The sequence below is a fragment of the Streptomyces sp. NRRL S-31 genome, assembly GCF_000718775.1.
In the GTDB taxonomy this organism is placed as follows: Bacteria; Actinomycetota; Actinomycetes; order Streptomycetales; family Streptomycetaceae; genus Streptomyces.
The window spans coordinates 1-57,671 of sequence record NZ_JOCB01000010.1 but is presented as its reverse complement, the minus strand read 5'-3'; the positions used below and the strand labels follow the sequence as shown (position 1 = coordinate 57,671).

Genomic DNA, 57,671 nt, shown 5'->3' with positions numbered 1-57,671 from the left:
GTACGGCGGGTCCGACGCCTCGTCGTTCCGCCCGCCGGAAGTCCCCGAGGACGTGCACGCGTTCTGGCGGGAGTTCTTCACCCGCAGCGCCTACCCGTGGGAATCGGACGGCTGGCCCTACAACTCCCCCACCCACCACCTGCGTTCGTGGTGGGAACACCGGTCGGAGCCCAACGTCCATCTGCTCCACTACCAGGACATGCTGGACGACCTGGAGGGTCGGATGCGCCGGCTGGCCGACTTCCTCGGCATCTCTGTCGACGCCCGCCTCTGGCCGGACCTGGTCAGGGCCTGCACCTTCGCCGAGATGAAGGCGAAGGGGCACGAGATCTGGGACTCGGGCCCGACCGGCTCCGCACTCGGGACGTGGGACTTCTTCCACCGGGGCACGAGCGGGCAGTGGCGCACCCGGTGTTCCGCGGACGACCTCGCACTGCACGAGCAGGCGCTGCGACGGCTCCCCACGGACCTCCGCTCCTGGCTGGTCCGCGACGCGCCGCCGGTCTGACCAGGGCGGATCAGTCGCGCGGGGTCGCCGGCGTCGCCGGGCCGGTGTCCCCACCCTCCGTCGGCTTGGCGTCGCGGCGGTGACCGAGCGCCCGCCGCGGTGTCAGCCCGGCGGGCGCTTGGGCACCACCAGCTCGCGGCGCAGCGTCATCACCAACGTACGGTCCTGGTTGCGGCCTCGTGTCTCCACGCCCACTTGGCCGCGTCCCGCGCGTTCCGGGATGTCACGCTTGGCGTACACCTCGCTCTCCGCGTAGAGGGTGTCACCGTGGAGGACCGGCGCGTGGTGCTCGATCCGCTCAAAGCCGCGGTGGGTGATGGCGCGTCCCGCCACCTCTGCCTCGGACAGGCCCAGCAGCAGCGAGAAGACGTAGCTGCCGACCACCAGCGGCTGCTCGTACCGGGTGGCCGTCCTGGCGTAGTGGGCGTCGAGGTGCAGGGGGTGCCGGACCATGGTCAGCAGGGAGAACAGGTGGTGGTCGTACTCCGTGACCGTCTTGCCGGGCCAGTGGTGGAAGACCTGGCCGACCTCGAACTCCTCGAAATACCTGCCGAAGCTCACTGAGCACCTCTTCCGGGGAGGGAACGGCGGTGGGCCGCCGGGGCGCGGGTGCGGCGGCCGAGCACCGCCTCGGGAAAGCCGCATGCGGGGGACCATGCTGGGGCACCCCGCCCCGGAAGGACGTCTCCCCCGTCCGCTCCCGTTCCGGTGTTCACCCGCAGGGGCGATCGGTTCCGGCGCCGGGTGCCGTGGCTGCGGCGTGAGACGCGCTCGGCCGGGCCCTGCACGGGCTAGAAGTGCTCGACCTTGCGGCCGTCCGGGACCTGGTAGCAGCCGGAGATGACATCCACGCTCAGCATCGGGGGATTGTCCTTGGCCATCTGGACGATGTGGACACTTGCCTTCTTCGCGGCGTTGTCGGCCGTGAGCCTGAGGTTCTCGTTCCTGCTGGTGTCCGGCCCGTATTCGACGATCTTCCAGCCGTGTTCCGGCAGCGCCTTCCTGAGCCGTCGCATGGCTGCCTCCAGGTCACCGGAGGATGCCGGGGTGAAGCTCCACGGGTGGAGGATGCGGAAGTACGTGTCCGGGTCTTTGCCGGAACACTCCGTCACTGTCGCGCGGCTGTCGGATGTCTTCGCCGGTCCAGCGCCGCCGTCGGATCCTTCGTACTCGACCCGACTGCCACGGTGCCGCCTTCGGGTACCTTGCCGTCGACCTCCTTGCCGCCCGCCGGGTAGGTGACCGAACCGTCCGCGCCCACCGTGCACCCGGCCGCCTCGGCGTCAGCCGTTGCCGCCTCCAACTTCCGCTTCGCCGCGCCCATGTCGAAGACGAAGGCGTTCAGCGCGGTGCTGGCCAGCGCGCATTCGGTCTGCACGTAGTGGAGATTCCGGCCCGGCCTTTTCAGCTCGCGCACGGCGGCGGACGCCGTCTTGCCCGCTTTCCGAGCGCCTCGCCGAGGTCGTCCCGCAAGTCCTTGGTGTCCTCGCCGGCTCTCACCCAGACCTTCTTGTCCGACTTGAGACCACCGGTCTCGCCGCCTTTGCCTCCGGCCGGCGACACCTTGTTCCATCGCGTCTCGGTGGTGCCGCGTGCCGCGGCATCCGCCTTCAACTGCTCCCACTCGTCCCAGGACACGCGTTCGCCCCCTCTCACTTCCCCGCCATGTCAGTCGGCCTGCCGGAACACCCCCGTGCACGCACGGGCGTCACCAGCGGATGACGACCTTCTTGGCCCAGAACAGCCCCCCGCTGCCGAAGCCGTCGAGTGTGAAGTAGTACGTCCCTGCGGAGACACGCCCGAAGGAATACGTGCCGCACTTCTTACTGATCGACTTGATCTTCGTGTCGGGGCCAAGGGCGTACCGGTACAGCGTCAGCCTTGCCCATTCGAAGCGCGACCCGTCCGTCGAGCAACCGCTGAGCGTGACGGAGGTTTTCACGGAGTCGAGATTGTGGTCGCTCCACCTGCTGGATTCCCTCAAGGGCGCCCAGTGCTTGATGTACGAGGTCTTCTTCCCCTCGGCGTGGGCCGCGGGAGTGCCGATGACCCCGATCAGCAGTGCCCCGGTCATTACCGCGGCGGCCTTGCCCGTGCGTCGCTGCATGTTTCCCCCCATATGTCGCAGGTCTGCTCTCCGACGTGACCTGAACATGATTCGCGCACCCGGGCGATCGCGACGACCAACCCTCACCGGTGCGCTTTTCACGGTAGGGGGCGGCGGCATGGATGTCGTTGGCGATGAGTACACACCCACTTGGCAACGCGTCTACTCGGCGATGTGCCGGGCTCGGTGGCGGTACGCCTTGGGCGGTTCGGCCCGGTCTGCGGTCACCGGGACGGCGTGCGGCCGGACGGGGGCGTGCCGTCGGACCGCCCGGGGAACAGATGTCCGCGGGCGTTCGGCCTCCGTACCGTTCCCTACGGCCTACCGGGGTGACGGTCGGTCTCGCCGACGGCTCGGCCGGGTGTCTCGACGAACCGCTCGATCAGACGGAGATAGTCCTCGGCCATGACGTGCATCTGGTCGTGGTCGAAGTACCGCGCGTCGAAGGCGAGGCGTCCCTCGATCCGTCCGGACCGGTGCCGCAGCAGCAGGGCCACGTCATACGCGTCCTGGCCGCCGGACGTCTCGACGACGGCGCGCACCGCGCCGTCCGCGCACCCGGGCACGTCCGGTCGGGGCCGGTCAGCCTCGCCGGCGTGGCCATCGAAGCCGCCGTGGTCGAAGCCGCCGTGGTCGAAGCCGTCGTGGTCGTCACAGTCGAAGAGCACCTCGGTCGGCGGGGCCGTCCGGTCGGTCCTCGACGGGTCCACGAGCCGCATCAGCTCCTCGGCCGGTATCCCGGAGTGGGCGGTGGCCTTGGCCACCTCGGCGGCCGTGCGGGTGGCGAGCGTGGCGAGGTCCTCGCCCGCCTCGGGCCGCAGCCGCACGGGCAGCACGGTGGCGAGCGGCCCCACGACGTGCCGGTCCGACGGCAGCCGTGCGTGGTGTGCGACGCCGACGAGCAGGTCCTGCCGGCCGGTGTACCGGCCGAGCAGGGCGGCGAAAGCCGCGAGCAGCAGGTCCCGGTGCCCGACACCGAGGCGTTCGGCCGCCTCGCGCACCGCCCGCTCCCGCGGAACGGCGAACGTCACGACCCCCTCCTCGTACTCCTGCTCGGGGGTGTCCGTCTGCCGGGGGCGGCGCCCGGGCAGTCCAAGGGCTTCGGCGGCGGGACTCAGCTCCGCCGCCCGTGCCGCGAGTTCCTCCGCCGTGGTCACGGGTGCGGTGTCGTCCAGCCAGTCGGGGAAGCTGCTCGGCTCGGCCGGCGCGGCGTCGTCGAGGGCCGCGAGGAGTTGCCGGGCGACCAGCCGCAGCGACCACTCGTCCAGCACGGCCCGGTGCCCGGCCAGGCTGAGCCAGCCGCCGCCGGACCGCTCGGGCAGCACCGCGATCCTGAACAGGGGGCCGCGGGCGAGGTCGAAGGGCTCGGCCGCCCAGTCCCGCAGCGGGTCCGGCACCTCGGCGCTCCCGCTGGAGGGCCGCACGGGCAACCGGACGGGGGTCACCGCCGTCCCGGTCCGTACGTGCTGCACGACCTGGTTCCCGGCCAGTCCGAGGTGCGTGCGCAGCGCGTCGTGCGCCAGCGTGACCCGGTGGACCGCCTCCTGGAGTGCCTCGTCATCCGGCAGACGGGACAGGCGCAGGGACACCGAGAGTCCGTGCCGGCCGTCCGGTGCGGCGGACCACAGCCGTTCCTGCACCAGGGCGGCCCTGCGCACCGCGGTGGACCCGGCGGGGGCCCGCGCCGGGTCGTGGAGGGGGTGGTCGGCGGCGGATGACTCCCCCAGCCGGGGGCGGGCGACGAGGCCGGCCGGCAGCGGGTCGCCGGGCGTGGTGTACGCCGGCTCGTCCACGCTCCGTGGCGGCAGCGGCACCGGCGCGTCCTGTCCGAGGGGCCGGCGCCGGTAGGTGCGGTGTGCTTCGCCCGCCGGAGTGTCGGCCGCCTCGCGGGAGCGGTCGGCGAAGGCCCGTGGCGCCGGTACGGGGTCACCGGCGGGCAGCGGCTCGCCCGCGTGGGCGCGCCGCAGCGCGTCGGCCAGGATCAGGACGGACGCCTCGTCGGACACCAGATGGTGGACGGCGAGGACGAGAACCGTGTAGTCGGGCCCGTGCAGCAGCTCCACCCGGGCCAGTGGTCCGTGGTCCAGGTCGAAGGGGACTTGCCGGACGTGGCGTACGGCCTCGTCGCGGGCCAGGGGCGTGGTCGACTCCCGGACCGGGATGCGGGGGGCGTCGGACCAGTCGAGCACCGGCCCCCGCGCGCCCGCGGCCACTCGGCCGCGGAGCCGGGGGAAGGAGCGACCGAGGGCGTCGACGGCCCGGCCGAGACACGCGGGATCGATCGTGCCGCGCACCGGGAAGGGGCTCGGGATGATGTGGATCCCCTGACCGGGATCGCGCTGCCAGGCGATCCACATCGCTTCCTGATCCACGGAGAGCGGCATCTGTTCGACGGGGTCTTTCACGACTGCGTTCCTTCCGGGCTGCCGTTCCTGGCCGCGGCGAGCGGCGCGTCCGGTGGGGGATGTGCCGGAGCCGGGCCGGCCGGCCCGGTGTCAGGCCGCCGCTGTGTCACGTGAAACCTTGGCGAACCTGCCCCGCCCCGCGTCCCTCGCCGCCCCTTCCGGCACGGGTACTTCACAGGATGCCGATCCTGATGGCGTGGGCGACGGCGTGCGTGCGGTTGCGCAGCCCGAACCGCTTGACCACGCTGTGGATGACGCTCTTGATCAGGCGTTCGGAGTAGGTGAGTTCGGCGGCTATCTGCATCACGTCCATCCCCTCGGCGAGCATTCTGAGCACGTCGATCTCGCGTGCCGCCAGACCGGCCGGGAGCTGCTCGCCCGGCACGGCGCCGTTCCGGCTGCTGCGCAGTTGGTCGCGCAGGACGTTCAGCCTCCTCGTCGACGGGACCGGCTCGCCGCGGTGGCTCTCCAGCACGGCCGCCAGGAGCCGGCTGCCGCTCGTGCGGGACCGCATCAGGAAGGCCACCACGCCGTGTCCGGCCGCGAAGCGGAGCTGCGGTTCGGAGACGCGGTCGGCGACCAGCACGACCCGCGCGCGGCCGGCGGTGGTCTCCGTGATCCGGCTCATCGCCTGGAGCGTGCCCGTGGTGACCTCGGCGGTGATCACCACCACCACGTCCGCCTCCGCCATCCGTTCCGCGGGCAGCACCTCCACACGTCCCGTGGCCGCCAAGGAAGCGGTGGTTCCGTGCAGGATGAGCGCGTCGTCGGCCTGTACGACGACCGCCGTCGTCGACTCGGCTCCGCTGTGCCGACCGTTCGCCTGATCGATCATGACGGGAACTCCCCTCTGCGTGGTGAGGTGTGCTCCGGAGACGGGACGGGTGCCCGGCCCGGACGGGCCGGCGGCCCACGCCGGGCGGAGGGGGTACGGCGGGTCGTACGGACGCCGTGACCCCGGTGGGATGCGGGCGGCCCGGCCGCGCCCGCACCGCGCGTGCCCGTTACCCGCCGTGGACGGTGCGGGCCAGGGTGCCGGGCGTCAGCTCCAGGACGTGCCGCTCGGGCAGCGCCTCCCACTCCGGTTCCGGCTGCTCCCACCCGGTGGACGCCACGACCACCCTGCCGTCCTCGGTCGTCCGGTAGTGGAGTCCGAAGTAGCCCGCGCCACGGCGGCCGATGACCTCGGAGTGCGGGTCGTGCTCCGTGTACGCGTACAGCCCGTCGGCGGTGAGCAGCAGGCAGTTGAGGCTCACGAACCGGTCGGCGAGGACCCGGATGTCCTGCGCCGCCTGCATGATGGCCTTGACGGGGCCCACACCGTCGTCCACGCGGCGGCGTACGGCCAGGTAGAACCGCTCGCTGTCGGTCTCGCCGCCCGCGCTCGCCAGCAGGTCGGGGCCGATCACCTCGTCGAGGGAGCCGGCGGGTGAGAAGTCGCCGTTGTGGGCGAACGCCATGTCACTGTCGCCGAACGGGTGGGTGTTGGGCCCGCTGACCGCGAAGCTGGGACTGGCCATGCGCAGGTGCAGCAGTACGGCGTCGGTGGTCGACGTGTCGAGCAGCGGGTTCAGCCGTGGGCCGGCGAACGCGGGTTCGGGTTCCTTCACCGAGTCGACGGTGCCGTTCGGGGTGCGGACGGCCAGCCCCCAGCCGTCATCGTGCTCACAGGCCAGCCTGAGGAACGGTTCGAGGTCGTCGGCGAACAGGTCGCGGACGGTGTCGGGATGCCGCGAGACGGCACCGATGAGTCGACACATGCGGATATCTCCTTCTCTTGGACGGGAGGTCGCGGGTCCGGGCGGCGGGGACCGGCCGGCCGCGGGGCGCGGTCGTCTTCGTGGGAGCGGGCCGCGCCGGTCATAGGTGGACTGATGCGGATAAAAGGGGTGCCTGTGGGCGCACCGGTCCCGGGGCCCGGTGCGACCGTCCGGTCCGCCGGGCCGGGCGGCCCCGGCGGGAACCGCGCGGTGCCCCGGTCCGGGGCACCGCGCGGCCGGCCCGCCGAGTGCCGTGCCGGCCTACGGGGCGCGGGTGCCGCCCCTCAGACCGTGGTCGCCGTCCCGGGGGACGGGACCGGACCGGCGGGGCCGCCTCGTCCGCCGAGACGCCGTTCGAGCCGGGCCGCCGCCTGGGCCAGCACCAGGTTGACCACCACGTACACCAGCGCCACCACCAGATAGCTCTGGATGATCGTGTGGTTGAACTCGCCCAGCACCTTCGCGGCGTTGAGCAGTTCCAGGAAGCTGACCACGTAGCCGAGGGTGCTGTCCTTCAGCAGCCGCACGAGCTGGCTGACCAGGGCGGGCGCCGTCTGCCGTACGGCCTGCGGCAGGAGGACCAGGCGCATGGTCTGCCAGCCGCCGAGCCCCAGCGCGTGCGCCGCCTCGGTCTGCCCGGCCGGCAGGGCCAGGACGCCCGACCGGAAGATCTCCGCGAAGACCGCGGCGTTCGTGAGCACGATCGGCCACACGAGCTGCCAGAACAGCGGCAGGCGCAGGCCCGCGGCGGGCAGACCGAGCAGGAAGGCGTAGATCAGGAGCAGCAGCGGGACGGCCCGCATCACCTCGACGTACAGGCCGGCCGGCCGGCTGAGCCAGGCCGTGCCGGACAGCCGGGCCAGCGCCAGCAGGGCGCCCAGCGGCAGCGCGATGGCGCCGCTGACCAGGGTGACGCGCACGGTCGCCCAGAGGCTGACGAGCAGGTACCGGATCACCGGCCACTCGACGAAGAGCCGCCACTTGGCGGGATCGAGCTGGCCGTGGGCCGCGAACCGCTGCGTCGCGACGGCGACGAGGGCGGCGAACAGCGCCAGTGACACGGCGGTGGCGATCGCGATGCGGCGCCGCCCGCGTGGGCCCGGCTCGTCGAACAGCGGGACGTCGTCGCCGTCCAGCCGGTCCAGCGCGCCGGAGAGCCGGGCGCGCAGCCCGCGCGGGGCGTCCCGGCCGGGCCGCTTCGGCGGAAACCCGGCGTACCGCACCGGCCGGTCGTCGGCCGCGGCGGACCGCACGTCCGGTTCCTCCCGCAGGGACGAGGTCATCGCAGCACCGCCAGTCGTCGTTCGAGCACGGCGGCGGCCCGGCCGACCGCCAGGGTGAGCAGGACGTAGCACACGGCGGCGGCACCGAAGGTGAACACGGGCTGCGCGTACTGCTGGTCGAGCAGCACGGTCTGGCCCGTCAGCTCCTGGGTCACCCCGACGGCCGCGGCCAGTGACGAGTTGAGCACCACGGCGATCAGCAGCGACGCGAGGGGCTGGACGGCGCAGCGCAGCGCCTGCGGGACGACGACGTGGCGCAGCACCTGCCAGAACGTCAGGCCCAGGGCGCGGGCCGCCTCGGTCTGGCCGACCGGGACGGACCGGACACCCGCGCGCACCGTTTCGCAGAAGAACGCCGCCCAGTACAGGGCCATCGCCGTCACCACGGTCCACAGCAGCGAGTAGACGAGTCCGATCTCCGGCAGGCCGAACACGAACAGGGCCAGCAGGACCAGCAGCGGAACGCTGCGCACCGTCGACACGTAGAGCGCGGCGAACAGGCGCAGTGGCCGCACCGGGCTGATCCGGCACACCGCGAGGAGCACTCCGCCGACCGCGGCGAGCAGGAACGTGCAGCCGCTGATCTGGAGCGAGACCAGCAGGCCCCGGCCGAAGACGTCCGCGTGGGAGGTGATGACGTCCATGGGCTCAGCCGATCGTGGGCGGAGCGGGGACCGGTCCCGGCACCTGGGTGCCGACGGTGTTCTTCCACACCGTGGCCCAGGTGCCGTCCCGCTCGATCTTCCGCAGCCAGTCGTTGACGAACTTCTTGAAGTCGGGGTCGTCCAGCGGCAGCCCGATGCCGTACGGCTGCTCGTCGAACTTGCCCGGCAGCACCTTCACGTCGGGGTGGGTGCTGGCGTTGCCGGCCAGCACGCCCTGGTCGAGGACGTACGCGTCGGCCCGGCCCTGCCGCAGTGCCTGGAGGCACTCGGTGTTGGTGTCGAAGAGCTGGATCTTCGCCGAGGGCACCTGCTTCTTGACGGCCTGGGCCGCGGTCGAGCCCGACTGGGTCACGACGGTGGCGCCCTTCAGGTCGCCGAGCGACTTGATGTCCTTCTCGTCGTCGCGGACCTGGATGCCCAGGCCGTCGACGTAGTAGGGGCCGGCGAAGGCGACGACCTTCGACCGCTCGGGAGTGATGGTGTAGGTGGCGAGGACGGCGTCGACGGAGTGGTTGCGCAGCAGCGCCTCGCGGGTGGCGGCGGTGACGTTCACCAGCTCGGTCTTCGGCTCACCGATGATGTACTTGGCGAGCAGCCGCGACATCGCCGCGTCGAATCCCTCGACCTTGCCGGTGGTGGGGTCGAGCTGGGAGAAGAGCGCCGCGGTCTGCGTGCCCCCGACCTTCAGGGTGCCGGCTTTTCTGATCCGGGCGGCCGTGGAGCCGGACGGCATCAGGGACGCGTCCGCGGGTTTCTCCCGCTCGATCGCCCGGTCGACCGTGCCCGTGCTCGCGGCCTTGCCCGCGACGGCCGGCGCCCCCGGTACGGTCGAGGCGGAGGAGCCGGAGCAGGCGCTGGTGAGGGCCAGGGCGGCGACGACCGCCGCGGCGGCCAGGGGGACGGAGCGGCGCCGTGTCCGCGCGGTGCTGTGCACGATGAACTCTCCGGGGAGGGAAGGGATACGGGATAACGGGGGCGCGTGGGTGGGGGTGTCCGCGCGCGGGAGCGGGGGTGCGGCGCCGGGTGAGCCGGGCGGGCCGGGCGGCGGGGAGGGGTCCGCCCGGCCCGCCCGGAGCTGGGGAGTGCCGGGGCCGGTGTTCCGGGGGCGTCGGGAGGACCGCCGCCCCGCGGGTCAGTGTCCGGGCAGGGACGCCAGGAAACACTCGGCGCGCGGGTGTCCGGGGGAGGCGAAGAACTCCGCGGGCGGCGCGATCCGCAGGATCCTGCCGCCGTCCATGAACACCACCCGGTCGGCGACCTGGCGCGCGAACCCCATCTCGTGCGTGACGACGATCATCGTCATGCCGTCCTGTGCCAGCTCGGTCATGACCCCCAGCACCTCCTGGACCATCTCCGGGTCCAGAGCCGAGGTGGGTTCGTCGAACAGCAGCACCTTCGGTTCCATCGCCAGGGCGCGGGCGATGGCCACCCGCTGCTGCTGGCCGCCGGACAGCTGCCGGGGGTAGGCGTACGCCTTGTCCGCCAGCCCGACCCGCTCCAGCAGCCGGTACGCCCGTTCCCTGGCTTCCTCCAGGGAGATGCCGCGGACCTTGACCGGGGCGAGCATGAGGTTCTGCACCACCGTCAGGTGGGCGAAGAGGTTGAAGGACTGGAAGACCATGCCGACCTCCGCCCGGAGCCGGGTGAGTTCCCTGCCCTCGGTGGGCAGGGGCACTCCGTCGAGGGCGATGGTGCCCGCCGTCGCGGACTCCAGCCGGTTGACGCAGCGGCACAGCGTCGACTTGCCGGATCCGGACGGGCCGATGATCGCCACCACTTCACCGGCGGCGACGTCCAGGTCGACGCCGTGCAGCACTTGGGTGGTGCCGTAGTACTTGTCGAGGCCCCTGATCCGCACGAGCGGTGGGGGCGCCTCGGCCGAGCCGGCTTCACGGTCCGTGCCGATCCGCACCGTACTGGTACTGGTACTGGTCACGAAGACTCCTGCGGGAGGGCGGGGAGTGGAGGACGAACGGCTCGCTCGATACGTCTATTTGATCGAATCCCCGACCGCTCTGTCCAACGAGGATATTTTCGCGTACGCATCAAATTCCCTTATCGTTTCGTCATGCTGGATGTTCATCAACTGAAGGTCCTGACCGAGGTCGCGCGGACCGGCTCGTACACCGCGGCCGCCACCTCCCTCGGCTACACCCAGCCCGCGGTCAGCTACCAGATGCGCCGGCTCCAGCAGGCGGTGGGCACGCCCGTGGTGACGCGGATCGGCCGGGGCCTGCGCCTCACCGAGACGGGCAGGGCCCTCGTCCAGCACGCGGACGCGATCTTCTCCATGCTGCGCGCCGCGGACCAGGAGGTCTCCTCCCTGGTGGCGCGCGGTGGCGGCCTGGTGCGGATGGTGGCGTTCCAGAGCAGTTGCGTCACCCTCGTGCCGGAGCTGATCGCCCGGCTGCGCGTGAGTCATCCGGGTGTCCGGGTGACGGTGGTGCAGGCCGAACCGGTCGAGGCACGGCACCTGATCCGGACGGGCGAGGCCGACCTGGGCCTGCTGTGCAACTGGGAGAACGAGGACCTGCCCGACGGCGAGGGCACCATGCTGCGGGTGGAGTTGATGACGGACCGCCGCTGCGTGCTGATGCCCGAGGACGACCCGCTGGCCGGCGAGACCGACATCGACCTCGCCGAACTCGCCTCCCGTGACTGGGTGATGGAGAGCTTCCGGGACCGTTTCCTGGCCGCGTGCACCAACCTGGGCTTCGAGCCCCGGATCGCGGCGACCGTGGACGACGTGAGCGCCATCCAGGCGCTGGTGGCGGCCGGCCTGGGCATCAGCCTGGTCAGCGAGATGGCGCTGTCCCTCTACGTCGTCCCCGGTCTGGTGCACCGTCCGCTGCGGCACTGGCCCCGGCGCCGCACCTACGCCCTGCTGTGGCCGGACATGGCGGCGGTCCCCGCGGTGGTGACGGTCCTGAACGAGGTCCGGGCCATCGCGGCCGACCTGCTGCCCACCGTCGGCGGGCCGCCGGCCTGACCGTTCCGCCCGCCGTCCGGCCGCCGCCGCCGTTCGCGGACCGGGTGGGTCAACGGGCCCGTGCCCTCGGCCGCCGGCCGTCCTCGTCGGCCGTCGTGCCCCGCCCGGCACCGGCCGACCCGCCCGCGGCACTTCCCGGGTGCTCCGCGGCGGGCCCGAAGGCACTTCTCCCTCCGCCGATGAGCCGGCGGACATCCGGCATGCCGGACGGATCGACCCCCTTCGGCACCGGGGGCAGCAGCAGCACCCAGCGGCCGCGCCGACGGGTCTCCTCGTGGGCGGCCATCAGCAGCACGGTGCCCCTCTCGGAGGGGTACATCCCGACCGCCGTGGTCGGCGCGTACACCGGCCGGCCGGTCATCTCGGCGATCGTCCTGGCGACGGTCGTGGAGTAGTCGCGGCCGGTGCGGCAGGACATGAGCACGATGGGCCCGTAGCCGTCGGGGTCCACCCGGTTCAGCAGGTGGCCCACCGTCTCGTGGGGCACCAGGGCCGCCTCGTCCGTGCCGCTGACGAGACCGATGCCCCCCTCGTTGCCGTGGGCGTCGAAGAAGGTCAGCGGCGCGCGGCTCTGCTCCGGGACTCCCTGCCAGGGCGGGGCCTCGTCCGTACCTGGCGGAGCCACCTCCGCGTCGGCCAGTTCGCTCGGCGTTGCCGGTACGTGGCGCACCGGACTGCTGTAGGGCCGGTAGCCCGCGTAGTGCCGCTTGCGCCACTCGTAGTGCGGGTCGATGTGCGATGCGTAGCCGATCAGGCGGCCGTCGGCGTCGTACAGCGGACGGAGCCGGACGGCGGGGCCGTCGTCGGGGTCCCTTCGGTCGCGCAGGTCCGGCACCGCCCTCCGGGCGGTGCTCGACAGCCTGGCGGGATCCTCCGGCCGCGCGCCGGACGTCCGCCGTACCGGGGACGGGGCGTGGGTGTGGTTCCGGCTGCGCGTACCGGTCGCCGGGACGGCGGAGTGCCGCGGCCAGAGCCGGGGCAGTCGGGTCCGGACCGCCCCCGCTTCCGCGCCGGACTGCCCCGCCGGGGTCTCGCCGGGGTTCTCCCGGTCGCTCCGTGCGGCGGCGGACAGCGCCTGCGGCGCGGGCCCGGACGGCCCGAGTCCGGGCCCTGACGGCTCGCCCGGGCTCCCGGCGGTGCGGGGCGACGGCGCCGCGCCGCCCGCGCCGGGGGCGGGCCCGGCCACGCCGGTCTCCGGGCCGGTACCGGGTGCGGGCGGCGCCTCCGTGGTGCGCAGCACGACGGTGCCCACCACCCACCGCGTGCCCCCGGGGCCGGTGACCCGGAATACGCCGACCGCCCGCACCCGGTGACCCCGCGCGCCTCGCGCGGCACCCGCGATCGGCGTGCCGAAGCGGAGCATCTCCCGGCGGGGCACGGACTGGGTGTGGGTCAGCCCCGCGGTGGTACGCAGGCCCGTCACCGGGATCGTGGGGCCGAGACGGTCGGTGGCGGCGCCGTTCAGCGGGGCACTGAGCCCGAAGCCGAGGGCCGGGGTCGTCGTCAGGTCACCCTGGGAGAGGGCGCCGTCGGTGGCGATCTCCACCCGGTCGATGGCGGTGTCCAGGCTGTCCCCCTCACTGCGGGGCACGTACAGCGAGAGCTGGACAGAGGTGGCGCCCCGGCCCGGCTGTCCGAGGAACGGCGCCGTCGCGGCCGGAGGCAGCAGCGTCAGACGGCCGGTACCGGCCAGCCGGGTGAGACGGACCAGCATGCCCTCCGCCGAGCCGGACGTCGGCAGGCCGGCCGGCCCGCCCAGGGACGGGTCGACGGCACGCAGCGCCTCGGCGAGTTGCGGCAGCGCGTCCATGTCGTACACCGCGAAGGGCCGCCGGGGGACCCAGGCCGGGGCGGCGAGCAGCTCGCGCAGCGCGGCCGGAACCTCCATGTCGATGACGGTCCCCTCCGGCGGGGCCGCCAGGGGCCGGGCCGGGTCTGCGGTGAGGACGGCCGGTTCGACCAGGGGGCGCGGCGCCGCGGACTCGGCGGGCGTCTCCGACCCGTTGAAGCGCAGCACCACCCGTACGCCGACTCCGTCGGAGACCTGCCGCACCGGCAGCGGGAGGCGGCCCGCCAGGTGTCCGAGGGCGGTGCGGGTGTCCTCGGGGAGCCGCCGGGCCACCGCGTCGGCCAGGCCGGTCAGTCCGCCGCGCAGCATCCGCAGCGACGCGCCGGGGAGCAGCTCGTCCATCGGACGGGCGGAGACCGTCGCCTCGTACCGGTAGCGGAGCTCGAACTCGGAGACGTCCATCATGCTGCGCTGCCAGGCACGCCGATCGCGGGTCGAGGTGGCCGCGTCGGCCACGCCGGCCTGCCAGGAGGCCGAGAGCGTGGGCCGGAAGCGGTAGCCGCCGTGCTGGATCACCGGCGAGAAGTCGGCCGTGGCGGAGGTCGTGGTGGAACGGGTCTGCCGGGTGCTGCCGGGCTCCGGCAGGGAGCTGCCGTCACCGCTGGTGTGGCCGAGGACGTTGTCCAGACCGGGGTTGCCCGCGGCGCGCCGCCCGCGCACGGTGTCCAGCGGGACGGCGGGCCGGGCCCGCAGCACGACCTCCACCCGCATCGGCCCCAGCCATGAGGGGTGGACGAAGGAGAACCCGATGTGCCCGTCCGGGCCGGCGTTGACCAGGGTCCGCAGGCCCAGCGAGGAGGCGTGCTCGTTGATCCGGGAGCGGACGCCGGGCCGGTAGGCGGCGGTGCCCGGGACGGTCGCTCCGGGCGCGACCTGCTCGACCAGCCGCAGGACGGTGTCCTCGAACGCCGACCTGCCGCCGTCGGGGCCGTCGGCATGGGCCTCCACCACGGCGCCGAAGCCGATCCGTCCGCCGCTGCCGACGAACCAGGAAGGCAGCGCGCGGTCCGCCGGTGCCGCCTCGGGCGGCTCGGGCACCCCGTCCAGCCGGAACTCGGGGTGATTGACGAGGTCGTGGTCGGAGAGCAGGAACTCGACGCTCTCCGGGGGCAGTTCGACGATCCGGGTGTCCTCGTACCGCGGTCCCGCGGCCACCGTCCCGGCCACCGCGTTGCGCAGCCCGGCGCGCACCGTGACCTTGTACCGGGCGGTGGCCGCGAAGCGGTGCGCGGGGACATCGTTCTCGCTGGTGACCCGGAAGACCGCGGAGGTGTCGTTGACCGTGGTGGCCTCGGTGACCGTACGGCGGTGCGCGTAGTGGCCGGACGGGGCGACGACCCTGCCGGAGGCGCCGTAGTCGGCGGCGACCGTGACACCGAGCGCGTGGGAACGGCTGGTGCCGCGGGTCTCCGCGGAGGCGTCCACGGACTGGATCCACCGCTCGTAGTCCATCACCCCGGGGCGGGGCATGGCCCGTACGTCCGTGAGGCGGCCCTCCACCTCGATGGTGATGTCGGTGCCGGTCAGCACACCGGAGGTGGAGGCCCCCTCGATCACATATCTGTCGTTGAACAGCCGGTAGGCGTTGGCGACGAGGTGGTGCGGGGACAGCCCTGCCTCCACGACCTCCTGGACCACGCTCCCGGGCGCGTCGGGACGCTGTCCGGTCGCCAGCTCGTCCACCCGGCGCACCGCCGCGGCGGCCTGGCCGACCGTCTGCCGCACGGCCCGGGCCGCGCCGTCCAGGGCGTTCGCCGCCCAGCGCCGGTACGCCGCGGCGGCCCATGCCGTTGCCGTGTCCGATGCCGGGGAGGGAGCTTGCGCCGGTTCGGCTTGCGCAGAGTCGGCTTGCGCAGGGTCGGCTTGCACGGAGTCGGCTTGTGCGGGGTGGTCGCGCTCCGCGGGCTCCGCCGCCGCGTCCCCGGCCCGTCCGGGTGCCTCGGCGGCCGTGTCGCGGGACGCTTCCGCAGCGGTGTCCGGGGCGGCGGCCGTGTCGCGGGACTCCCCCGCCGCGGACTCCGGGACGGCTGTCGCGTCCGCCGGACGGTCGTCCGCGGCCCGGCCGTCCTCCACCGGCTCGGGCCAGGCTCCCGGCATGGACCGCAGTTCCACGTCGTCGGTGCGCGATGACCGATCGGCGGCGGTGTCCTCGGCGAGCGCGCCCCGCAGGGCGGCGAGCATCTCGTTCACCGCCTGCCGCAGCTCCCGGCTGCCGCCGGCGCGGTCCACCCAGGCCGTCTCGGGCAGCCGTACCGCGTTCGCCGGCACGGCGGCGTCGTCCGGGCCGAGCGGGCGGGGCCGCACCTCGGCGGGCGGTTCCGACCCGGCGGGCCGCTCCAGCGTCCGGTAGGTGGGTACGGCGAGGCTGACCTCGCCCTCCGCCTCGCGCGGCTCCATGGCCGGGCCGTGGCTGTACGACACCGACGTGCGGTAGGTGACGGGCAGGGTGTGCACCTGGACGCCGTCGGCGGTGGGGCTGAGGGCGTAGAACTCGTGGCCGGTGCCCGAGCTGGAGCCGGTGACCCGGGAGGACTGGCGGCTGTGCGCGTACTCCGGGGTCAGGCCCGGCATCCACAGGCTGCCGTGGCCGTCGAAGGGGTTGGTCAGCGAGGCCTGCACGGTGCCGCTGAGCGCCAGCGGCACCCGGGTCGCCTGCTCGTCGCCGACCACGGTGGAACCGGTGTAGTTCAGCGTCTGCACTCCGGTCAGGTGCAGGTCGTGGGTGACGCCGCCGTCCTCCCGTCCGGTGAGGTAGCGGCGCTCGGCGGCGATCCGGAACGACACCCGGTGGGTGCCGGTGGCGGTCGGCAGCTCGAACCGGACGGGATGGCCGCCGGCCGTCATCTCGTCGAACGCGGCGCGCAGGCCCATGTCGGAGCGGAGCTGGTCCAGCTTGCGCTGGTTGTTCAGCCGTTGCAGGTGCGCGGCACCGCTCACCGGCCCGTGGTACCAGGCGCCGGCCCGGCCCCGGCGCGGCGGCAGGAAGCCGTGGTCGCCGAGCCAGGTCTCCAGTTCGTCGAAGAGCGGGCCGGTCCCCCTCACCGCGACCGGAGTGGTGGAGACGCCCAGGTCCCGCAGGTGCAGGAGCTCCGGCGGTAGGTGGCGCGGCGTGGCCGGGGCGCCGGTGACGGTGGCGGCGGACGGCACCCGCAGGATGAGGGGGTAGCGGGCTCCCCGGGCCAGCGGGCTGCCCTCGGCCGGTTGCTGCTCGGGCCGGTCGGGACGGACCAGGGTGGCCCGCCAGACGACGTCGGCGTGTACCCGCAGCAGCGGCTTCGCGGTGCGCAGCGAACGGGACGTACGGGCGCTGCCACCGGCCGTCACGGAGTCGGTGACCTGCTGCTGGACGGCGGCCTGCGCGGTCAGCGTGAGGCCGGCCGGCGCGGTCCCGGCGGCCGGGTCGGGGCTGCCGAGCGCGAGGCCGCCGCTGACGGCGAGGCCCACGCCGGCCGCGTTGGTGACCGCGGTGGTGCCGGACAGCCGCACCGAGCGCAGGACGTGCGACTCCAGCACCCCGTTGCGGGTGGCCGGTCCGGCGAGCGCTTGCTCGCCGGTGCGCTGGGAGACCTCGGCGTGCAGCCGCAGCATGCCGATCACCGAGCCGTTCTCGGCGTACAGGGTCGGCGAGCTGTGGTGGCCGCCGTACATCAGGGGCAGGTTGCCGCGTACGGCGCCCTCGTCCAGGAAGCGGCGGAGCTGGTCGAGGGACGCCTCGGAGAGGCCGTCCAGTTCCGGGCCGAAGGAGCGCAGTACGTCGGCCAGGAGCCGGTCGGCGTGCGGCACGGTCTCCGTCGCGAACAGCGGGACCCGTCCGAGGAGGACCTCCATCGGCGCCGGGAGCCGCTCCGCGTCGTCGCCGGCCGGCGCCGCCGTGTCGGACTCGTCGTCGAGCAGGTGCTGGGGGAACCAGACGGTCAGCGGGGACGGCGCGGCCTCGGCGGAGGTGTGCCACTCATCGGCGGCCGGGGTGGCGGTGACCGCCTCGCCGAGTGAGGCGGTCGTCCGGAGCTGCGCGTGCAGCGTGTAGGCGACGGGCCAGGAGCGTTCGCGGCTGCGCAGCAGGACCATCGGCTGCACCGTCGCGCCGGCCGTGACCGAGGTGGTGGTCTGGTTGTGGGTGAAGGTCAGCTGCGGGGCGAACGTCAGCCGGCGGAACCAGCCGGTGTGCGCGAACGGCAGCGTGTGCCCGTGGCTCAGGCTCGCGGCCCGCAGGTCACCGGTGGAGTCGGTGCTGCCGGACTCGCTGACGCCGAACATCCAGCGCTGGATGCCGACCGGCGGGCCGTCCGGCATCTCCTCGATCCCCGCGGGGACCCGGCGCGGCTCGGACAGGCCGAAGCGCAGGCTCACCCGGTAGGTGCCGCCCCGGTAGGGGGCCCGCAGCGGCAGGCCGTGCTCGCTGAACAGGCGCGCCCACTCGCTGCTGAGGTACGCCGGGGTCAGCGTCGCCCGGACCGCCCGGCGGAACGCGGGAACCTCTCCCCGGTCGCCCTCGACGTGCCGGAAGATTTGCTCCCACAGCCAGTGGACGGTCTCCTCCGGCACCGGGTCGACGTGGACCAGGCCCTGGGCGCCGTCGCGGCCGGTGCCGAAGGAGGTGACGGAACCGCTGAGCCGCTCCTGCCCGGTCGCGGCCCCTGCCTCGGACGTCGTCGGGTCGGGTGCCGCCGTCCCGTCCTCGACGGCGGGGGCGACGGCCGGGGCGGCTCGGGCCTCCACGACTGCGGCGGAGACCGGGGCGGCTGCGGCCTCCACGACTCCGGCGGAGACCGGGGCGGCTCCGGCGGGAGCCGGGGCGTTCGGCCGGTCCAGGTCGCTCGCCACCGCCGGCGCGTCGGTCTCGGTCCGGGTGGCGCGTTCCGGCGCGGCGAGGGAGATGACGGGCTGGTCGGACGTCACTCCGCCGGGGCGGGCGGCGTCGTCGTCGGCACCGGTCCGCGCCGCCGCGGGGTGTGCGTCGAGCCCTTCGTGGCCCTCGAACGTGATGTCCGGGTCGCCCGGCCGCGCGGTACGCCAGCCGGCCAGACCGTCGGCCGGCACCGTGATCAGATCCTCGGGACCGACGAACAGCTCCCCGGTGGGGCCGCTGACCGGCAGTCCCAGGCCGTTCGCGAGCTGCTGGACGTACGACGTCGGCACGATGGACTGGGAACGCCCGGCGTAACAGACCGCGGCGATCACGGCGCTGTCCGCGCGGCCCACCGCGTTCCGCCGGAACGCTTCGAAACTGGCCCGGCGACGCAGCAGGGCCGCCGTCTGCTCGCCGTCGAACGCCACGTACCGGCCGTCGCGGGTGTGCAGCAACGCGTGGGGTACGTCCGGATATCCGTGGAAGGCCAGGAAGTGCCGTGCGCCGTCGCTTCGCGACCAGGGAGTCCACCCGTCGATGCCGTAGCGGACGCCCTCGGCCGACTCGACACTGAACCGGGTTCGCTGCGGCAGCGCCATGAAGGCCGCCTCGAACTTCCTGAACTGGAAGTCGGGCATCGAGACGTGGCCGATCAGCCGGCCGTCGGAGCCGGCGAGCGGCGTCATCAGCAGGGAGCGGAAGTGGAACCGCTCGCCGGTGACGGAGGTGACGTAGTTCTCCGGCCCGGTCTCGTCCGCGCCGGACTCCGGCCCGTCCGCCTCCGGTTCGGCCGGATCCACGTACACCCAGTGCCCGTCCGGCAGACCGTCCTGTCCGTCGATCGTGGCGACCGCCAGGTCACCGAAGACGGTCTCGGCCAGGTCGACCCGGCCGGTGTGCGAGTACACCCGGACGCCCGTCCGGTCGGCCACCGCCCTGGCCAGGTCGAGTCCGTACCGGGCGCCGTGGGCGGTGACCAGCCATATGGGGTGACGGTCGGGCAGGTTCCCGGCCACCAGGTCCGCGAAGGCGCGGAGCGGCACCCGGACCGGCTCACCCCGCTGGTAGAGGACGACCGCGGGTGCGGCCGTCGGGGGGACGCCGGGGTCGAAGTCGAGGCGCCAGATGGAACGGCCCTCGCTCTCCCGCACCTGCCGCGGTCTGCTCTCCCCGGTCGGGACGAAGTCGATGCCGACCGGTCGGCCCGCGCCGTCGAGCAGTACCCGGGCGTCGAGCCGGTCCGACGGGACGGAGTCGGTGGACGCGGGGGGAAGCGGGTGGGTCTGCGGTGCCTCGCCGGTGCCGGGGACGGCGAGCATGTCCTCCGGGTCGCCGGCACCGGTCAGACCGTCCCACGCTGCCGCGGGCGCGCTCATGCGCACACCCGCCGGACCGACCGCGGACGCGTCCGGGACCGTCACCGGTGGAGCGGCCGCGTCCGGCCCCGTCCAGAGGTGGGTCCGCGCGTCCGGCGCCGTCTGCGGAGCCGCCTCCGGTTCCGCCGGCCACACCATGGACTCATCCGGGTGGAACTCCGTCTGCCCCGGCCAGCCGTAGATGGGGTCGGGCAGGCCGAACATGGTGCCGTCCAGCTCCATGTCGGCCGGGGGCACGCCCAGATCGTCCAGCCAGGCGGACCAGTTCGTAGTGCCGAGATCCGTAGTGCCGAGGTCCGGACCGTCCAGGACCATGCCGGTGGGCCCGAGGCCGGACTCCGGCGGGTCCTGGACGTCGCCGGTAGCGGTACCGAGCCAGCTGAAATCGAACACATCCAGACCGACGCCGGCCGTATCGAAGGCACCATCGAGCTTCCCGGCACCGAGTGCACCATCGGCGGTCATGTTCATGAGGGTTACTGCGGTGAGCTCGTGTGCCTCCCGCACCCACTGACGAAACGCCTCATCGATAGCGGCACCGGCGGATTCAGCGGCCTCCCCTCCATCGGCGTCGGTGGAGGTGTCCTCGGTACGGTCCTGGGCCAGCAGGTCGGCGTAGTTGCGGTGCAGCTCCCGCTGCGCTTCCTGCCACGCCGGAATACGCCAGTCGTCCTCGGCGGCAGCCTGCGGATGCGCCGCCGGGAACTCCGCCGGCTGGACGGTCTCGAGGTAGGCGTCGCGCAGGGCGGCGATCCGGCGGCGGGTGAAATCGACTGTGGCGGCGTGGGACAGCGTCACCGTGTCCCGGGTACCGGCATCGAGCTGCCGGGCGAAGTCCTGGAAGGCCGTGTGCCGGGCCTCGGCGACCTCGCGCAGCGCGGCGGTCTGCGCATCGAGGCGGGCCAGTGCCTGCTCACGCGCCTGCGGGCTGAACAGGTGGAGCCGGTCCGTCAGCGGCGCGGCAAGCGCCCGGCGCCGCTCCTCGTACCAGCCCGCCAGCTCACGGTCCCACGCCGCATCAGCCCCGAACCGCGCCGTGTGATCGGCGAGGACACGGTTGTACGCCACCGCCGTCCGCGCCCACCGCTGCTCGTACAACGCGGCCTGACGCACCTCCGCATCCAGCCGCTCCAGCCGTTCCCGGCGCCCGGCCTCGTCCGCCACCGCCAACACCTCGGCCCGGTCGGCGACGTACTGCTGCCGCAACCGGGCCAGCCGGCTGGTGTACCAGCGGCGGGTCTGGCCGTTCCACTCCGCCCGGCCATCGGTCAGGTCCGCACGTCCGCCCGCACCACCGAGTACGGCATCGAACGCGGCGCGGTGCTGCTGCCCGGCCACCCAGGCGGCCTGCGCCTCGGTGTACCGCTGCCCGAACTCCTGGACCAGGTCGGCCACTCCGGCCGACGACCGACCAGCCGCCTCCTCCACGAACTCCCGCTCCAGCGCGACCGCCGACTGGGAACGCGCGAAGGCTTCACCGTGCCGCAGGTCCGACACGGTCGAGACGATGTCACGGTGGAAGACCTCCGCCGCGTCCGCCTCGGCGGCCAGCCGCTCCGTTACGGAGGTGAGCCGGGCGGTCAGATCCTCCAGGGCCGCACTGCGGGCGGGGGTGAATTCCGCGGGGCCGGTGGCCGTGCGGTCCCCGGCCCAGGCGTCGGCGAACGCCTCCCGGGCAGCGGCAACCCGGTCCGTCGCCTGCGGGGCGCGCAGTTCGGAGAACGGCGCCAGCCGCGACTCGAACTCCTGATACGCCCGATCACGAGTCGCAACCGTGTCCCGCAGCTCGGCCAGAGCCTCGGAGACAGGCACCGGAACCGCGTCGGTCCTGGTCCGGGAGACCTCCTGGGCCGGGGGCGTGTCGGTGCGGGTGACCGCCGTCCGGGGCGGGGCGGCGGCGGGCAGCGGGGGCGGTGCCTGCCGCTCCTCGCGGGCGGCGAGGAGTTCCCGGGACTGGAGCTGCCCGCCGTCACCGGCGACCGTCGTGGCCGTCTCCTCGGACGGCGCACGCCTTTCCCGGGTGATCTCCATGCGGCCCAAGTCCAGTGTCCAGCGCGGCTCACGCTGCCACGCCCGGGCGGCCTCGTCCTCGGCTCGGGTCCGCTCACCCAGCTCCTGCCAACGCCGGCGCGCATGCTCCACCAGGGCGGCCCGCACCCCCGCCTCCCCTGCCGGAGACGACGTACGGGCAGCGGCGTCCCACTCCCGGGAGAACCAGGACCGCAGATCCGACAGACCCCGCTGGTAGTCACCCGACACCCGGGCCGAACGGATGCCGGCCTGCGGGATCTCCGCCTGCCGGGCCAGCTCCTCCAGCACCGCGCCCTTGCCCAGCATGCCCTGGAAGTTCGCCGCGACCTGCTGACGCCACCGTGCGCTCTCCGCCTCGGCCCGCGCCCGCACCGCCGCGTCCCGCGGCGCCCGGAGTTCGGCAACGTCCGCCTCCCACTCGCCGCGCACCGTGCTGCCGAACGTGTCACCGCGTTCCTTCTCACGCTCCAGCCAGCCGCGCAGATCACGCTCGGACGGACCGTAAATCTCGTGATAGCCCTCCGCCCAGTCACCGCGGAAGTCATCCGCCAACCGGTCGAACGCCTCATCAGAAACCGTGTAGTGCCGTGCCGGACGCTCGGTCAGCTCGTCCAGCCCCGGCCCCGACAACCGGTGGAATGCCAGACCGCCGTCACGCAGCGCACCCTCCATCCCCCACTCGAACTCCAGCCGGCCGGGCAGAGACCGCTCCGCGTTCGGCAGGTACTCACGGAAGAGGAAGTCCTGGCCCGCCGCGACCCGCTCCACATCCCACGAGCCGTCCTCGGCACGGCCCGCGAGCGCACGGTAGACACGGGTGACGTCCTCCCGCAGCCCCTCCCGCGCCCGCACAGTGCCAGGCCCGTCCGCCTCCAACGCGTCGAACATCCGGTCGGCCTCGGCCAGCGCACGGTCCAGACCCACCTGGTACTCCAGCCGCACCGGCACCTCACCGGCCAGCCGCTCCTGCGCATCACGCATATGCGCGGCGTACGCCTCCCACTGCGCACGCGTCAGCGCACGCGGATCCCGGCCCGCCAGGAACCTCTCACCCTCCGCGGTCAGCTCCTCACGGTGGGAGGTGACCACCGCCTCCATGTCGACCGCGGCCGCATCCGCCGGATCATGCCGCGAGGACCGCTGCCACGCCACACGCCGCGCCTCCACCTCGCGTGCGACGTCCGCCTTCAGCCCCTCCTCGGTGACCCGGGCGTTCAGCCGCGCCTCCCACCGGTCACGGAAGCCCGCCAACCGGCCATTCAAGACGGGCCGCTGCTTGCGGAACGCCTCGTACTCCATCCAGCGGGTCGGGGTGCCGTCCCCACCCGGCAGCGTCCGCGTCGTCACCTCGAACTCGCCACGGAAGTCGCCACGGACCTCACGCACCCACGGTGCCTCCGCGTCCGCGCCCACCCGCCGGCTGAGGAAGTCGAACGTGTCCGCCGCCTCCGCCGCCAGCTCCAGACGCGTCCGCAGCCCCCGGGTCAGATCCTTCAGCCCACTGTCGTAAGCCCGGTACAGATGCGACCAGTCGAACGAACCGTCACGCTCGCCGTCCGCCGTCCGCATCCCCTCCGCCGCCCGGTACACCTCACCCACCGCGGCATCGGCGAAGTCCTGACGGACCTGCCGCAACTCCTCCTGCGACATCGGCTGACGGCGCGAACCCGTCTCCGCGTCGAACACCTCGTTCGCCGTGCGCCGGGCCAGATGCGCCGCGGCCGACAACTCGAACTCCTCATGCAGGCCCGCCGACAACCGGTCGAAGGTCTCGGCGAACTCCGAACGGCTGATCTCACCCCGCCGGTACTCGCCATACGACTCCTGCCAGCGCTCGTCGAACCGGGACTTCACCTCCTCCAACCACTCCCGGCGCACCTGCTCGACCATCTCCGGCGTCACCTCGGCACGCGCACGCTCCTCGGCGATCCGAAGACGGATCGCGTCAAGGTCGTCAGGCCCCCGGAACACCGGATCGGGATCGGCGAGACGCCCGGCGAACGCCTCCTCCACCCGGCGGTCGGCCTCCTGTTGGAAACGGAACCGGTCCTGCGCCTCCTCGAACCGGCCCCGATGCGTGCCCAGCAGATCCTCCTGCCGGGCACCCCACAACTCAGCCCGCACCTGGTCAGCACCATGGAACGTGTACGGACCGAAAGGCCCCTCACCCGTCTTCCCCGTAAGATCCACACCCGGCCCACCAGCCTCCGGATAAGGCGGCGGATCCCCACCGTCATCCCGGTAAGACGGCAGGTCCCCGCCCTCACCATCCCGGCCAGCCGGCCCCGGCGCCCCGGCCTGCTCCGGCCCCCGCACACCACGCTCAACGGCGGACGCCGAGCCCCGACCAGCAGCCTCACCCTCGCCACCAGCCGTACCGGACAGCGGTGCCCGCTCGCCGCCCCGGCTCTCGGTCCGCACGTTCGGCACAGCCTGCTCCGCCGCCGCACCCGGCCGGGAATCCCCGCCGCCACGGGCCACGGTGTCCGGCCGCGCGCCCGCACCCTGACCCGCCACCGACGACGGTTCACCGACAGCGCGCACACCGGCACCGGACACCTCACCCGGCCGTACGGTCGTACCGGCACCCGGTGCCGCCTCGACCCGGACGTTCGGCGCAACCTGACCCGCCGCCCCTGCGGACCGGGCGTCCGCAGCACCACGGACCACCATCTCGGACCGTGCACCCGCACCCTGACGCAGGTTCCCGGCATCACCCGTCATGCCCGGACGCATGTTCCCGGTCTCACCCGGGCTCGCGGTACGCACGTTCGGCACACCCTGCTCCGCCACCGCACCGGGCCGCGCATCCCCGCCGCCACGGGTCGCGGTCTCCGGCCGCGCGCCCGCACCCTGACCCGAAGTCACCGGCTCACCAGCACCACGCACACCAGCACCAGCACCGGCACCGGCACCGGCACCGGACGCCTCACCCGGCCGTGCCGCCGTACCGGCCCCCGGCGCCGCCGCCTCGGTACGGACCGCAGGAGCCGCGCCCCCGCCCTCCCTGACCGTGGTCTCCGGCCCACCGGCCGTACGAGACACGGTGGCCGGGCCGGGCTGAGCGGCAGCGGACGGCCTGGGCGACGCGGTGTCACCCGTCGTCGAGGCCGTGGACGTCTCCGCGCCGCGCGCCACACCCTCCGGCCTGCCCGCGACAACCGACGGGGTACCGGCCCCATCCGGCCGCACACCGGACGACGCACCCGCGCCGGGCGCGGTCGCCTCACCAGCCGTACGACCCACAGGCACACCGGTCTGACCGCCCCCACCCGACTCCACGGCCCGGCCCGGCACCACACCGCCGCCCCCGGCCACAGCCGGCCCCTCGGACCGCACCGCACCCGCGACCGGCGCCTCCTCCGCACCGCGCACCCCGGCAGACCCACCACCGGGACCAGTGACGGCACGCCCCGGCACCTCCGCACTGCCACCCGTCGACGCGGGCTCCTCCAGCCGAACCGGGCCCGCGTTCGGCGCCGCCGTCTCCGGAGCACGGACCACACCCGGCGCTCCGCCCTCGCCGCCACCGCTCCGGACAACCGGCGGAACGGCCGTCCGCTCTCCCACCGGCTCCACCAGGGACGAAGTCCGGTCCGGAGCCTCCTGCGCCTGCCTTGTCACCTCGGGGTCCGCCGACCGCACAAAATCCGTACCCGGAACAGACTCCACGGCATCGAAACCAGGCAGCCCCGTCGCGTCCCGCGTAACCGGAGGCACACCACCGGTCGCGGCGGGGTCCGGGGCACCGCCGCCCCGCACCACCGGTTCCGCCCGCGTGACGCCCACGTCGACCGTACCCGGCGTACCTGGCGGCTCCACGCCCGCACCGCGAACCGTAGCCGCACCCGCACCCGCAGGAATCGCCGTCCCGGGCGCGGGAGCGGCGGCCTCGGAATAACGCGGCAGGGTGTCGACCGAGGGCGAACGGCCAGGAGTGCCACCACCCTTGCCGGGGTCCGGGGTGACCGTCGTGAGGTCCTTCGTGCCTCCCGGGCCGCCCGCGCCGCCGAACGCGGACAGATCCGAACTGTTCACACCATCAGGCGACTTGAACGGATCCTTGGTCGACAACGACTTGACCGCGTCCGCCAGCCCCTCCGACGGGGTCACGTCCGCCTTGCCGCCCCCGCCCGTGTCCGGCCTGCTGAGCATGGCACCAGCCGCACCCGCCAGGAACGCCAGCCCCAGATTCTGGTCGGCACCCAGCGCGGAGTTGACGGCCGCGCCACCCGCCACACCCGCCGCACCACCGATCGCCGTACGCCCGATCAGCGAGTTCGCGAACTTCGGCACGAAATGCGAAGCAACCCCGGAGAACGCACCGAAAACAGCACCACCGATCGCACCACCCAACGCCATATTGCCCAGCGCCTTGGTGTCGAAGTGCTTACGCGTGCCCTTCAGGATCTCAATACCCTGAAGAAGCGCCTCCAGCCCCGACATCGACGCCGCACCGATCGCCGCCGACATGAACAACCGCCGCAGAATCGCCGCGATCACCTGCCGCACACCCGTGATCAGCGCCGGCACCGCCGCCAGACCGAACAACGTGTTCGCCAGGAACGCCAGCTCCACCAGCATCCACGCGAGCATCGCCTCGGTCATCGCGACCGCGTGATCGACCTCCAGAGCGTACTCATCGCTCTTCAGACGCAGATTGTCGGCCGCCTTCGCCAACTCCGGCAACGTCGAAGCCAGCGACTGCATATAACCGTCGAACGCCTCGGCCGGCCCACCGTTCACATTCGACAGCACACCGCCACGAACCGAGTGAACCTCGCTGATCATGCCCTGAAGCTGCGAGGCCAGACCGCCCCACATCTCACCCTGCGCACGCAACAACGCAGGATCGGCATCCGGCAACTCCGTACCGGTGATCAGCGCGGCCCACCGAAGGGGCTCAGGAACAGTACTCACACGCGCCCGCCGCGCCCGCGTCCACTGCCCCAGCCACAGCCACAACCACAGCCACAACCACTGATGAAGTTCTCAGTCATGGCAGGCACGGCTCCAATCCGGACAGTGGGTCAGGGCGTCGGCGGCCGGTCGGCCGGGGCACTGCCGCCGGGGCTCGGAACGGGCAGGACAGGCGGGACGGGTACGGCGGAGTGCCGAAGCGGCGGAGCGATACCGTGCGAGACGGGGAGCGTCACCGACGCCGTCACACCGCGCGCCCACGGCCCACGTTCGACCGCAGGCAGGTGCGGGGGCACGACCTCGGCAAGGACCGTGGTGGCCTTCCCCCTGGCCTTCTGCACGGTCGTGACGATCAGGTCCGCGAGTTCCTCGGGTGCCATGCCGCGGTGGGCGCCGGTGGGCAGTTCCGCCGACAACAGCTCTCCCTGCGGACCGACCGTGACTTCATGGCCTGCGTCTTGGCCGTGGCGGTGCCCGTCATCTCGCGCATACGACTCGGCGACTCGCCGGTCTGCGTGACCCGGGCCTGGTGGCCCGCCCGCAGTTCCTCGAGCTGCTCGTCGTACCGCGTGGACACTGCTCGCTCCTCGTAGTCGGACGATCAGTCGATGATCGTCTCCGGGGCGGCCCAAGGGACACGCGAGGCGGCTGCCGCCTCAGGCCCGCCACTCAAACACGTCGGGCCGCATGGGAGAACGGCGGTGGGTGACGCCTGCCCGAACGAACACCGACATTGTCAGAACAGGCGGAGTTCATGGGCAGCTCACCACCCAGTCCCTCTGGATCGAGGGCACCGACACCGTGCGGATGGCCATCACCGGCGGCAGCGGCGCGTACCGTGGCGCCACCGGCGAACTCACCTGCGACGACATCCAGACCTCGCACGAGACCTACCGCGTCTCGCCGGACCGGTGACCGGCACGGCGCCTGCGGGCTCATCGCCCGCTCCTCCCGGAGCGCGACTCCTCGCCGAGGTCGGCCATGTCCAGCAGCAGCATCGCGTCGTGATCCGGGGTCCCCGGCGCCGCCTGGTAGGTGACGAGGCGCTGACCGTCCGCGCGGGAGATCGTCATCACCTCGAAGCCGAGGCGCATCGAGCCCACCTCGGGGTGCCGGAAGTGCTTCCGGCCGCCGCCGTGCGCCCGTACCTCGTACCGCTCCCACAACCGGGCGAAGTCCGGGCTCTTCATCACCAGTTCGCCCACGAGCTGGGCCAGCTCCGGCACGTCCGGATCGGCCCCCGCCATCGCCCGCAGGTGGGCCGCGCCGTGCGCCGCCATCGTCTCCCAGTCGGGGTACAGCCTGCGGCTCATGGGGTGCAGGAACATGTAGCGGGTGAGGTTGCGCCGCTCGGCCGGCCAGTCGGTGAGTCCGGGGAAGAGACGCAGGCCGGGGCGGTTGGCGGCCAGCAGGTCGTTGGCACGGCTGACGACGTAGGCCGGTGACGGGCGCAGGGTCTCCAGGAGGGTGCGGACCGAGTCCCGTACGGCGTGGACCGGCTGCGGAGACCGTGTCGACGGCTGGCCGGCGGCGAGGGCCGCCAACTCGTGCAGCCGGTGCAGCGCCTCGGGCGACAGCCGCAGCGCCTTGCCGAGCGCCTCGACGACGGCGGGCGAGGGCCGGGTCTCCCGGCCCCGTTCCAGCCGCGTGTAGTAGTCGACGCTGACCCCGGCCAGCGTCGCCAACTCCTCGCGGCGCAGGCCCGGAGTGCGGCGGACGCCCGTGCCGGCGGGCAGGCCCACGTCCTGCGGGCGGACCTGTCCGCGACGGGCACGCAGGAAACGACCCAGTTCCGTACCTTCACTCATCCGGCCATTTTCGCAAGCCGTCCCGCGTCCGGACAGGCCGTGTCAGGGCCGGGAACAGCACTCCCCCGTACAGCCCGGTCTGCCTGGCGGCGCACGGACCGGGCACGGTGATCCCAGGTGTATCCCAGGTGGAACGAACGTCTCAGTAACGTCTCGGTGAGGAGCGGTACGCGATGAGCGTGGCCCAGTCCAGGACAGGCGCGACGGCCGAGGGAGGGAGGTCTCCAGGAGCGCCGGGGCGGATCGGCTCCGCCACCGCCGCCCTCGTCGCCGCCGTCCTCGGTTTCTTCGTGATCACCCTGGATGTCTCCGGCGTCAACGTGGCGCTGCCCGCCGTGGGGCACGACCTCGGCGGTTCGCTGTCCGGACTCCAGTGGGTCGCCGACAGCTACACCCTGATGTTCGCGGCGCTGATGCTCTCTGCCGGCGCCCTCTCGGACGCCGTCGGCGCGCGGCGCGCGTACGGCTGGGGGCTCGGCGTCTTCACCCTCGCCTCGGTGGCCTGCGGGCTGGCGCCGTCGATCGGGGCGCTGACGGCCGCGCGGGTGGTGCAGGGAGGCGCGGCGGCGGTGATGGTGCCCGCCTCGCTGGCGCTGATCCGGCAGGCCTTCCCCGACGACCCGGACGCGCGGGCGCGCGGGATCGCCCTGTGGACGGTCGGCGGCGCGGTGGCCATCGCCGCGGGCCCCGTCCTGGGCGGGCTGCTCACCACGGAGTGGGACTGGCGCACCGTGTTCTTCCTCAATGTGCCCGCCGGGCTCGCCGCCTTCCTCACGCTGACGCGTGCGGTGCCGTCCGCCCGCCACCCCGTCGTCTTCGACCTGCCGGGGCAGCTGACGGCGGTCCTGGCGCTGGCCTCGCTCACCTTCGCCGTGATCGAGGGCGGGCACCACGGCCTGACCGCGACCGTGCCGGCCGCGGCGGCGGTCGCGGTGGTGGCCGCCGCCGCCTTCGTGGCCGTCGAGGCGCGGCGGCGTGCTCCGATGCTCCCCCTGTGGCTGTTCCGCCGGCGCGGGGTCAGCGTGCCGGTCGTCGCGGGCTTCGCCTGCAACGCCGCGTTCTACGGCGGGGTGTTCGTGCTGAGTCTCTTCTTCCAGGAGCAGCGGGGGCAGTCGGCGTTCTCCGCCGGGCTGATGTTCGTGCCGATGGCGGTGATCACCGCTCACTTCAACTACTTCTCCCCCAAGGCGGTCTCCCGCTACGGCCCGCGTTCCGTGGTCGTCGCGGGGCTGCTGACCGGTGCGGTGGGCTGCGGCGGGCTGGCCGCCGTCGACGCGGGGACGCCGTGGTGGGTGACCGCCGTGCTGATGGTCCCGCTGGGCATCGGCGGTGCCCTCGCCATGCCGGCGCTGACCTCCCTGATGCTCGACAGCGTCGCCGCCGAGCGGGCCGGCACGGCCGCCGCGCTGCTCAACACCAGCCGGCAGACGGGCGGAGCGCTCGGCATCGCGGTCTTCGGCGCACTCCTCGCAGGCGATTTCGCCCCGGGCATGCGGGAGAGCCTGCTGCTCGCCGCGGGCCTGCTCGTGGCCAACGCACTGGGCGCGGCGGCCCTGTTGCCACGCCACCGATGACCGAAGGTGTATGCCGACGGCGGGAGAGTCCGGCGGACTTCACCGAGCGGTGCACGTGGGCGGCTTCCCCCCGTCCATCACCTGCCACCGGGCCGGCGGCTGCACCACCGAAGTGGTGTGGTTCCGGCCCCGCCCCTGCTGTACGCGGGGCCGACCTGATCCGCCGTCCGCCTCGCCCCGCTCCTCGCCAACCGAACACGAAGGCCGTGAGCGACGGGCCCGCACGTCACCGAAGGCACCGACGTGTTCTAGAGGGTGGTGATCCGCCAGGCGAGGACACCCTCGGAGCCCTTGGTGCCGGCCACATCGATGCGGACCTCGCCATCGCCCTTCACGCGTCGCCGGACCACGGACCGGTCGCAGGGGACCGGCGCGTCGGCACCCGACGTGGTGGGGGCGATGGTCAGGTGTGCGCTGCCGTGCCCGAAGCACGTCACGACAAGCCGGTACGTCGTGCCCGCGCGGAGCTCCGGTCGCGTGTGAATGCCGTCTGCGGCACGTTCCGATCCGCCCTCCAGGAAGACGCCGCCGGAAGCGCCGGCCACGACGGCTGCCGCCTGTCTCGTCAACTCCCTCTCAGACGGCGGACTCGGCACCTGAGAGGGAGCGGCGGACTGCTCGGTAGGCGTGGCCCGGCCGGCGCCGTGGCCGTCGGAGTCCTGGCTGCACGAAGCGAGCAGCAGGACTGACGCGGCGACCGCGGCACAGGCCGGAAGCCTGCGCGAGCCGATCCGATGCGCTGGTACTTGGCTCATGTCACCTCGTACCCCTACGAGCCGTACTGTCATACGGCCGTATCACTTGGACTTGACGTCGCGAGCGTACTTCCTACCGGCCGGCGGATGCCTCCCGGCGCTCGTAGGAGACGGCGTAGGCCCGGCTGCGGAAGGCGAGGACCGGGTCGTCGGAGAGTTCGATGCCGGGGGTGATCCGGGTGGGGTCGTAGACCTGGGCCGCCCAGTGCTCCTGGTCCGCGACGGGGGCGGTGATCCGCAGGTGGCCCGCGACGATCTCGGGCCGGTCGGCCGGCCAGGGTCGCGTGGGGTCGTCGGTGGGATCGCCCTCCTGGCCCAGTTGGACGTGGAGCGTGAAGCCGACGGGGCCGTCGGCGAGGCGCTGGACCAGTTCTTCGGCGAGGTACTCGGGGTCCTTGTCCGCCGCCTCCTGCTCGGTCAGTTCCCGGAGACCGGTGTCGGGCTCCCAGCGGTAGCGGACCGGGCGCCGCTCGCCCTGGGGGTCGACCCAAACGAAGGCGTGTACGGCCCAGTACCGGACGGTGCCGTAGCTGACCGGGATGGGCATCCGGCCGGCCTCCTGCAAGGCGAGTGCGGCGGTGGGGTGCGCGGTGGCGTACGCCCGCACCTTGGCCGGGTCGGGGGCTCCGGTGGCGGGATCCTTTCGCAGGGCGCCGAGGAATTCCAGGAACTGACCCGGAGTGGCCGCGAAGAACACCGGGACGTTGACCGAGACCAGGTCGGTGGCGGTGCCGTCCGGCAGCAGGAAGCGCGCGGCGAGACCACGGCCGGCCCGGACCCCGTCGTGCACGGTCGGGTTGGTGTTGGAGTTGGAGAAGCGCACGACGACGGGCGTCGGAGCCGACTGTAGGTGGGCCGCCGTGGTGAGCGCGGCGGCCTCGCCGGACGGGGTGAAGGTGGCGTCGAAGCAGAGGCCCCGGGCGTGGACGCGCCGGTATCCGGGGTATGTTCCGCTGACGTCTTCGATGGTGTCGACAGTCGTGACGGCCAGAGGGTCGTGAGAGCGATCGTTCATGTCCGGAGTGTAAATAACTTTAGCGACAAGGGAGTTCACTCATGACCCGTCCCGCCGTGGCGCGTTAGGGTCCTTTCGCTGTCTGCCAGACCCGGGTATTCCTGTTGTGCATACCACCGCACAAGGAAGGAAAGCAGCGATGCTGGTCGAATCGGTCTACCGGAGTGAGGACGTGCCGGCCGCGGACAGGTTCGACAGCTGGCGCACACTGGTCGGTCGGACACACGCGCCGGTGGATCTGATCAGCGACCACCGCGATGACTTCCGGGTCTTCCAGCGGACGGTGGACCTCGGGTCCGTATCAGTGTGGCCGTCGTCGTTCCAGCCGGTGATCTTCCGGCGTACTCCCGAGCTGATCCGGAAATCCGACCCCGAGGGACTGCACCTCACACTCCCGCTCGAGGGGTCCTTGTACGTCAGCAGGGAGCGGGACGAGGCGTCGTACGGCCCGCGCAGTCTGAACGTCCTCGATACGTCCCACCCGTTCGAGGTTCGTCCCGTCGCAGGGAGCGACGGGCGGCATCGGGGCGTGGGGCTCGAAGTGCCTCTGGCGCTGCTGCCCGTTCCGGAGCGTCTACGCGACCGGTTGCCCGGGCTCAGGCTGTCGGTGGAAGAAGGATTCGGCGCTCTGCTGGCGCAGTTGCTCACTCAGCTGGCGAACGGCACCGGTTCCTACCGACCGGCCGACGGACCCCGTCTGGGTAATCTCGTGGTGGACCTGCTCTCCGCGCTGCTCGCGAACGCTCTCGGAACGCACGACTCGCTGCCGTCGCAGACGCACCGGCAGACCCTCGTCCTGCGCATCCGCGCCTTCGTCCGGCAGCACCTGCACGACCCGCGGCTGACCCCGCGCACCATCGCCGCGGCACATCACATCTCCCCCAGCTACCTGCATCGCCTCTTCGCGGACGAGGAGGAGACGGTCGCGGCCTGGATCCGCGCCCAGCGCCTGGAACGCGCCCGCCACGACCTCGCGGAGCCCGGGCTGCGCACCGTCCCCATCCACGCCATCGCCGCCCGCTGGGGCTTCCCCCGAGCCGCCGACTTCACCCGCGCCTTCCGCACCGCATACGGCATGCCACCCAGCGACTACCGCAACCGCGCGACGCTTCACTCCGAGTAGACGCGACTCCACGCCGCCCCAGGCCCCGCTGTTCGCGCCGCCCCTGTCCCAGGACGGACGAAGTCCGTTGTCCGGTAACCGGGTCGGCGGTGGGTTGACTGTCCGGGGCGGCATTGCGGGATCTCGCGCGAGCGTCTCGTGGATCACCCGGACCAGACCCAACTACCGTTCCAGCGCCCGATCTTGTCGAGCCGACGGCCCGGATGTTTGACTTCTCCGGTGACTGGAGGATCAGACGCGTTCGGTGACCTCGGCCCAGTGGTCAGCCGGCACCCGGTGGACCATCAAAAGCGGTGGGTCAACGCGGGCTGCGCACTGCTGATAGCCGTCCCGTCCGGCTGGCTGGGCGCGTGGGGCTGGTCGGCTGCCGGTGAGGGGTCGGCCGGGAGCAACAGGGCGATCGGTCTGCTGCTCGGCCTCGCGCTGGGCGCCGTGGCGATCGCGGTGACCCAGGCCGGGCGGGCTCTGCGCGGCGAGCGCGGCGAGTACTTCGAGGTGCGCCAGGATGGCCTGGTCCACGGTTCGCAGAGGGGCGTCGCGGGCTGGTCCTGGAACCGCGTCACCTCGCTGCACGTCGACGGCGACGCGGTGAACGGCATCGCGACCCGGCTCGGCAACGGCTACCGCATCGAGATCGGCCTCGACGACGGCACCCGGCTCCGGACGGACGGGCTCGCCCGGCGCGCCGGCGACCTGGGACGCGTGCTGCTGACCCGGTGCCCGCACGTCGCTCTGAAGCCGCGGATCCCCTGGTACGGCCGGGCGGGCGGCTGGCCGCTGGTGGGGGCCGCGGCGTGCGCGGCGGCGATCGCCGCGATGCTCTTCTACATCACGGCTCACCCGGACAAGGAACACCGGATCCCCGCCGGTGGGGGCATGACCATGGTGAGGACCACCGAGCCGGGCATCAGCGAGGCTGGCTACGCCGTGCTGAGCATCGGCATGCTGGTGTGCGCCGTCACCGCGATCACCCTCGTCATCGCCTACGTACGCGGCAGGGCGTATCGCTGAACCCGTCGGTGTGCACGTGGTGCGCGGCACCGCGTCCGCTCGGTGACGCGGGAGCCGCCGGAGGAAGTCCGCCTCGGCCTCCGCCCGCCGTCAACCCCCAGCAGGTTTCTCGCGTTGCTCGTAGGCCCACACCGCCAGCTGCGTGCGCGAGGTGAACCCGAGTTTGCCCAGGATGCGTTCGACGTGGTTCTCCGCGGTGCGCTGGGCGATCGTCAGGCGCGCCGCGATGTCCTTGTTGGTGAGGCCCTCGGAGACCAGCTCCGCGACCTGGCTCTCGCGCCGCGTCAGCCCCGGCACCCCGGTCGTGTCGTCCAGTACCCAGGCCATCGCCTCGTCCACGGTGGCGCGCGCACCGCGGCGGAACTCCCGGTCGAAGGCGGTGGCGGGCAGCGCCTCCCGTACCGCGGCTTCGAAGCGCAGATGCTGCGCGCGCATGAACGGCGCCGAGCCGAGCCGCCCGCCCACCGACTCCCACACCATGTGCAGCACGCCCAGGAGGCGGGCCGCGCGCCGCGGGGAGTCCTGGGTGCTCCACGCGATGACCTCCACGCACATGGCCACGTCCCACCAGTCCTGGAACGGGCGCAGCCGGACGATGGCCGCCCGGGCGTGCGCGATCGCGCGGGCGGGCGCGTCCGCGCGCCGGGCCAGCAGGGCGCGGGCGAGCAGGGCCATGCCGTGCAGCCATGACTCGTCGTGTGCGCGAGCGGCCGCCTCGACCTCGCCGCACGCCTCGTCGGCCGCGGCGACCTCCCCGCCGTAGGCGTGCGCGATGGCGAACTTGACTTGGCATTCGAGGGCCGCGTCGAGGCAGCCCTGCGCGTCGAACTCGGTGCGCGCTCGTGTGAACAGCCGGGCGGCGCTCGCGAAGTCCTCGCGCCAGACGGCGAGGATGCCGTGGTGGTGCCACACCCACGCCGACTCCAGCCGGTGGCCGCCGCGCCGGGCCGCCGCCTCGCACGCGGCGAGCGCGCGCCGTACAGCGGCCTCCGGGTCGCCCTGGAGGATGCCCAGATACGTTTCGGTGACCTGGGCCTGTACGCGGACGGCGGCGTCCGGGCCGGCCGCGTCGTCACCGTCGCCGTGCGCGTGGTCGGCGGCGAGCAGCCGCGACAGCCAGCGGCGGCCCTCGGACAGCACGCCCGCGGTGATCCAGTAGTGCCGGGGCGACACGGCCAGGGCCAGACCGGCCCGCGCCTGTCCGGGCCGCTCCAGACAGAATTCCAGGGCCGCGCGCAGGTTCGGGTGGTCCAGGCGCAGCCGGGTGAACCAGTCGACCTGCCGGGGCCCGAACCACTCCTGCCCGGCTCGTGCGGTCAGTTCCGCGTACCGGTCCCGGTGGCGGCCGCGGACCGTGTCGAGCGAGCCGGACGCGGCCAGCCGCTCGTGCCCGTACTCCCGTACCGTCTCCAGCATGTGGTAACGCGAACGCCCGTGCTCCTGGCGGCGGTTGACGATCGATCTGGCCACGAGCGCGTCCAGGGTGTCGAGCAGGGCGGCGGGCGGCAGTTCGGCGTCGGCGCAGACCCGTTCGAGGCTCTCCAGGTCGAAACCGCCGTGGAACACCGAGGCCCGCGCCCACAGCAACCGCTCGCGCTCCGTGCACAGTTCGTGGCTCCAGTCGATCAGCGCGCGCAGGGTGCGCTGCCGGTCGGCGGCGACGCGGCTGCCTCCGGTCAGCAGCGCGAACCGGTCCGTGAGCCGCTCCAGGATCTCCTGGGGCGTCAGGCTCCGCATGCGGGCGGCGGCCAGCTCGAGTGCGAAGGGCAGCCCGTCCAGACGGCGTACGACCTCGGCGACGGCCGCGGCGTCGGACTCGGTCACGGCGAAGCCGGGCAGCACGGCGGCGGCCCGGTCGGCGAAGAGCGCGACGGCCGGATTGCCGCTCAGGGCGCGCACACTGTGCGCCGCGTCCGCGTCCGGCACCGGCAACGGCTCCACGGGGAAGACGTGTTCGCCCACGATGCCGAGCGGCTGACGGCTGGTCGCCAGGACGCGCAGTCCGGGTGCGGCCCGCAGCAGCGCGTCGGTGAGGCGGGCGCACGCGTCTATGAGGTGCTCGCAGTTGTCCAGGACCAGCAGGGCGCGGCGCTCGCCGAGCCGGGCGGCGAGGGCGGCCGTGGCGTCGGCTCCGGGGCGTCCCGGGTTCGCCACGTCGAGGGTGCCGAGGACGCCGGGTGCCAGCAGCTCTGGGTCCCGCAGGTCGGCGAGTTCGGCGACGTACACGCCGTCGGGGAAGGCGGAGCGCGCCGCGTCCGCCGCCACACGCAGCGCCAGCCGGGTCTTGCCCACGCCGCCGACCCCGCTGAGCGTGACCAGGCGCGCGCCGGAGAGCAGCCGTGTGATCTGCGCCGTCTCCGTCCGCCGCCCGATCAGGGGTGTCAGTTCACCGCCGAGGCCGGCGAACGCCCCCATGGCTGCGTCCGTTTCCATGAGCGGCCATCTTACGGACGCACGGCGACGGTTCCGGCACCGCGGAGGCTCGGGGTTGAGTAGTTCTCCCGTTGTCCCGCGCGCCCACCCGCCCGAGACTCGGCGAGGCGGTATCGGACGATCACGGGAGGTGTGTGTTGTCGGCAGGCGCGGCGGCCGGGCGGGAGCGGGCCGGGCAGTTGGGCGAGCGGGTGTGGACCTACCAGGGGACCTTTCCGCGCAGGCCCCTGACCCTGCTGGTCCCGCTCGTCATCTCGTTCATCGTGCTGTGCACCCAGGCCGGCGACTCCTACGACGAGGAGTCCTCGTTCCGCCTCGCGTTCTGGGCCGTGTTCGGGGCGGGCGCGGTGTGTGTCGCCCTGTGTGTGCGGCACACCCGGATCCGGGTCCGGGAGTACGAGCACGGCTTCGAGCTGCGCCGGCCCGGGCGCCGCACGCTGCGGTACACGTGGCAGGAGATCGCCTCCGTCGGTTCGACCCGGGTGTCCGTCCACATCAACCTGGCACACTCCCACGACGTGCTCAAGACCGTGATCCGGCCCTATGCGGGCGGCCGGATCCGTCTCAGGGGCCTGGACTACGTCAAGGTGCGGGAGGAGTCCGGCTTCTGGGGGCTGTTCTCGCGGGCGACCCCCGACACCGGCGAATCCTTCGTCGCGACCGCCACGCGAGCCGTTGCCGAGGCCCTCGCGCAACGCCGTCTGGACGAGCTCGGCGCGGGCGGTGAAGTCCGCTGGGGCGCCTTGACCTTCACCGGCGAAGGGCTGACTCTCGCCCCCTTCCCCGGGCCGGTGCCCTGGTCCCGGGTCTCCCTCGTCTCCGCCGGCCCGGGCAAGGGTGTCCGGCTCGACGTGCGGGGGCTGGCCGCGCACGTCGGCAGCCGGGCGCTGTCGGCCCGCGCGACGAAGGCGGGCTACCGCACCGAGGGGAACCGGCTGGAGGTGTTCATGCCCGCACACCGCCCCGGATCGGACTACGCGGCGCTGGGCATCCTGCTCGCCCGCGGCCCCGCCCTGTTCGGCGAGCGGCACGAAGGGCTCGAGCGCTGACGGCGGGTGGGACGCGGTGGCGGGCCCGGCGGGCGGCGGGTGTCAGGCGGGCGGTCTCCGCCCGGTGCCGCCGCCGCTTCCGTTCAGCGGGATCAGGGTTTCCAGCCGAGCGCCTCTGCCCCAGGAGCCCAGCAGGTCGCGGTGCACGGCGACGATGTCCTGGCGCAGCGCCAGGCCCAGCGCGGCCTTCGTGAACGAGCCGCCGGTGGTGACGAACAGGGCTACGTCGGCGCCGTGTTCGGGGCGGGCGGTGCCGACGAACCTCTGCATGTCCTGCGAGGACACGCTCCGGTGCGGCGCGTACTTCTTGCATTGCACCACCAGTTTGCGGCCGTCGGGCAGGTAGCCGACGACATCCGCGCCCAGGTCGCCGCTCCGGCCGCTGACGACGACCTTCGTGCAGCCGTCCCGCCGGCACAGACCGGCGACGTACCTCTCGAACTCCTGCCACGACAACGCGTCGACCTGGACCATGGACAACTCCCGTGCCCCGGCCTCTTCCCGCGCCCGCCAGGTGCGGTCCCGGGCGACCGCGAGCCGGTGCGCTCGCAGCAGCGCCCATCCGGCCCCGCCCACCAGGGCCGCGGCGAGTACGGCCACCAGGACGGGCCACACCGCCGCCCAGTGCCCGGCCACCCACCCGGCGGCGATCACCGCGGCCCAGCCCCGCACCTGCCCGCGCGTCCGCTTCCTCAACCGCCGGCGCCTTCGACGTGCCGCCGCCGCACCATTGATCGTCGGCAATCGTCCAGACCTCCCCGCACGAGCACCCCACCGGGCGGGGGTGGCAGCACGCCGCCCCGGCCCTCTTGTGTAGCCGGGGCGCGATGATGCCGGAGGCACGTCACGGACGAATGGCACGAACCCGTCGGACCTGGCCGGATACCGTGTGACGGCCGGTCGGCGCCTGCACGGTGACGTACGGGTCGCCGGGCGCGCCGCCGCGGGGGCCGGGGGCGCCGAGTCCGCGGAGCCGAACGGTTCCCTCCGGACCGGTCCTCCGCTCAGTCCGGGGCGCGGCGTTCGTCGTCCAGGTGGGCCATGGCGCAGCCGTGTTCCTCCGGGTGTCGCGCGAGTCGGGCCATCGCCCACGCGGTCTTCGCGTCCATCCCAGCGCCGAAGCCGGCGGCCAGGCGCCCCGCCTGCCACGTCGTACGCGGGGCGAGCAGCCACCGTACGAGCGGGAACCGGACCCTCCCGGTGCCGGCCGTCGTTCGGCGCGGCCCATCGGGGGCGTCCTCGGAGGGGGGATCGGTACGGGGGTCGGGCACGCCCGGAGTCTGGCGTCGGCCGTGGCCGCCGTGGTGTCCATCGGGCCGGAGATCACCGAAACGGGCGACGCGACAGGACTTTCGATGTGACGCCTCGGGGAGCGCGGCGCGCGCGGGACGTGGTCCGGTGCGCGAGCGGAGCCGGGCGGAGGCACGGTCGTGTCCGGGGCGGCGGGTGCTCGTTGACCGGCGGGGGCCGAGGGGCGGGCACGGCGTGCTCGTTCGCCGGAGATCGGGGATCAGCCGCCGGGTGACCTCCGCGCCCGCCATAGTACTTCCGTGACCACGCCGGCCACGCGTCGGCCGGATGAGGAGGCATTTCCGTGCCATCGCCCTGTGACCCCCAGTACGCTCCCGTCGGCGATGTCGGCGCGGTGCTCATGGTGATCGACTCCCACCTCAAGGCCATCTACGACGGCCGGAGCGAGCAGGGAGCCGAACAGCGGGCGCTGACAGCCCACTTCACCGCGTCCTTGGACCCGGCGGACCTGGACGACCTGCTGGACGGCACCTGCACCCTCATCTACATGTTCATGACCTGGCTCCGCAAGGCTCACGAGAGTCACGGCAAGGACCCCGTCGAGTACGTGGTGCCGAGCCTGGTGGCCACCATGCGCCTGATGCCCAAGAGCTTCCCGCCCGAGGTCATCCCCACGATGGCCGGCCTGGTCGTCGCCGCGGGAACCGGTCTGAGCCCCGGCCTGTGGCGTCGGCAGTACGGCTACTGGACCGACGAGGAGATGACCGGCCTGGAGGGCACCGCCTTGCTGCTGGCGGAGCACATCAACCGCATCACCGACGACCAGGACTTCGCCACCCGTCTGATCACCGAGGCCCTCGACGGCGTCGGCGAGCACTGACGGACCGGTTCACACGGGACACGTCCGTCCCCGGACCGATGACGGCCTGCTCGACCACCGAGGCCGGGGCGCCCGGGCCGGGGCGTGCGGACCGGCCCCCTACGGCCCGCTGCGCGGTCGTCCGTCCGGTACCAGCGCGCCGTACGGCTGGTGCGGCAGGTCGCGCTGGTACCAGGTGCCCGGCTCGCCGCTGAGGTGGGCCGGGTCGGCCGGGCCGACGGGGACGAACCCGGCTTTGGTCAACACCCGCCGGGAGGCGGCGTTCCGGTGGGTGGTGGCCGCCCGCAGGGTGCGCAGTCCGTGCCGGGCCGCCGCCAGCCGGCACAGCTCCCGGACGGTCGCGGTCGCCACCCCGCGACCGGCGACGTGCCGCGCGACGCGGTAGCCGAGTTCAGCGGTGCCGTCCTCGATGTCGACCAGGTTGAACCTGCCGAGTACCGAGCCGTCCTCGGCGACGAGCACGTGGAAGGCGCAGATGCCGGCCTCCTGCTCGGTCAGCAAGGCGTCGTACCGGTCGGTGAACCGGTCGAAGAAGTCGTCGCCCCGGTCGGGGACCGAGGCCGCGAAGTAGGCGCGGTTCGCCAGCTCGAAGGCCAGGACCGCCGCGGCGTGCTCGGCGTGCAGCCGCTTCAGCTCGGGCATGGCCCGACCCTACCCGGACGGGTCCCCGGGGTCGCCCGCCGTCGCCGACGGCGGGCGACCCCGGGACCGGGGCATGTGCTTGCCACCTGCCGTCCGCGGAGACTACGTTCCGGGGACCTTCGCGGTCAGGTGGTTCATACGGGATCGGCACGGATTGTCTCTCCGGCCGCGTCGCCGCGCGGCCGGGTGCCCGCGGTGGTCATGAGCGAGTCGGTCCCGCGCGGGAGAATGACGGCTGCTGCATGGACATCGCCTCCGCTCGGGTGGCCCGGCATGCGGCGCACGGGAGTGTCGGAACGTATGGATGGGATGCCGGACAGCGCCTGGTCGGGGACCGGCCTCGATCCGCTGGGCGGGCGGGTGCTGGAGTACCTGGTCACCGTGGCGTCGGCGGACTCTGCCCAGGTGGCGGAGGCGGTGGGGGTGCCCGTGGCGACGGCGGAGGCGGCGCTGCGGGAACTGGTCGAGGCTTCGCTGGCCCTGCGCGTCGGCGGCGGGTCGGCGCGGTGGGCGGCGGGTCCTCCGCGGGCGTCGCTCGGCGCGCTGCTGGCCCGGCGCCGGGCCGAACTGGCGGGCGCCGAGGCACTGGTGGAGCGGTTGCACGAGGTGTACGAAGAGGTGTCCGGACCGCGCGCCGCACACGTGGTGGAGGTACTGGAGCATGAGCAGGAGGTGTCCGCGCGCTACGGCCAGTTGCTGAAGGGAAGCACGTCGGAGGTGCTGCACCTGGCCAAGCCCCCGTACGTCGCGGGTCCTCGGGCAGCCGCCCGGGATCTGGATGTGTCGGACGGGGTGCGGATGCGGTCGGTGTACGAGACGGACGGCTTCACCGACGCGGTGTCGCTGGAGACGGCGCTGCGCGGTACGGCGGAGGGCGGGCACCTGCGGCTCGCGTCACGGCTGCCGGTGAAACTGGTGGTGTTCGACCGGACGGCCGCGCTGTTGCCGGTACGCGGGGACCGGCCCGCGGCGGGTTCCCTGGTGGTGCACTCGCCCGCGCTGGTGGAAGCGCTGGTGGCGCTATTCGAGAGCGTGTGGGAACGGGCTGTGCCGGTGTCGCTGGCCGGCCTGCGCGAGGGGCTGGGGCCCGCGCACGGCGACGCGGTGCCGGGGTCCGCGGCACGGCCCGCGGTGCCGGACGCGCGGACCCGCGAGATCCTGCGTCTGATGGCCACCGGCATGAAGGACGACACCATCGCCCGGGTGCTCAGGGTGAGCCGCCGGACGGTGCAGAAGCACGTCAGCGAGGCGGGCGCCGTGCTGGGCGCCCGCACCCGCTTCCAGATCGCGCTGCTGGCGGCGGAGCACGGGTGGCTGGAGGGGCGGCCCTGACCGTTCGGCTCCCCTCGTGGGTCGGCGCCCCGAGCGCGGGGTGCCGGTGCCGTACCCCTGTCGGACACGGCACCGGCCGCACGCCCCGCGGCCCCTGGCCCGTGGCCCGACCGCGGCGGCTGACCGGCGCGGGCGGGCACGGGGCTCAGGGCGCGGGCGCCCTGAGCCGGGGCCCCGTCGGCCGTACCGCCGTGGCCCGGCTCGCGGTCATCGTCCCGCGGTGAGCGGGAAACTCCGCCGGGTGACGCGGTCGTCGTGCGTCACGGCCCGCCGGGCGAGTGGCGCGTAGCCGTCCGCCGTGGCGCGCAGGGTGTGCGCTCCGGTCCCGGCCGTGAACAGTGTGTACAGTCCGTCGCCGACGGCCGGGTCCTCGGGGGTGGCCACGGTACGCGCTCCGGCGCCCGGTCCCGAGGTGTCCGTGACGGTCGCGCCGACGATGCCGTGGCCGGTGCGGGCGTCCTCCACGGTGCCCACGGTCAGTCCGCCCGGTACCGGCTTCAGCGTCCGGCTCTCCAGGTTCACGTCGTCGACCTGCCAGAAGTAGGCCCAGTCCGCGACGAAGTGGAAGCGCAGCCGCACGGACGACTGACCGGCGTACTGCCGCAGCGGCACGCTCACGGTGAGATGGTCCTCCTGGCCGCCCGCCTTGGGACCGCCCCACACGGTGTGCCAGGTGGTGCCGTCGTCGGTGCTGGCGTCCACTGTCATGTGCTGCTGGCTGAGGTTGGTGATGTAGCCGGTCTTGAAGGTGAGGTCGGCCGACTGCGCGTCCGACAGGTCGTAGGCGGGGCTGACAAGCGCGGTGTCCTGGTGCGGTCCGAACGGCCCGCTGTCGCTCTCGATGACCGCGAAGGCACCGCTGCCGCCGGTCATGTTGTTCCGCTGGTTCGGGTCGTCGAAGCGCCAGCCGTTGTCGCTGCCCGGCGCGGTCGACACCGTCCAGCCCCGCGGGGCGGCCGTGGTGGAGTCGAAGCCCTCGGTGTGCGGCTTGCGTTGCGGGTCGTAGCCGACGGCGGTGGCCGCGTCGGGGTCCACGGTCAGTGCCGCGTCGGCCGTCACGGGCTTGCCGGACACCGTCACTTGGCGGGTGAGCGCCTCGTAGCCGGGCAGGGCGGCGGTGATGTCGAGGGTGTAGCCGGCGTTCTTCGGCAGGGCGAGGTCGTAGTCACCGGTGACCGGGTCGGTCCAGACCGGTGCCTCCGGCGAGCCCTCGACGGCGATCCGTGCGTAGAGCGGCCAGCCGTGCCCCGAGCCGTCCCGGACGGTCCCGCGCACATGCGTGCGGGGCAGGGCCTTCAGGGCGAAGTCGTGGGTCAGGGCCTGGCCGTCCGCGATGCCGAGGGTGACCGGGGCCGCGGACGCGTAGCCGAACGCCGTGGCGGTGATGCCGTCGGTCTCCCCGACGGGGAGGTTCAGGGTGTACGTGCCGTCGGCACGCGTCGTCGCCACGTCCAGCCCGGAGCCGACGGTGGCGCCGGCGACGGGCTCGCCCGTCTTCGCGTCCGTCACCGTGCCCGTGAGGGTACCGCTCGGACCGTCGCGGAAGGCCGCCAGGCCGGCCGGGGTGCCGAGGCCGGTGGGGCCGTCGTATCCGGGCCCCGCCGTGCACAGGTAGCCGGTGGCGCACGTGCCGTTGTCGCCGGAGGTGATGTCGTTCAGCCCGGAGCCGTCGGCCGCGTACGGGTAGGCGTTGGGGTAGGTGCCCGGGCGGGGCGTACCGGCCAGCGCGTAGGTGGCGGCGATCACCGGGGTGGCCGCGCTGGTGCCGCCGTAGCGCTGCCAGCCGGTGCCCAGGGAGCCGTACGTCGAGTAGACGGCAACGTTGTCAGCGACCGCGGACACGTCGGTGACGCTCCGCCCCGGGCAGCCGGTGTCCTTCTGGAACTCCGGCTTCGTCCGGTACGACGCGCAGCCGGAGCCGGGGCCGTAGGAGCCGCGCTTCCACACGGTCTCGGTCCAGCCACTCGGGCTGTCCGGGTCCGCCGTCAGGTTCGTGCCGCCGACCGCCGTCACGGTGGGGAGCGTCGCGGGGAAGGCGACGCCGTAGCCGTTGTCACCGCTCGCCGCGACAATCGCGACACCGGGGTGGTCGTAGGAGGAGCCGTAGATCTCCTGGTCGTCGGCGTGGTCGCCGGCGCGGCCGTAGGAGTTGGACACGTATTTCGCGCCCAGTTCCACGGCCTTGTCGACACCGGCGGCAAGCCGGTCCAGGCCGTCGTTGTCCGTCTCCACGAGCAGGATGTGCGCCCGCGGGGCGACAGCGGAGACCATGTCGAGGTCGAGGGCTATCTCACCGGCCCACATGTCGTTCGGGGCCGGGTAGTCGGTGCCGCCGCGCTGGTCGACCTTTCGGAAGCAGCCGTTGGCCGTGGTGCACGGTGGCAACCCGTACTGGGCGCGGTAGACGGCCAGGTCCGCCTCCGCCTGGGGGTTGTCGTGGGCGTCGACGATGGCGATGGTCTGTCCGGCACCGCCGTCGGCCGGGAGGCTGTACGCGTTCCGGAGGTCCTGGGGGCCGAGGCCGGGCGGTGTCTGTGCCGCGGCGAGCCGGAGCAGCGGGGGCTGGTCGGCGGAGCGCATGGCATAGCAGGAGGCGTGTCCCTCGGAGGGCGTGCCGCAGACGGGGACCGGGTCGGCGGTCGCGGTGTCGTCGGTGCCCGGCGTGGTGGCGAGGCGGGTCGGCGCGGGGCCGGAGGCCGGGGCCGGCGCGGCGAACGCGGGGATGCCGACGCCGAGGAGGGCGAGGGCCGTGAGTCCCACGGCCGCGGCACCGCGCCGGGCCGACCGGAAGACGGTTGTCCGCTCTCTTCGGAGCGAGGATGAATGCACAACGTACCTATCGTGACGGGCCCTGGGGTGTGGGCCGGTGAATCAGCGCTTTCGCGCCAACACTTCCGGCCAATTAGCGGAAATGAATGAACGGTCTGTCAATACCGGTCGTGTTAACCGTTCGTGTCGTGGCGTCAGGGCTGGTGGCCACCGGGTTCTCAGTTGCGCAGAATCACTTGATCACCCTTGCGCGAGACTTGCCCGGCGGCGTTTCCCGAGTCGAGAATGGCGACCGATTCCCGGTTTTGGGATTTCTCAGGGGATTCAAGGGGCGCACGGGATTCAGCCGTCCGTCCGTGCTGCGCCCTTCGGTTCGGGCATGTCCGGCACGGGCATTCTCGGCACGGCTTTCCGGCACGGGACTTCCAGGCCGGGACTCCGGGACGGGTGGGCCCTTCCCTGAGTGCGACCACCTCCCCTACAGTGATCGCCGTGGCCGGATCATGGCCATGATGTCGACTGTGACCCGTGTCGGCTTCGTCGGGAGCGCTCTGCCGAGAGTGAGCCGGCGGCGCCGTACGGCTCCCGCGAGTACCCGGCTGCCGGAGGGCCGAGGCCCGTCTGCCGGCGATCCCTTGAGGTCCGAGAGAGGCAGCTCCATGTCCGACGGCCCCTCCTCCCCTGTCCGCCCGCAGTCGGGAACCGCGTACGAGCGGCTGCTCGAGGGGTTGCGGCTACAGACCCCGTGGGCGGTCCGTCCGGAGCCCCCGAGCCCCGCGGGCACGCCCGTCGGCCACCGGACAGCCGCCCGGACCCCGGCGGGAACCGCGGCCGCCTCCTCGACACCGGACTCCTGGACCCCGGCCTGGGAACTGATCGACCGCACGGCGCGCGCGTGCGGTTCCCGCGTCGCCATCGCGCACGGGACGACCGAGGTCACCTACGCCGAGCTGCGCCGGCGCACCGACGCCCGGGCGGCCGGGCTGCGCGCCCTCGGTGTGCTGCCCGGTGACCTGGTCGCCGTCGTCGCCGACCGGGGGCCGCGGTTCGTGGAGACCATCCTGGCGATCTGGCGGTCGGGGGCGGCCTACCTGCCACTGAGCCCGGACAGTCCCGCCGTGTGGCGGGGCGAGGTGGTGCGCGCCGCCGGGGCCGTCCTGGTGATCGGCCGGGGTGTGGACACGGCGGTCCCCGGTGTCCCCTTCAGCGACCTGGACGATCCCGGACTCGCCCCCGGTGGCCCCTCCAGCGGCCTGGACGATCCCAAACTCGCCGCTCCCCGCGGCAACCCGCCCGTGCCCCACGTGGCGTACGGGCCGGACGACCTGGCCTACGTCATGTGCACCTCGGGCTCCACCGGCGAACCCAAACTGGTCATGATCGAGCAGCGGGGTGTGACCAACCTGATCCACGCCCAACGGGACTACCTGGGCGCGGAACCGGGCCCGGACACCCGGGTGTTGCAGTTCTTCCACCCGGCCTACGACGCCGCGCTGTTCGACATCCTGCTCGCCCTCGCGGGCGGTGCCCGGCTGGAGATCGCCGACTCCCGCCACACCTCGGGCGGGGAACCGCTCGCCGAACTGCTGAGGGAACGGCGGATCACCTTCGCCGTGCTGCCCGCCCCGGTTCTGCGCACCCTGGAACCGGACGGGTTTCCCGACCTCGCCACGGTGGCGAGCGTCGGTGACGTGTGCCTGCCGGAGACGGCCCGCCGCTGGTCCGCCCGGCATCGTTTCATCAACGGCTACGGACCGACCGAGGCGACGGTGTGCACCACGATGCACACCGTCCGGGCCGGCGGGAGCCCGGACGCCGTCGACCAGGCACCGCCCGGGGCGGCGCCGGTCCCCATCGGCCGGCCCATCGCCGGGTACCGCGTCCACCTCCTCGATGACGGCCTGTGCGAGGTCGCGGACGGCGAGGTCGGCGAGATCTGCGTGACGGGCGACGGGGTGGGACGCGGATATCTCGGCCAACCCGCGCTGACCGCCGAGCGCTTCGTGCCCGATCCGTTCGGATCACGGCCCGGTGCGCGGATGTACCGCACGGGTGACCTCGGCCGGCGGCTCCCCGGCGGCGACATCGAGTTCGTCGGCCGGGCCGATGACCAGGTGAAGGTCCGGGGGGCGCGGATCGAGCTGGGGCAGGTGGAGAAGGCGCTGGCCGCACGGCCCGGGGTACGGGACGCGGTCGCGGTGGTCGACGGCCTTGAGGAGCGGCACCTGCTCGGCTACGTGGTGGCCGCCCCCGGGGTCACCGTGTCGGGCCCGGGCCTGCGTGCCGCGCTGGCCGCGGAGCTGCCGGGTCACCTGGTGCCCGACCTGGTCGAAGTCCTCGACGCCTGGCCCCTGTTGACCAGCGGCAAGGTGGACCGCTCCCGGCTGCCCCGCCCGGGCCGGCCCGTCGCCGGGGCCTGGTCCCCACCGCGCGACCGGACCGAGGAGAGCGTGGCCCGGATCGCGGCGGAACTGCTGGGCGTGGAGCGGATCGGCATCCATGACAACCTCTTCGCCGCGGGAGCCCACTCCCTGCTCGCCGCCCAGTTGGCGGCCCGGGTCCGTGCCGCCCTGGGTGTGGAGGTGCCGTTGAGCGAGGTGCTGGACGGCGGCACCGTGGCGCGGATCGCGGCGCTGGCGACGGCAGGGGGCGGTACGGCACGGCCGGGCCCCCGGGCCGCCGCCGCCTCGGAGGGCCCGGTGCCGTCCTTCGCCCAGCAACGGGTCTGGCTGATGCACCAGTTCGCCCCGCGGGCACACGCCTACCACTCCCAGGCGGCGGTCCGGCTCGAGGGGCCGCTGGACCGGGGCGCGCTCGACGCGGCCCTCACCGACCTGGTGCGCCGGCACGAGGTGTTGCGCAGCCGCTTCCCGTCGGAACACGGACGCCTGCGGTGCGAACTGGTGGACCCCTGGCAGGTCGAGGTGGAGGTGCTGGACCTCGAGGACCGGGACCCGGCCGCACATGCCGAACTGGTCGGCTCGGCGGTGCGCCAGGCGTTCGCCGAGCCCTTCGACCTGGCACAGGGCCCGCCGTTCCGCTGGCTGCTGATACGCCTCTCCCCCACCGAACACATCTTCGTGATGGTGGAACACCACATCGTGCACGACGGCTGGTCCTTCCACGTGTTCGTCCGCGAACTGCTCCAGGGCCACGCCGACCACGTCGCGGGAAGCCCGGCACCACGTCCGCTGCCGCGGGTGAGCTACTACGACCTCGCCCGGTGGCAGCGCGAATGGCTGGACGGCGAGGAGGCCGCCGCACAACGCGCTTACTGGCGGCAGGCGTTGGCCGGGGCGGAGACCGTGCTGCGCCTCCCGCACGGTGGCACCGGTGCCGCGCGTTCCTTCCGCGGCCCGGCGCCGCGCGTCGAGATACCCGGCGACCTCGCCCGCCGGCTCGACGCACTGGCCGAGCGCAACGGCGCCTCCTTGTTCACGGTGCTGCTCGCGGTCTACTTCGTACTGCTCGGCGGCTACACCGGCTCGCGCGACGTGCTGGTCGGGTCCGCGGTGGCGGCCCGCCGCTGGCAGGAGTCGGAGGACCTGGTCGGGATGTTCGTCAACACGCTGGTCCTCCGCGGCCGGATGCACGGGGACCCCTCCTTCGAGACGTTCGTCGGCCGGGTGCGGCGGATGGCACACCAGGCGTACGACCATCAGGAACTGCCCTTCGAGATGATCCTGGAGGAGTCGGGGGCCACCCGGCACAGCGCCGACACCAACCCGCTCATCCAGGCCCACTTCGCCTGCCACGACTCCGTACCGGGGACGGTGAGCGGCAACCCGCTGGACGTCACCCTCATCGAGGGGCTCAGCAACGGCTCGGCCAAGTTCGCCGTCTCGGTGATCGCCGTGCCCCGCTACAGCGCACCTGGCCGGGTCTCCCGTCTGCCCGGCGGGGTGCTGCGCGTCCCCGCGTCCCCGGAACCGGTGGGGCCCGCTCCGCGGACCGCGCTGGACGGCATCACGCTCGCCTGGGAGTTCGACGCGGGGTTGGTGGAGCCGTTGCTGATCGACGGGATGGTCGCCTCGTACCGGCATTTGCTGGAGGCCGTCGCCGACCGGCCGGACACCCCGTTGAGCGCTCTTCCGCTCCTGGACCCGGCCGCCCGGGCCGCCGTACTGGCCACCGGCCGCGGTCCGGAGCGCGAGGGGGCCGACGGCTGGCTGCCCGCGATGGTGGCCCGGTGGGCCGACAGGACACCCGGGGCGCTCGCGGTGGCCTCGGGGCCGCAGCCCCTGACGTACGGGCAGCTCAAGACGGCCGCCGACACGCTGGCCCGCGCCTTGCTGGCCGCCGGCGTCGGGCACGGCGACACGGTGGCCGTCTGCGTCCCGCTCTCCGCCCCCTTGGTGATCGCCCAGCTCGCGGTCCTGACGGCACGCGCCGCCTACCTGCCGCTGGACGTCGGTCACCCGCCGGCCCGGCTGGCCGCCCTGGTGGAGCACGGCCGAGCCCGCGCGCTGGTCACCACGGCCGAGTTCGCGGGCCGGGTGCCGGTTCCCCCGGACCTGCCGGTGCTCATCGCCGACGAGCCCCCGCGTCCGCGTCCGGACGGCACCACCGGGGAGGTGGCGGCGGACCTTCCGCCGGCGCCGCTGCCGGAAGGACGGCCGGACGATCTGGCCTACGTCTGCTACACCTCGGGCTCCACCGGGGAGCCCAAGGGCATCGAGGTGGAGCACCGTTCGGTCGCCGCGCGCCTGCACCGGGCGGCGGTCGTGGACCTGCGGCCCGGCTCCCGGATGCTGGCACTCACGTCCCCGGCGTTCGACGTGTCGGTGCTGGAGATCTGGGGATCGCTGCTCAACGGTGCCGCCCTCCACTTCCTGCCGCCGGGGTGGACGATCCCCACGCTGGCGGCGCGGCTGACCGGCGAAGGGGTGACCCATGCCGTCCTGCCGACGGCGGTCTTCCACGAACTGGTGCGCGACCGGCCCGAGGCGCTGGCCGGCCCGGAGCGGGTGCTGGTGGCCGGTGACGTGGTCTCCGCCGAGGCGTTCCGCGCGGCCCGGCGGATACCCGGCGCCACGGTGATCAACGCCTACGGGCCCACCGAGACCACCGTCATCGCCACGGCCCAGCCGGCCGCGGAATGGTCCGATCCCGCGGCGTCGCACGTGCCGATCGGCAGCGCGCTTCCCGGCACCCATGTGGTGGTCGTCGACGAGGCACTGCGCCCGCTGCCCCTGGGAGTGGTGGGCGAGATCTGCATCGGTGGCGCGGGGGTCGCCCGCGGCTATCTCGGCGCCCCCGCTCTGACCGCCGAGCGGTTCGTGCCGGATCCGTTCGACCCGCTGCCGGGCGGGCGGCTCTACCGCAGCGGGGACCAGGGGCGGCTGCTGCCCGGCGGAGTGGTGGAGTTCCTCGGGCGGCGCGACGACCAGCTCAAGATCCGGGGCTTCCGGGTGGAGCCCGGAGAGGTACGGGCGGCCCTGCGCGCCCTGCCGGACGTCGCCGACGCCCTGGTGCTGGGCGACCGGGACGAGCGGGGCGGCCGACGGCTGATCGCCTACGCGGTCGCCGTCACCGGCCGCTCCCTGTCCGGCACCCGGCTGCGGCAGGCGCTCGCCGACCGGCTGCCCGGACATCTGGTGCCCAGCGCCATCGAGGTGCTCGACGCCTGGCCGCTGACCCTGGCCGGGAAGGTCGACCGGGAGCGGCTGCCGAAGCCCGCCCCGGCGCGGACGGCCGCTGTGGCACGGCCGGGCAACGAGACGGAACGGGTACTGGCCTGGCTGGCCGCGGGAGTGCTGGGGGTGGAACGGGTCGGGGTCCACGACGACCTGCTGGAACTGGGCATGCACTCGCTCCAGGCGATGCGCTTCGCGACCGAGGCGAGCGCGGAGCTGGACAGGGAGTTCACTCTCGGCGCGGTCTTCGCCGAGCGCACCGTCGCCGCGCTGGCGGCGGCCGTCCCGCGGCTGCCGGCCCCCGCGCCGTCGATCAGCCGGCTGCCGCGACGCGCGGCTGGTGGGAAACAGCCGACGACGCGCGGGGACGGGTAACGGCCGATGATCGGTATGGATGGTGACGGCCGATGACCGGTAGGGACGGTGACGGCCGATGACCGATACGGACGGTGACGTCTTCCCGATGTCGTCCGCCCAGCGGAGGCTGTGGTTCCTGCACTCCCTGGACCCCACCGGCCGGGCGCACGCCACGGACCGCTGGTTCCGGGTGACGGGCCAGTTGGACACCGGCGCCCTGCAAGGGGCCGTGAACGCCCTGGTGGCCCGGCACGAGGCGCTGCGCACCGTCTTCCCGGACACGGTGCACGGGCCCGTTCAGCACGTACGCCGCGCCGGGCGGATCACCGTCCGGGATCTCGAGCCCGCCGGCGAACCCGGTGAAGCCGGGGCCCGGCGGTGCGCCGCCGCCTTCCTGCGACGGCCGTTCGACATCGCCGCGGGGCCGCTGCTGCGGATCGCGGTGGTGCCGCTGGCGCCCGGTGACCGGATGCTGGTGCTGTCCCTCCATCTGCTGGCCGCCGACGGCTGGTCCCAGCACGTCCTGCTGGAGGAGTTGGGCGTGCTGTACCGGGCGGCCCTGTCCGGTGCGTCCGGCCGGGTCCCCCTGGCGCCGCCGCCGGTGCAGTACGCCGACTGGGCCGCCTGGCAGCGCGAGCGGCTTTCCTCCGCACGGCGGGCCGGGTTGCTGGACTGGTGGCGTGCCGAACTGGCGAGCGCGCCGCTGCTCTTGGAGCTGGCGGCCGAGCCCGGGGACGACGCGGACCCCGGACCGGCTTCGCCGCCGGGCGGCGGCCGGATCCGGCATGTGCTGGGCACCGACCTGAGTGCGGCGGTCCGGGACCTGGCCAGGACTCGGCGGCAGACCGTGTTCACCGTGCTGCTGTCGGCCTGCGCCGTGGCTCTGGGGCACCGCGCCGGCCGACAGCGGCTGCTGCTGGGCCTGGCGGTCGCCAACCGTGAACAGCGCGAGATCCAGCGGGTTCTGGGCTTCTTCGTCGACACGGTCGCCCTGCACATCGATCTCACCGGCGATCCCGCCTTCGACCACCTGCTGACCCGCGTGGCCGGCACCGTCGCGGCGGCGCACAGCCACCGGGACCTGCCGTTCGACGAGTTGGTCGCCGCTCTGGCTCCCCCCAGGAGTCCGCTGCGTTCGCCCGTCGTGCAGGTGAACTTCGCCCACCACCCCGCGGGCTCGCTGGGCCGCCTGGAACTGCCCGGCTGTGCGGTGCGCGAGGTGCCGGCGGACTCCGGGCCGGGCAAGTTCGAGCTGACCATCAGGGTGGAGGAGAGCCCGGACGACGGCTTGGTGGTCTGGGGGGAGTACGGCGATGACGCCCTGCGCGAGGAGGACGTCCGGGAGGTGCTGGCGGCCTACCAGGAGGTCCTCCGCGCGGTGACGGCGAATCCGGGCTGCCCTCTCTCCGGGCTGCTCGGGGTCCCCGTGAAGCGGGCACGGGCACGCCGATCGAACCCGCCTCCGACCCCGCCCCCGCCCTGCCCCGCCGGAAGCGCCCTGGAACGGTCCGTCGCCCGCATCTTCGGCGAGGCCGTGGGCGCGGCCGAGCCCGGACCGGACCAGGACTTCTTCGCCCTGGGCGGCAACTCGGCGCAGTTGGCCGGGGTTCTCCGCCGTCTGCGCGGGGAGTTGGGCATCCCTCTCACCCTGCGCGAACTGTACGCGGCGCCGACACCGGCGGCGGTGGCCGCGCGGCACCCGGCATCCGGCGGCGACCCGGCGCCGGCCGCACCGGCGGAGCCCGGTACTCACCTCACCTGAACTCCCCTGATCTCCCCTGAACCCCCTTGAATTCCCTGAACGAGGCAAGGACCCGATGACCGAACCGGAAGACATCCCCGGCTACCCGATTCCCCGTGACCCGCGTTGTCCACTGGACCCGCCCGCCGCCTACCTGCGTCCGCAGCGGTCCGCCGTACTGCCACGGGTCAGGATCTGGGACGGCAGCAGGCCCCGGCTGGTGACGCGTTACGACGACGCCGTACAGGCTCTGGGCGACTCCCGGCTCAGCGGGAACTTCAGACTCCCCGGATTCCCGCACTCCTCGGCGTCCTCCGCGGCCAAACTGGAGCGGGTGCTGGCGTACCCGTTCCGCGAGGACGCCGTGCACCAGACCCAACGGGCGATGCTGATGCGGGAGTTCACCCCGCGGAAGATGGAGGCCATGCGCCCTGGGGTGCAGCGGATCGTCGACGACACCATCGACGCCATGCTGGCCGGACCGCGTCCGGCCGACCTGGTGTCGGCCTTCGCCCTGCCGGTGGCCATCCTCGTCATCTGCGACCTGCTCGGGGTGGACGACGAGGAGGACCGCCAGGTTCTGCACGGACTCTGTCGCACCATGGGGTCGCGCACCACGCCCCCCGAGGAGGCGTCCCGGGCCCTTCGGACTCTGGAGGGCTACTTCCACCAGCTCGTGGAGTCGCAACTGCGCGGACCGGGCAAGGGCCTGGTGGGCCGGGTGGTGGTCGAGCGGGTGCGGTCGGGGGAGCTGAGCCACGAGGACGCCGCGGCGATGACGCAGATGTTGTTCCACGCGGGACACGGGCCGTCCGCGTACATGATCGCCACCGGGGCGGCGGCGCTGTTCGCGCATCCGGAGCAACTGGCCGCCTTCCGGGCCCTGGACGACACCGGCCCGGCCGTGGCGGAGCTGCTGCGCTACACCACGGTCGCCCACAACGCCATGCCGCGCGTCGCGACGGAGGACATCGTCATCGGCACCACCCTGGTCCGGGCCGGCGAAGGGGTGATGATCCAGCTGGACGCCGCCGACCGGGACCCGTCGGCCTTCCCCGACCCGCACCGGCTGGACATCGGCCGGCCGCCGTCGCGGAACCTGGCGCTGGGCCATGGCCCGCACCAGTGTCTGGGCCGCGCACTGGCCCACATCGAGCTACAGGTCGCCTTCGGCACCCTCTTCCGGAGAATCCCCGAGCTGCGCCTGGCGGTGCCCGTGACGGAGCTGCCGTTCAAGGACAACGAGAACCTGGTGGGCCTGCACAACCTGCCGGTGACCTGGTAAGCAGGCCCCCGGCGGCGGCGCGGCGCGCTCACCCGGCATGACGCGCGGTGAAGCCCGGCACGGCGGGCGACCGTGGCGGCGCGAGGCCGAAACCGGGCCGGGCACGCCCACGTCAACGGCGACGCGTCGGAAGGTGGGTTCCTCGCACCGTGTCCTTAGACGTCGTCTCATTTGGTGAGTCTGCGGTGACAGATGAGGGTGCAGGCGAGGGCGGTGAAGGCAAGGGAGTGTTCGGCTTTGCGTTCGTAGCGGCGGTGCAGGCGGCGGCAGCCGGCCAGCCAGGACATCGTCCGTTCGATGGTCCAGCGGTGCCGGCCCAGCCGGGTGGACGACTCGATGCCCTTGCGGGCGATGCGGTGCCGGATGCCGCGCTTGCGGAGCCACCGGCGCAGGTCGTCGTAGTCGTAACCCTTGTCACCGTGGAGCTTGGCGGGCCTGCGCCTGCGCGGGCCGCGTCGGGAGCGGATCGGCGGAATGCCGCGGACGAGGGGCTTGAGGGCCTGGCTGTCGTGGAGGTTGGCGCCGGAGATACCGATGGAGAGGGGCAGACCGGTCCGCTCGGTGATCAAGTGGATTTTCGAGCCCTTCTTGCCCCGGTCGACAGGATTCGGACCTGTCAGCTCCCCCCTTTCAGGGCCCGCATGTTCACCGAGTCGATCGCGCAACGCGACCAGTCCAGCTCCCCGCGTGAGCCCAGCTCATCCAGGACGAGGCGGTGCAGCTTCGCCCAGACCCGGGCGGCACTCCACTCGGTGAAGCGCCGGTGCGCGGTCGGCCCCGACGGGCCGAAGACCGGCGGCAGCTGCCGCCAGGTGCAGCCTGAGGTGGCCACGAAGATGATCGCCGCCAGCACCTCACGGTCGCCGTACCGGCGCCGCCCACCGCCCTGCGGACGCGTCGGCGCGGGTGGCACCACCCGCTGGAACAACTCCCACAACCCCTCCGGGACCAGCCGCTCCACGATCGTCATGCCTCAAGACTACGATCCCAAATGAGACGACGTCGTAAGCGACCTGTCCGTGCACCTCGGGCATGGTGGTCGCCTCGGCCAGCAGAACCTCGCTGCGGGCCTTGCAGCCACCGGTCGGTGCACCATCACCGCCGACACCGGCTGGTGGTGGTCCTGGTACGACAAGACCACCCTCACCGACAGCGAGACTGGAGCCGGTTCCGGACGGGCGTGCAGGAGTACCACCCGGCCATGGCGGTCCCGCGGGTCGGCCGGTGCAAGACGCGGCGCCGCACGCACCCCGTCCTCCTGGGCTGACCACAATCCCAGCATCCGCTCCATTTCTGTCATCGCCCGCTCATGCATCGACTTTCCGCCAACTTTACGCTTGTCCTGGCTTTGCCAATTCCCCCCCATCTAAACTGATCAAGGTCGCCGATCTTGCGAGGGACGCAAGAGGCAGAAATTGAAAGGGGAAGGAAATGTTAAGAAGCAAGCTGATAACAGCAGCCATGACGAGCGTGCTGGTCCTGACAGGGACGAGTGCTTTCGCCTTCGGATCCAAGAGTACGGCACTGTCAAACGGAACGCTGACCATCTACGCGGACGACGGATGCCTCGCCACCGGCAACTGTTCCCTGTACTACTCCTCCACTTCATACAAGAAGACGGGCGGCAGCGCGGTCGACGTTCGTCTTGGCATGGACACATCGACCGAGCTTTTCCTTGATTCGACGAAGACGATCTCCGCTGGCCAGACCCTGTCCCACAGTTGGGGCGGCAAGCCCAAGTCGAGGGTCGACGACTGCACCATCGTCGGCTACATGAAGGCCACCACCGGCGACTACTACACTCCGCCAGTCAGCGTCTGCTAGCTCACCCTGCGGCAGTCGGGGTGCCGACCGGCACCCCGACTTCGTCTCCCGAAGGTCATTTTGTGATCGAAGCATCTGTTTCCGCCGTACCCAGGCTGGTCATCTCTTTCCTGATCCTCGCCATCGTGCTGGCGGTACCCACAGCCCTCGTGGCAAGAAGCCGCGGAAAAGCTTGGCCTATAAGGACAGCCCTCGCTGTATACCTGGCCGGCATCGTCACCGTGACTCTGTTGCCGGGGAACGCCGGCTTGGAGAGTGGACAATGCGACGTCGGGATGCCGATTCACTTGCTCACATCCGCGGGTTCATTGCTGAACATTTCCCTCTTCGCACCCGGAGCTTTCCTGGCTGTCCTGATTTTCAGGCGCCCGGTGACAGTCGCTGCAACGCTCAGCTGCCTCAGTGCAACCGTGGAGCTCGTGCAGTCCGTGGCGAACATCGGCCGCGCATGCAGTCTGTCTGACATTACGGCCAATGTGACCGGGGCAGTGCTGGGCTCGCTGATAGGAGCCATCTGGGTATACCAGCGTAGGCAAGCACCACGGCGGCCAGGGCGTGACCTGCTCTGGGGCGCGCTCGTCCTAGCTGTCGGCACTACGTCTGCAGCATGGGTTATGCACTCTCGGATCGAATCGGTCGATGTCGTCGCGATGGACGACCAGAGGCATCGCTTTACTAGCTCTGCTGTCCAAGCCGATGACTGGATCACCTCGGTAGCGAAGGGCATCTACGGCGATGACGTCGAGATGCTCGGGACTGTCACCGAAAAAGAGGGAAGCCGGCTGAAGATCACAGCCAATACGAACAGGGGCAGCATCTCGGGTTGGTGGCCTGAGAGAGATATAGATCGCGCCTGGTCTTCGAACACACGTGGTGAGGAGGGCGGCCTCAATCATGAGCAGGTAGCCACCATCGCAGATGATTTTGCTCGCAAGTGGATTCCTAAAAACTTCGCAGGCAGCCAGCGGAAGATCCGCCCCATAGGAGAGAGCCCAACGACCGCCTACGAGGTGACGTATCGGCGTTACGCCCAAGGCGTGCTGTTGCCCATGCGCCTCGATCTCACCGTCACCGCAGCAGGTCGAGTCATCGGCTTCACCGCCAAAACCGTTGAGGACCCCGCCCTACCGCGAGTCACAATGAACGAAGCGAAAGCCAGGGCTCTAGCGTCGAGTATGACCGGCACGCCATCTGAATCAGCATTGCTCCTTGCTCAGCAGATCAGGGGCGACTGGCGACCAGTCTGGCTTGTAGGCAGCGGCAATCGGGACGTGGCGTTCGATGCGGCAACAGGTGAACGAATCACTATCCGGTAAGGTCGCACACGGGCCGGTCGCTTGATGGTGACTTCGGGTCGTCAGGGTGAATCCTCGCGAAGACCCTGAAGGGCTGAAGCGGTGGATGTATACCGTGCTGTGTGAGGTATTCGAAGCGGCACCAGGCCAGCGGGCAGCACCGGCGGCCCTGCCCGCCACCAGGTACACGGTGGAGATCCGGCGGCGGCTGGCCGAGGCGGTCGCTGATGAGGGCTGCGGCTATGCCGACGAAGGCCAGGAAGTGGTCGGCCTTTCGCTCGTAGCGGCGGTGCAGCCTGCGGCATCCGGCCAGCCAGGAGACCGTTCTTTCGACGACCCAGCGGTGTCGGCCGAGCCGCGTGGAGGACTCGATGCCCTTGCGGGCGATGCGGTGGCGGATGCGACGCCCGCGAAGTCATTTCCACAGGTGGTCGTAGTCGTAGCCCTTGTCGGCGTGTAGCTTGGCCGGACGTCGGCGGCGCGGGCCGCGGCGGGCGCGGATGGGCGGGATCCCGCGCACGAGCGCTTCGAGGCCGAGGCTGTCGTGCATGTTGGCGCCGGAGATGCCCAGCGACAGCGGCACGCCGTATCGGTCGGTGATGAGGTGGAGTTTTGATCCCGGCTTGCCGCGATCGGTCGGATTCGGTCCGGTCAGTGGCCCCCTTTTGCCGCCCTGACGCTGACGGAGTCGATCGCGCATCGCGACCAGTCCAGCTTGCCCCGGGCGCCGAGTTCATCGAAGGTGACCCGGTGCAGCCGGGCCCATACCCGGTCCTGACTCCATCGGACGAAGCGCCGGTAGACCGTGGGCCAGGCCGGCCCGAACACCGGCGGCAGTTGCCGCCAGGTGCAACCGGACGTGCCCACGAAGATGATCGCCGCCAGGCATTCGCGGTCCCCGTCCCGACGGCGGCCGCCGCCCTGCGGGCGTATGACCTCCGTCGGCTGGACCACCCGCCGGAACAGCGTCCACAACTCGTCCGGCACCAACCGCTCCACCAGGTCCGCCATGTACGGCTCAACGAGCGATCACGCCATCAGAAACGACCTCTCAGAGGTCGTTTTCGCCAGGACTGCCCGTGTATCCAGCGATTTCTAGATCGCCGGTTTGTGGTGCTCGTGCCGCTGGAGATGCGGGTTGGTTCTTGC

Annotated in this window: 38 protein-coding genes and 1 pseudogene (1 of these 39 running past the window's edge); 15 read left to right on the top strand and 24 right to left on the bottom strand. The window is 72.8% G+C overall.

Annotation, left to right across the window (positions count from 1 at the left end):
- Positions 1-508, top strand: the 3' portion of a protein-coding gene (locus IF37_RS0106765) for a sulfotransferase domain-containing protein (protein WP_030737705.1). Its footprint begins 407 nt before the window's first position; the window shows 508 of its 915 coding nt (coding positions 408-915); its start codon lies beyond the left edge, outside the window; its stop codon occupies positions 506-508.
- A gap of 102 nt (positions 509-610) precedes the next feature.
- Here IF37_RS0106765 and IF37_RS0106760 read toward each other — a convergent pair whose 3' ends face one another.
- The 12 genes from IF37_RS0106760 to IF37_RS0106710 all read right to left on the bottom strand — a co-directional run bounded on the left by IF37_RS0106760 (position 611) and on the right by IF37_RS0106710 (position 10,634).
- Positions 611-1,069 carry a MaoC family dehydratase gene (locus IF37_RS0106760; RefSeq protein ID WP_030737703.1) on the bottom strand — a complete coding sequence of 153 codons (459 nt, stop codon included), beginning with the start codon at positions 1,067-1,069 and terminating at the stop codon, positions 611-613.
- A 230-nt stretch (positions 1,070-1,299) separates the two neighbouring features.
- Positions 1,300-1,524 (bottom strand): hypothetical protein, encoded by a 225-nt coding sequence (locus tag IF37_RS0106755; RefSeq protein ID WP_216725830.1) that lies wholly within the window; start codon positions 1,522-1,524, stop codon positions 1,300-1,302.
- A gap of 92 nt (positions 1,525-1,616) precedes the next feature.
- Complete coding sequence (locus tag IF37_RS44830) at positions 1,617-1,925, bottom strand: hypothetical protein (RefSeq protein WP_173456741.1); 309 nt, start codon at positions 1,923-1,925, stop codon at positions 1,617-1,619.
- Entirely contained in the window at positions 1,913-2,146 is a 234-nt protein-coding gene (locus IF37_RS0106750; RefSeq protein ID WP_052845009.1) for a hypothetical protein, read from the bottom strand. The genes IF37_RS44830 and IF37_RS0106750 overlap by 13 nt, the downstream gene beginning before the upstream one ends.
- 70 nt (positions 2,147-2,216) lie before the next feature.
- Positions 2,217-2,615 (bottom strand): hypothetical protein, encoded by a 399-nt coding sequence (locus IF37_RS0106745; RefSeq protein ID WP_030737694.1) that lies wholly within the window; start codon positions 2,613-2,615, stop codon positions 2,217-2,219.
- 314 nt (positions 2,616-2,929) lie between these two features.
- Positions 2,930-5,020 carry a condensation domain-containing protein gene (locus tag IF37_RS0106740; RefSeq protein WP_030737690.1) on the bottom strand — a complete coding sequence of 697 codons (2,091 nt, stop codon included), beginning with the start codon at positions 5,018-5,020 and terminating at the stop codon, positions 2,930-2,932.
- A 172-nt stretch (positions 5,021-5,192) separates the two neighbouring features.
- Positions 5,193-5,855, bottom strand: a complete 663-nt coding sequence (locus IF37_RS0106735; protein ID WP_052845008.1) for a LuxR C-terminal-related transcriptional regulator — start codon at positions 5,853-5,855, stop codon at positions 5,193-5,195.
- 169 nt (positions 5,856-6,024) lie between these two features.
- Complete coding sequence (locus IF37_RS0106730) at positions 6,025-6,780, bottom strand: class II glutamine amidotransferase (protein WP_052845007.1); 756 nt, start codon at positions 6,778-6,780, stop codon at positions 6,025-6,027.
- Between the two features lie 284 nt (positions 6,781-7,064).
- Positions 7,065-8,063 (bottom strand): amino acid ABC transporter permease, encoded by a 999-nt coding sequence (locus tag IF37_RS0106725; RefSeq protein ID WP_079165588.1) that lies wholly within the window; start codon positions 8,061-8,063, stop codon positions 7,065-7,067.
- The gene (locus tag IF37_RS0106720; protein WP_030737678.1) at positions 8,060-8,707 is read right to left on the bottom strand and encodes an amino acid ABC transporter permease; all 648 of its coding nucleotides are present in this window, start codon (positions 8,705-8,707) and stop codon (positions 8,060-8,062) included. Before IF37_RS0106720 ends, IF37_RS0106725 begins: the two co-directional genes overlap by 4 nt.
- A 4-nt stretch (positions 8,708-8,711) precedes the next feature.
- Entirely contained in the window at positions 8,712-9,662 is a 951-nt protein-coding gene (locus IF37_RS0106715) for a glutamate ABC transporter substrate-binding protein (RefSeq protein WP_030737673.1), read from the bottom strand.
- A gap of 198 nt (positions 9,663-9,860) precedes the next feature.
- Positions 9,861-10,634: an amino acid ABC transporter ATP-binding protein gene (locus tag IF37_RS0106710; RefSeq protein WP_052845014.1), complete on the bottom strand. Its 774-nt coding sequence runs from the start codon at positions 10,632-10,634 to the stop codon at positions 9,861-9,863.
- A gap of 162 nt (positions 10,635-10,796) precedes the next feature.
- Between IF37_RS0106710 and IF37_RS0106705 the strand changes: the two genes are divergently transcribed.
- Entirely contained in the window at positions 10,797-11,717 is a 921-nt protein-coding gene (locus tag IF37_RS0106705) for a LysR family transcriptional regulator (RefSeq protein ID WP_030737667.1), read from the top strand.
- A 49-nt stretch (positions 11,718-11,766) separates the two neighbouring features.
- Here IF37_RS0106705 and IF37_RS0106700 read toward each other — a convergent pair whose 3' ends face one another.
- On the bottom strand, positions 11,767-23,946 hold the full coding sequence (locus tag IF37_RS0106700) for a hypothetical protein (protein WP_158727297.1): 12,180 nt from the start codon (positions 23,944-23,946) through the stop codon (positions 11,767-11,769).
- A gap of 2,347 nt (positions 23,947-26,293) precedes the next feature.
- Here IF37_RS0106700 and IF37_RS44355 point away from each other — a divergent pair.
- Positions 26,294-26,443: a hypothetical protein gene (locus IF37_RS44355; RefSeq protein WP_158727296.1), complete on the top strand. Its 150-nt coding sequence runs from the start codon at positions 26,294-26,296 to the stop codon at positions 26,441-26,443.
- A 409-nt stretch (positions 26,444-26,852) separates the two neighbouring features.
- Here IF37_RS44355 and IF37_RS0106690 read toward each other — a convergent pair whose 3' ends face one another.
- Positions 26,853-27,158 (bottom strand): hypothetical protein, encoded by a 306-nt coding sequence (locus tag IF37_RS0106690; protein WP_030737662.1) that lies wholly within the window; start codon positions 27,156-27,158, stop codon positions 26,853-26,855.
- A 289-nt stretch (positions 27,159-27,447) separates the two neighbouring features.
- Between IF37_RS0106690 and IF37_RS44350 the strand changes: the two genes are divergently transcribed.
- Positions 27,448-27,657 carry a hypothetical protein gene (locus IF37_RS44350; protein ID WP_158727295.1) on the top strand — a complete coding sequence of 70 codons (210 nt, stop codon included), beginning with the start codon at positions 27,448-27,450 and terminating at the stop codon, positions 27,655-27,657.
- Between the two features lie 20 nt (positions 27,658-27,677).
- On the opposite strand, the gene IF37_RS0106680 is transcribed toward IF37_RS44350, so the two are convergent.
- The gene (locus tag IF37_RS0106680; RefSeq protein WP_030737659.1) at positions 27,678-28,550 is read right to left on the bottom strand and encodes a helix-turn-helix transcriptional regulator; all 873 of its coding nucleotides are present in this window, start codon (positions 28,548-28,550) and stop codon (positions 27,678-27,680) included.
- A 173-nt stretch (positions 28,551-28,723) separates the two neighbouring features.
- On the opposite strand from IF37_RS0106680, the gene IF37_RS0106675 reads away from it, so the two are divergent.
- A complete protein-coding gene (locus IF37_RS0106675; RefSeq protein WP_052845006.1) occupies positions 28,724-30,124 on the top strand; it encodes an MFS transporter in 1,401 nt (466 codons plus the stop codon).
- A 248-nt stretch (positions 30,125-30,372) separates the two neighbouring features.
- On the opposite strand, the gene IF37_RS0106670 is transcribed toward IF37_RS0106675, so the two are convergent.
- Together IF37_RS0106670 and IF37_RS0106665 are read right to left on the bottom strand one after the other, a co-directional pair.
- Complete coding sequence (locus tag IF37_RS0106670; RefSeq protein ID WP_253915669.1) at positions 30,373-30,561, bottom strand: hypothetical protein; 189 nt, start codon at positions 30,559-30,561, stop codon at positions 30,373-30,375.
- A 391-nt stretch (positions 30,562-30,952) separates the two neighbouring features.
- Positions 30,953-31,894, bottom strand: coding sequence for a catalase family peroxidase (locus IF37_RS0106665; RefSeq protein WP_037855832.1), 942 nt, complete (start codon positions 31,892-31,894; stop codon positions 30,953-30,955).
- A 139-nt stretch (positions 31,895-32,033) separates the two neighbouring features.
- On the opposite strand from IF37_RS0106665, the gene IF37_RS0106660 reads away from it, so the two are divergent.
- Positions 32,034-33,017, top strand: coding sequence for an AraC family transcriptional regulator (locus IF37_RS0106660; RefSeq protein ID WP_030737646.1), 984 nt, complete (start codon positions 32,034-32,036; stop codon positions 33,015-33,017).
- A gap of 219 nt (positions 33,018-33,236) precedes the next feature.
- Positions 33,237-34,028, top strand: a complete 792-nt coding sequence (locus IF37_RS0106655; RefSeq protein WP_158727294.1) for a hypothetical protein — start codon at positions 33,237-33,239, stop codon at positions 34,026-34,028.
- A gap of 90 nt (positions 34,029-34,118) precedes the next feature.
- On the opposite strand, the gene IF37_RS0106650 is transcribed toward IF37_RS0106655, so the two are convergent.
- On the bottom strand, positions 34,119-36,461 hold the full coding sequence (locus IF37_RS0106650; protein WP_253915668.1) for a LuxR C-terminal-related transcriptional regulator: 2,343 nt from the start codon (positions 36,459-36,461) through the stop codon (positions 34,119-34,121).
- Between the two features lie 134 nt (positions 36,462-36,595).
- On the opposite strand from IF37_RS0106650, the gene IF37_RS0106645 reads away from it, so the two are divergent.
- Positions 36,596-37,510 (top strand): hypothetical protein, encoded by a 915-nt coding sequence (locus tag IF37_RS0106645; protein WP_253915667.1) that lies wholly within the window; start codon positions 36,596-36,598, stop codon positions 37,508-37,510.
- Positions 37,511-37,552: 42 nt separating this feature from the next.
- Here the strand turns inward: IF37_RS0106645 and IF37_RS0106640 are convergent, their stop codons facing one another.
- Together IF37_RS0106640 and IF37_RS0106635 are read right to left on the bottom strand one after the other, a co-directional pair.
- The gene (locus IF37_RS0106640) at positions 37,553-38,206 is read right to left on the bottom strand and encodes a restriction endonuclease (RefSeq protein WP_030737633.1); all 654 of its coding nucleotides are present in this window, start codon (positions 38,204-38,206) and stop codon (positions 37,553-37,555) included.
- Positions 38,207-38,514: 308 nt separating this feature from the next.
- Positions 38,515-38,781: a hypothetical protein gene (locus IF37_RS0106635; protein WP_037855827.1), complete on the bottom strand. Its 267-nt coding sequence runs from the start codon at positions 38,779-38,781 to the stop codon at positions 38,515-38,517.
- Between the two features lie 323 nt (positions 38,782-39,104).
- Here IF37_RS0106635 and IF37_RS0106630 point away from each other — a divergent pair, with 323 nt between their 5' ends.
- Entirely contained in the window at positions 39,105-39,641 is a 537-nt protein-coding gene (locus IF37_RS0106630) for a hypothetical protein (RefSeq protein ID WP_030737627.1), read from the top strand.
- 99 nt (positions 39,642-39,740) lie between these two features.
- Here IF37_RS0106630 and IF37_RS0106625 read toward each other — a convergent pair whose 3' ends face one another.
- Entirely contained in the window at positions 39,741-40,283 is a 543-nt protein-coding gene (locus tag IF37_RS0106625; RefSeq protein WP_030737624.1) for a GNAT family N-acetyltransferase, read from the bottom strand.
- Between the two features lie 300 nt (positions 40,284-40,583).
- Between IF37_RS0106625 and IF37_RS0106620 the strand changes: the two genes are divergently transcribed.
- Entirely contained in the window at positions 40,584-41,615 is a 1,032-nt protein-coding gene (locus IF37_RS0106620) for a LuxR C-terminal-related transcriptional regulator (protein WP_030737621.1), read from the top strand.
- Between the two features lie 207 nt (positions 41,616-41,822).
- Here the strand turns inward: IF37_RS0106620 and IF37_RS0106615 are convergent, their stop codons facing one another.
- Entirely contained in the window at positions 41,823-44,375 is a 2,553-nt protein-coding gene (locus IF37_RS0106615; RefSeq protein ID WP_253915666.1) for a carboxypeptidase regulatory-like domain-containing protein, read from the bottom strand.
- A gap of 668 nt (positions 44,376-45,043) precedes the next feature.
- Between IF37_RS0106615 and IF37_RS39100 the strand changes: the two genes are divergently transcribed.
- From IF37_RS39100 to IF37_RS0106600, 3 genes are read left to right on the top strand one after another with little or no spacing between them, the layout of a single operon-like run.
- Positions 45,044-50,395 carry a non-ribosomal peptide synthetase gene (locus IF37_RS39100; protein WP_052845004.1) on the top strand — a complete coding sequence of 1,784 codons (5,352 nt, stop codon included), beginning with the start codon at positions 45,044-45,046 and terminating at the stop codon, positions 50,393-50,395.
- Positions 50,396-50,453: 58 nt separating this feature from the next.
- On the top strand, positions 50,454-52,139 hold the full coding sequence (locus IF37_RS0106605) for a condensation domain-containing protein (protein ID WP_030737617.1): 1,686 nt from the start codon (positions 50,454-50,456) through the stop codon (positions 52,137-52,139).
- Positions 52,140-52,194: 55 nt separating this feature from the next.
- Positions 52,195-53,403, top strand: coding sequence for a cytochrome P450 (locus IF37_RS0106600; protein ID WP_030737614.1), 1,209 nt, complete (start codon positions 52,195-52,197; stop codon positions 53,401-53,403).
- Between the two features lie 167 nt (positions 53,404-53,570).
- Here the strand turns inward: IF37_RS0106600 and IF37_RS43410 are convergent.
- Positions 53,571-54,373, bottom strand: a protein-coding gene (locus IF37_RS43410; protein ID WP_216725829.1) for an IS5 family transposase whose coding sequence is annotated in 2 segments (ribosomal slippage) — positions 53,571-54,029 and positions 54,032-54,373 — 801 coding nt in all. Because the reading frame shifts where the segments join, the coding sequence is not laid out codon by codon here.
- 491 nt (positions 54,374-54,864) lie between these two features.
- Here IF37_RS43410 and IF37_RS0106580 point away from each other — a divergent pair.
- Positions 54,865-55,227 carry a hypothetical protein gene (locus IF37_RS0106580; RefSeq protein WP_030737602.1) on the top strand — a complete coding sequence of 121 codons (363 nt, stop codon included), beginning with the start codon at positions 54,865-54,867 and terminating at the stop codon, positions 55,225-55,227.
- A gap of 62 nt (positions 55,228-55,289) precedes the next feature.
- On the top strand, positions 55,290-56,543 hold the full coding sequence (locus tag IF37_RS41670) for a VanZ family protein (RefSeq protein WP_158727293.1): 1,254 nt from the start codon (positions 55,290-55,292) through the stop codon (positions 56,541-56,543).
- 205 nt (positions 56,544-56,748) lie between these two features.
- Here IF37_RS41670 and IF37_RS43405 read toward each other — a convergent pair.
- Positions 56,749-57,521, bottom strand: a pseudogene (locus IF37_RS43405) (IS5 family transposase); the annotation flags it as partial.
- Positions 57,522-57,671 lie beyond the last annotated feature (150 nt).

What these genes read in the sequence shown, in the direction of transcription:
- IF37_RS0106730 (WP_052845007.1), bottom strand. Translation starts at nt 6,780, where the DNA reads ATGTGTCGACTCATCGGTGCCGTCTCGCGGCATCCCGACACCGTCCGC.
- IF37_RS0106580 (WP_030737602.1), top strand. Translation starts at nt 54,865, where the DNA reads ATGACGAGCGTGCTGGTCCTGACAGGGACGAGTGCTTTCGCCTTCGGA.
- IF37_RS0106755 (WP_216725830.1), bottom strand. Translation starts at nt 1,524, where the DNA reads ATGCGACGGCTCAGGAAGGCGCTGCCGGAACACGGCTGGAAGATCGTC.
- IF37_RS0106705 (WP_030737667.1), top strand. Translation starts at nt 10,797, where the DNA reads ATGCTGGATGTTCATCAACTGAAGGTCCTGACCGAGGTCGCGCGGACC.
- IF37_RS0106620 (WP_030737621.1), top strand. Translation starts at nt 40,584, where the DNA reads ATGGATGGGATGCCGGACAGCGCCTGGTCGGGGACCGGCCTCGATCCG.
- IF37_RS0106625 (WP_030737624.1), bottom strand. Translation starts at nt 40,283, where the DNA reads ATGCCCGAGCTGAAGCGGCTGCACGCCGAGCACGCCGCGGCGGTCCTG.
- IF37_RS44355 (WP_158727296.1), top strand. Translation starts at nt 26,294, where the DNA reads ATGAACAACCGCCGCAGAATCGCCGCGATCACCTGCCGCACACCCGTG.
- IF37_RS0106660 (WP_030737646.1), top strand. Translation starts at nt 32,034, where the DNA reads ATGCTGGTCGAATCGGTCTACCGGAGTGAGGACGTGCCGGCCGCGGAC.
- IF37_RS0106650 (WP_253915668.1), bottom strand. Translation starts at nt 36,461, where the DNA reads ATGGAAACGGACGCAGCCATGGGGGCGTTCGCCGGCCTCGGCGGTGAA.
- IF37_RS0106680 (WP_030737659.1), bottom strand. Translation starts at nt 28,550, where the DNA reads ATGAGTGAAGGTACGGAACTGGGTCGTTTCCTGCGTGCCCGTCGCGGA.
- IF37_RS0106665 (WP_037855832.1), bottom strand. Translation starts at nt 31,894, where the DNA reads ATGAACGATCGCTCTCACGACCCTCTGGCCGTCACGACTGTCGACACC.
- IF37_RS39100 (WP_052845004.1), top strand. Translation starts at nt 45,044, where the DNA reads ATGTCCGACGGCCCCTCCTCCCCTGTCCGCCCGCAGTCGGGAACCGCG.
- IF37_RS0106675 (WP_052845006.1), top strand. Translation starts at nt 28,724, where the DNA reads ATGAGCGTGGCCCAGTCCAGGACAGGCGCGACGGCCGAGGGAGGGAGG.
- IF37_RS0106605 (WP_030737617.1), top strand. Translation starts at nt 50,454, where the DNA reads ATGACCGATACGGACGGTGACGTCTTCCCGATGTCGTCCGCCCAGCGG.
- IF37_RS0106720 (WP_030737678.1), bottom strand. Translation starts at nt 8,707, where the DNA reads ATGGACGTCATCACCTCCCACGCGGACGTCTTCGGCCGGGGCCTGCTG.
- IF37_RS0106735 (WP_052845008.1), bottom strand. Translation starts at nt 5,855, where the DNA reads ATGATCGATCAGGCGAACGGTCGGCACAGCGGAGCCGAGTCGACGACG.
- IF37_RS0106745 (WP_030737694.1), bottom strand. Translation starts at nt 2,615, where the DNA reads ATGCAGCGACGCACGGGCAAGGCCGCCGCGGTAATGACCGGGGCACTG.
- IF37_RS0106725 (WP_079165588.1), bottom strand. Translation starts at nt 8,063, where the DNA reads ATGACCTCGTCCCTGCGGGAGGAACCGGACGTGCGGTCCGCCGCGGCC.
- IF37_RS0106600 (WP_030737614.1), top strand. Translation starts at nt 52,195, where the DNA reads ATGACCGAACCGGAAGACATCCCCGGCTACCCGATTCCCCGTGACCCG.